This window comes from Facklamia sp. P13069 (assembly GCF_050409405.1).
In the GTDB taxonomy this organism is placed as follows: Bacteria; Bacillota; Bacilli; order Lactobacillales; family Aerococcaceae; genus Facklamia.
Genome location: NZ_JBNUPN010000003.1, coordinates 1 through 57,671, shown reverse-complemented (window position 1 = coordinate 57,671; position 57,671 = coordinate 1). Strand labels below are relative to the sequence as shown.

The 57,671-nt window shown below is 36.7% G+C and carries 46 protein-coding genes and 2 pseudogenes (1 of these 48 running past the window's edge); 9 read left to right on the top strand and 39 right to left on the bottom strand.

The genetic code is table 11. From position 1 onward, the window contains the following. Both ACQV2T_RS01540 and ACQV2T_RS01535 read right to left on the bottom strand, forming a co-directional pair. Window positions 1-50: the beginning of a lipid II:glycine glycyltransferase FemX gene (locus ACQV2T_RS01540; protein WP_428873515.1), read on the bottom strand. The gene continues 1,186 nt to the left of window position 1, outside the view; the window shows 50 of its 1,236 coding nt (coding positions 1-50); it begins with the start codon at window positions 48-50; the stop codon falls past the left edge of the window. 301 nt (window positions 51-351) lie between these two features. Next, window positions 352-1,587, bottom strand: a complete 1,236-nt coding sequence (locus ACQV2T_RS01535) for a lipid II:glycine glycyltransferase FemX (protein ID WP_428873514.1) — start codon at window positions 1,585-1,587, stop codon at window positions 352-354. Between the two features lie 189 nt (window positions 1,588-1,776). On the opposite strand from ACQV2T_RS01535, the gene ACQV2T_RS01530 reads away from it, so the two are divergent. Next, window positions 1,777-3,114: an MATE family efflux transporter gene (locus ACQV2T_RS01530; RefSeq protein ID WP_428876111.1), complete on the top strand. Its 1,338-nt coding sequence runs from the start codon at window positions 1,777-1,779 to the stop codon at window positions 3,112-3,114. 211 nt (window positions 3,115-3,325) lie between these two features. On the opposite strand, the gene mgtE is transcribed toward ACQV2T_RS01530, so the two are convergent. The 5 genes and pseudogenes from mgtE to ACQV2T_RS01505 all read right to left on the bottom strand — a co-directional run bounded on the left by mgtE (window position 3,326) and on the right by ACQV2T_RS01505 (window position 8,087). Continuing rightward, window positions 3,326-4,648 carry a magnesium transporter gene (gene mgtE / locus ACQV2T_RS01525; RefSeq protein ID WP_428873512.1) on the bottom strand — a complete coding sequence of 441 codons (1,323 nt, stop codon included), beginning with the start codon at window positions 4,646-4,648 and terminating at the stop codon, window positions 3,326-3,328. 263 nt (window positions 4,649-4,911) lie between these two features. Beyond that, complete coding sequence (arsB, locus tag ACQV2T_RS01520; RefSeq protein ID WP_428875023.1) at window positions 4,912-5,964, bottom strand: ACR3 family arsenite efflux transporter; 1,053 nt, start codon at window positions 5,962-5,964, stop codon at window positions 4,912-4,914. A 10-nt stretch (window positions 5,965-5,974) separates the two neighbouring features. Continuing rightward, window positions 5,975-6,373, bottom strand: a complete 399-nt coding sequence (locus ACQV2T_RS01515) for an arsenate reductase ArsC (RefSeq protein WP_428873510.1) — start codon at window positions 6,371-6,373, stop codon at window positions 5,975-5,977. Between the two features lie 28 nt (window positions 6,374-6,401). Then, a pseudogene (locus ACQV2T_RS01510) lies at window positions 6,402-6,656 on the bottom strand (ArsR/SmtB family transcription factor); the annotation flags it as partial. A gap of 132 nt (window positions 6,657-6,788) precedes the next feature. Beyond that, window positions 6,789-8,087: an alpha-amylase family glycosyl hydrolase gene (locus tag ACQV2T_RS01505; RefSeq protein WP_428873509.1), complete on the bottom strand. Its 1,299-nt coding sequence runs from the start codon at window positions 8,085-8,087 to the stop codon at window positions 6,789-6,791. 110 nt (window positions 8,088-8,197) lie between these two features. On the opposite strand from ACQV2T_RS01505, the gene ACQV2T_RS01500 reads away from it, so the two are divergent. The 4 genes from ACQV2T_RS01500 to ACQV2T_RS01485 all read left to right on the top strand — a co-directional run bounded on the left by ACQV2T_RS01500 (window position 8,198) and on the right by ACQV2T_RS01485 (window position 12,438). After that, window positions 8,198-9,469: an ABC transporter substrate-binding protein gene (locus ACQV2T_RS01500; protein ID WP_428873507.1), complete on the top strand. Its 1,272-nt coding sequence runs from the start codon at window positions 8,198-8,200 to the stop codon at window positions 9,467-9,469. 74 nt (window positions 9,470-9,543) lie between these two features. Next, window positions 9,544-10,470 carry a carbohydrate ABC transporter permease gene (locus ACQV2T_RS01495; RefSeq protein WP_428873506.1) on the top strand — a complete coding sequence of 309 codons (927 nt, stop codon included), beginning with the start codon at window positions 9,544-9,546 and terminating at the stop codon, window positions 10,468-10,470. Beyond that, on the top strand, window positions 10,470-11,342 hold the full coding sequence (locus tag ACQV2T_RS01490; RefSeq protein WP_428873504.1) for a carbohydrate ABC transporter permease: 873 nt from the start codon (window positions 10,470-10,472) through the stop codon (window positions 11,340-11,342). Before ACQV2T_RS01495 ends, ACQV2T_RS01490 begins: the two co-directional genes overlap by 1 nt. A gap of 211 nt (window positions 11,343-11,553) precedes the next feature. After that, window positions 11,554-12,438 (top strand): LysR family transcriptional regulator, encoded by an 885-nt coding sequence (locus ACQV2T_RS01485; protein ID WP_428873502.1) that lies wholly within the window; start codon window positions 11,554-11,556, stop codon window positions 12,436-12,438. Here the strand turns inward: ACQV2T_RS01485 and buk are convergent. From buk to ACQV2T_RS01395, 18 genes are all read right to left on the bottom strand, one after another. Then, the gene (gene buk, locus ACQV2T_RS01480) at window positions 12,435-13,505 is read right to left on the bottom strand and encodes a butyrate kinase (RefSeq protein ID WP_428873500.1); all 1,071 of its coding nucleotides are present in this window, start codon (window positions 13,503-13,505) and stop codon (window positions 12,435-12,437) included. The two genes, ACQV2T_RS01485 and buk, sit on opposite strands and share 4 nt — an antisense overlap. A 1-nt stretch (window position 13,506) precedes the next feature. Further along, the gene (locus ACQV2T_RS01475) at window positions 13,507-14,415 is read right to left on the bottom strand and encodes a phosphate acyltransferase (protein WP_428873499.1); all 909 of its coding nucleotides are present in this window, start codon (window positions 14,413-14,415) and stop codon (window positions 13,507-13,509) included. 26 nt (window positions 14,416-14,441) lie between these two features. Then, window positions 14,442-15,479, bottom strand: a complete 1,038-nt coding sequence (locus ACQV2T_RS01470) for a PTS transporter subunit IIC (protein ID WP_428873552.1) — start codon at window positions 15,477-15,479, stop codon at window positions 14,442-14,444. A 23-nt stretch (window positions 15,480-15,502) separates the two neighbouring features. Then, complete coding sequence (gene lpdA / locus ACQV2T_RS01465) at window positions 15,503-16,915, bottom strand: dihydrolipoyl dehydrogenase (RefSeq protein ID WP_428873498.1); 1,413 nt, start codon at window positions 16,913-16,915, stop codon at window positions 15,503-15,505. A 7-nt stretch (window positions 16,916-16,922) separates the two neighbouring features. Beyond that, entirely contained in the window at window positions 16,923-18,254 is a 1,332-nt protein-coding gene (locus ACQV2T_RS01460; protein WP_428876112.1) for a dihydrolipoamide acetyltransferase family protein, read from the bottom strand. Window positions 18,255-18,268: 14 nt separating this feature from the next. Next, window positions 18,269-19,246, bottom strand: a complete 978-nt coding sequence (locus ACQV2T_RS01455; protein WP_428873495.1) for an alpha-ketoacid dehydrogenase subunit beta — start codon at window positions 19,244-19,246, stop codon at window positions 18,269-18,271. 1 nt (window position 19,247) lies between these two features. Further along, complete coding sequence (pdhA, locus tag ACQV2T_RS01450) at window positions 19,248-20,354, bottom strand: pyruvate dehydrogenase (acetyl-transferring) E1 component subunit alpha (RefSeq protein ID WP_428873493.1); 1,107 nt, start codon at window positions 20,352-20,354, stop codon at window positions 19,248-19,250. 163 nt (window positions 20,355-20,517) lie between these two features. Then, window positions 20,518-20,979: a YopX family protein gene (locus ACQV2T_RS01445; protein WP_428873491.1), complete on the bottom strand. Its 462-nt coding sequence runs from the start codon at window positions 20,977-20,979 to the stop codon at window positions 20,518-20,520. 61 nt (window positions 20,980-21,040) lie between these two features. Next, window positions 21,041-22,036: a D-2-hydroxyacid dehydrogenase gene (locus ACQV2T_RS01440; RefSeq protein WP_428873490.1), complete on the bottom strand. Its 996-nt coding sequence runs from the start codon at window positions 22,034-22,036 to the stop codon at window positions 21,041-21,043. Window positions 22,037-23,065: 1,029 nt separating this feature from the next. Beyond that, window positions 23,066-24,547 carry a 4-alpha-glucanotransferase gene (gene malQ, locus ACQV2T_RS01435; protein WP_428893144.1) on the bottom strand — a complete coding sequence of 494 codons (1,482 nt, stop codon included), beginning with the start codon at window positions 24,545-24,547 and terminating at the stop codon, window positions 23,066-23,068. Window positions 24,548-24,739: 192 nt separating this feature from the next. Then, complete coding sequence (locus ACQV2T_RS01430) at window positions 24,740-25,258, bottom strand: DNA-deoxyinosine glycosylase (RefSeq protein ID WP_428873487.1); 519 nt, start codon at window positions 25,256-25,258, stop codon at window positions 24,740-24,742. A 398-nt stretch (window positions 25,259-25,656) separates the two neighbouring features. After that, window positions 25,657-27,342: a cache domain-containing sensor histidine kinase gene (locus tag ACQV2T_RS01425; RefSeq protein WP_428893143.1), complete on the bottom strand. Its 1,686-nt coding sequence runs from the start codon at window positions 27,340-27,342 to the stop codon at window positions 25,657-25,659. Then, the gene (locus ACQV2T_RS01420; RefSeq protein ID WP_428873485.1) at window positions 27,339-28,085 is read right to left on the bottom strand and encodes a response regulator transcription factor; all 747 of its coding nucleotides are present in this window, start codon (window positions 28,083-28,085) and stop codon (window positions 27,339-27,341) included. Before ACQV2T_RS01420 ends, ACQV2T_RS01425 begins: the two co-directional genes overlap by 4 nt. A gap of 6 nt (window positions 28,086-28,091) precedes the next feature. Beyond that, window positions 28,092-29,207, bottom strand: a complete 1,116-nt coding sequence (gene msrB, locus ACQV2T_RS01415; RefSeq protein WP_428873483.1) for a peptide-methionine (R)-S-oxide reductase MsrB — start codon at window positions 29,205-29,207, stop codon at window positions 28,092-28,094. A 1-nt stretch (window position 29,208) separates the two neighbouring features. Beyond that, window positions 29,209-29,793, bottom strand: coding sequence for a TlpA family protein disulfide reductase (locus ACQV2T_RS01410; protein ID WP_428873481.1), 585 nt, complete (start codon window positions 29,791-29,793; stop codon window positions 29,209-29,211). A gap of 11 nt (window positions 29,794-29,804) precedes the next feature. Continuing rightward, complete coding sequence (locus ACQV2T_RS01405) at window positions 29,805-30,521, bottom strand: cytochrome c biogenesis CcdA family protein (RefSeq protein WP_428873480.1); 717 nt, start codon at window positions 30,519-30,521, stop codon at window positions 29,805-29,807. 211 nt (window positions 30,522-30,732) lie between these two features. Continuing rightward, a complete protein-coding gene (gene rlmD, locus ACQV2T_RS01400) occupies window positions 30,733-32,103 on the bottom strand; it encodes a 23S rRNA (uracil(1939)-C(5))-methyltransferase RlmD (protein ID WP_428891809.1) in 1,371 nt (456 codons plus the stop codon). 76 nt (window positions 32,104-32,179) lie between these two features. Then, window positions 32,180-32,977: a hypothetical protein gene (locus ACQV2T_RS01395; RefSeq protein ID WP_428873461.1), complete on the bottom strand. Its 798-nt coding sequence runs from the start codon at window positions 32,975-32,977 to the stop codon at window positions 32,180-32,182. Between the two features lie 187 nt (window positions 32,978-33,164). On the opposite strand from ACQV2T_RS01395, the gene ACQV2T_RS01390 reads away from it, so the two are divergent. Further along, on the top strand, window positions 33,165-34,178 hold the full coding sequence (locus ACQV2T_RS01390) for a glycosyltransferase (RefSeq protein ID WP_428875015.1): 1,014 nt from the start codon (window positions 33,165-33,167) through the stop codon (window positions 34,176-34,178). Between the two features lie 19 nt (window positions 34,179-34,197). Here ACQV2T_RS01390 and ACQV2T_RS01385 read toward each other — a convergent pair whose 3' ends face one another. The 4 genes from ACQV2T_RS01385 to ACQV2T_RS01370 all read right to left on the bottom strand — a co-directional run bounded on the left by ACQV2T_RS01385 (window position 34,198) and on the right by ACQV2T_RS01370 (window position 39,945). Further along, window positions 34,198-34,554, bottom strand: coding sequence for a hypothetical protein (locus ACQV2T_RS01385; RefSeq protein WP_428873458.1), 357 nt, complete (start codon window positions 34,552-34,554; stop codon window positions 34,198-34,200). 12 nt (window positions 34,555-34,566) lie between these two features. Next, window positions 34,567-35,415: an HAD-IIB family hydrolase gene (locus ACQV2T_RS01380; protein WP_428875014.1), complete on the bottom strand. Its 849-nt coding sequence runs from the start codon at window positions 35,413-35,415 to the stop codon at window positions 34,567-34,569. Window positions 35,416-35,534: 119 nt separating this feature from the next. After that, window positions 35,535-37,049, bottom strand: coding sequence for a helicase HerA-like domain-containing protein (locus ACQV2T_RS01375; protein WP_428873456.1), 1,515 nt, complete (start codon window positions 37,047-37,049; stop codon window positions 35,535-35,537). Between the two features lie 136 nt (window positions 37,050-37,185). Continuing rightward, window positions 37,186-39,945: a SpaA isopeptide-forming pilin-related protein gene (locus ACQV2T_RS01370; RefSeq protein ID WP_428893142.1), complete on the bottom strand. Its 2,760-nt coding sequence runs from the start codon at window positions 39,943-39,945 to the stop codon at window positions 37,186-37,188. 415 nt (window positions 39,946-40,360) lie between these two features. Here ACQV2T_RS01370 and ACQV2T_RS01365 point away from each other — a divergent pair, with 415 nt between their 5' ends. Beyond that, window positions 40,361-43,066, top strand: coding sequence for a cation-translocating P-type ATPase (locus tag ACQV2T_RS01365; protein WP_428873454.1), 2,706 nt, complete (start codon window positions 40,361-40,363; stop codon window positions 43,064-43,066). Window positions 43,067-43,681: 615 nt separating this feature from the next. Here ACQV2T_RS01365 and ACQV2T_RS01360 read toward each other — a convergent pair. From ACQV2T_RS01360 to ACQV2T_RS01350, 3 genes are all read right to left on the bottom strand, one after another. Next, on the bottom strand, window positions 43,682-44,938 hold the full coding sequence (locus ACQV2T_RS01360) for a glutamate-5-semialdehyde dehydrogenase (protein WP_428893141.1): 1,257 nt from the start codon (window positions 44,936-44,938) through the stop codon (window positions 43,682-43,684). 1 nt (window position 44,939) lies between these two features. Beyond that, window positions 44,940-45,749 carry a glutamate 5-kinase gene (gene proB, locus ACQV2T_RS01355; RefSeq protein ID WP_428874477.1) on the bottom strand — a complete coding sequence of 270 codons (810 nt, stop codon included), beginning with the start codon at window positions 45,747-45,749 and terminating at the stop codon, window positions 44,940-44,942. 105 nt (window positions 45,750-45,854) lie between these two features. Further along, a complete protein-coding gene (locus ACQV2T_RS01350; RefSeq protein ID WP_428882330.1) occupies window positions 45,855-46,850 on the bottom strand; it encodes a DUF308 domain-containing protein in 996 nt (331 codons plus the stop codon). A 501-nt stretch (window positions 46,851-47,351) separates the two neighbouring features. Here ACQV2T_RS01350 and gdhA point away from each other — a divergent pair. Further along, window positions 47,352-48,698 (top strand): NADP-specific glutamate dehydrogenase, encoded by a 1,347-nt coding sequence (gdhA, locus tag ACQV2T_RS01345; RefSeq protein ID WP_428874475.1) that lies wholly within the window; start codon window positions 47,352-47,354, stop codon window positions 48,696-48,698. 64 nt (window positions 48,699-48,762) lie between these two features. Here the strand turns inward: gdhA and ACQV2T_RS01340 are convergent, their stop codons facing one another. The 4 genes from ACQV2T_RS01340 to ACQV2T_RS01325 form a co-directional block, all read right to left on the bottom strand. Further along, window positions 48,763-50,157, bottom strand: a complete 1,395-nt coding sequence (locus ACQV2T_RS01340) for an MATE family efflux transporter (protein WP_428875008.1) — start codon at window positions 50,155-50,157, stop codon at window positions 48,763-48,765. A 75-nt stretch (window positions 50,158-50,232) separates the two neighbouring features. Beyond that, window positions 50,233-51,402 (bottom strand): NAD(P)-dependent malic enzyme, encoded by a 1,170-nt coding sequence (locus ACQV2T_RS01335; RefSeq protein WP_428874473.1) that lies wholly within the window; start codon window positions 51,400-51,402, stop codon window positions 50,233-50,235. Between the two features lie 17 nt (window positions 51,403-51,419). Next, complete coding sequence (gene fumC / locus ACQV2T_RS01330; protein WP_428874472.1) at window positions 51,420-52,784, bottom strand: class II fumarate hydratase; 1,365 nt, start codon at window positions 52,782-52,784, stop codon at window positions 51,420-51,422. Window positions 52,785-52,876: 92 nt separating this feature from the next. Then, window positions 52,877-53,815, bottom strand: a complete 939-nt coding sequence (locus tag ACQV2T_RS01325) for a LysR family transcriptional regulator (protein WP_428874471.1) — start codon at window positions 53,813-53,815, stop codon at window positions 52,877-52,879. Window positions 53,816-53,930: 115 nt separating this feature from the next. Between ACQV2T_RS01325 and ACQV2T_RS01320 the strand changes: the two genes are divergently transcribed. Beyond that, entirely contained in the window at window positions 53,931-55,346 is a 1,416-nt protein-coding gene (locus tag ACQV2T_RS01320; protein ID WP_428874470.1) for an aspartate ammonia-lyase, read from the top strand. Window positions 55,347-55,504: 158 nt separating this feature from the next. On the opposite strand, the gene ACQV2T_RS01315 is transcribed toward ACQV2T_RS01320, so the two are convergent. From ACQV2T_RS01315 to ACQV2T_RS01305, 3 genes and pseudogenes are all read right to left on the bottom strand, one after another. Then, on the bottom strand, window positions 55,505-55,657 hold the full coding sequence (locus ACQV2T_RS01315) for an N-acetylmuramoyl-L-alanine amidase (protein WP_428874479.1): 153 nt from the start codon (window positions 55,655-55,657) through the stop codon (window positions 55,505-55,507). 334 nt (window positions 55,658-55,991) lie between these two features. Continuing rightward, window positions 55,992-56,072 (bottom strand): annotated as a pseudogene (locus tag ACQV2T_RS01310) (LysM peptidoglycan-binding domain-containing protein); the annotation flags it as partial. 301 nt (window positions 56,073-56,373) lie between these two features. Then, a partial coding sequence (locus tag ACQV2T_RS01305; protein ID WP_428893140.1) for a LysM peptidoglycan-binding domain-containing protein occupies window positions 56,374-57,671 on the bottom strand: 1,298 nt, incomplete at its 5' end.

Below are 57,671 nucleotides of genomic sequence, written 5' to 3'. Positions count from 1 at the left end.
TTTACAAATTGATCATGTTCAGTATCACTAATTATAATATTTCGAATCATTGTGGAACTCCTTCTCCATCTTTCTTTGATATTATAGCATAGGTGAAAAATCTTCCAATTGATCCGCTCTCACATTCTAATTAAATGAAATTAAGTGAATCTTAGAAATAAAAATATAAGTTGGGCTATTATATATTACTAGCCATAAAATAATAAGGAAGAATTTAATTCAATATTTCTACTTCAAGTGTTCGAATAGTATTTTAAATATAATCTTAATTTCATATGTAACTCACTTAAAATTTGAACCCCTAGAAGTAGCTTGCTAATATCCATTTTAACTTTCGTTAAAATAAAGCCGTTACCGATTTCTAAGCTGAATCAATCGCGCTCTTAAAGAAAAGGCAAAGCGATATAATTTAGTAAGTATTGGCGAAAGTACGTAATCAAACTCACCGATTCGAGCTCTTTTATTAGCTCCCCATCGCTTTTTAAATTCAAACAAACCAGGTGCGTCATCCTCTGGATGCCCCTCCATACCCGACACCCCTCCAAAATCATACGATAAACACCCCTGTTCTTGAGCATAACGCATCATTTCCCATTGCATGAAGTAATTAGGTAATAAATCACGGAATTGGTTAGAAGATGCACCATATAAATAATAGGCCTTGCGTCCACATTGAACGTAGATTGCTCCTGATAAATAGATGGTTTCTTCACTTTCGTTTTCTGCCTGCTTTAAGGATTCTATTAAATCGTAAGTATTTGCAATCGACTGTTCGATTTGCTCTAACTGTTGCAGAATTCCTTCACTGATTTCTTTCTTCGACAAATTCTTCTGTTCTTTTTGGCGGTTTTTAACATCTTGTTCGAGCCCTTTGATTGCTTGGTCTGGATTCAATTTTACTAAAAAGAGCTTGGCTTCATGAGGAGGATTCATTTCTTGATAAATGCGTTTAAAATATGAAAGATCACGAATTAAAAAGCCATCTCGATCACCAGTAACTTTCATGATGTCATAGAAAATAGACATCTTACTCTCAGGAGCATCTTCTAAATCAAAGCCATACTTATTGGCTTTTCTGACATTAGTTCGCGTTCGACCTTGAAAAGATTTTAAGAGTTCTTTTTCATTCTTATTAATATCAGTTACCATATGAAAGCGCGGTTGAGCCGCCTCTTTAAAGCCAAAAGTGAACCCTTGATGCTTAAAGCCAAAGGATTCAATTTGTTCTAATAGACCAGCTGTTGATTCTTCTATATCAGGATCTATTTTTATTAGAAAAGCGCGGTGTTTTTTAGCATCTTCTTTTACCGCTTCTAACAATGCTTTGACCGATTCATCATCGAACCAATCGACCACGAATCCCCTTGAAACATAACAGATAGACCGTTTGATCAATGGGATTTCTTTATATAATAAGGAAGCGGCGCCTGTCACTTGGGCATCAGTTCCCACACTAACTCTTGACCACTTCCAACCAAAAGCTTGTTTTACTTTTCCCCAAGAGGATAGTTGGCACATATCGCCATTAGAATGTTCTTTTACAAATTGATCATGTTCTTTGTCACTAATTTTAATATTTTGAATCATTGTGGCACTCCTTCTCCGTCCATTCTCAAACATTATAGCATAAGTAGCTATTCTACTGATATTAATTCAAACCTATTCAAACTCCGTTGGTAGAAACAAAGGGGGCAATTTTCTGGTAATATAGACAGCAAAGTTATAGGATTGTAGTTGAATACTTTTTTTACAAAGTTAAATAAAGGATGATTTAAAATGAACAAAAAATATTATTTAACAGCCTTAAAAATGGCTTGGCCTTCGGTCTTGGAGTCTTTTTTTATTGCCTTAGCGGGGATGATAGATACCATGATGGTAGGAAGTTTAGGAAGCTATGCCATTGCAGCCGTTGGTTTAACCACTCAACCAAAATTTATTGCCTTAGCAATTTTTATTTCGATTAATATAGCCGTTTCGTCTTTAGTTGCTAGACGTCGAGGTCAAAAAGATAAAATGGGTGCTAATAGCGTTTTTCTTACCGCCATGATTCTAACTCTTATATTATGTTTACTTTTTAGTTTGATCACTGTTTTCTTTGCCAGTGATATTATCCACTTAGCAGGTAGTCAACCAGATACTCACCCTTCTGCAGTTCTTTATTATCAAATTATTATGGGTGGCATGGTCTTTAACTTAATTGCTATGACGATCAATGCCGCTCAAAGAGGAAGTGGTAATACCAAAATAGCTTTTGTCACTAACCTGACTTCTTCTGTCTTGAACGTCTTTTTTAACTACCTATTAATTGGTGGTAAGTTTGGCTTCCCGGCTTTAGGTATTAAAGGAGCGGCTATTGCGACTGTACTCGGTTCAGTCGTAGCAATGTTTATGAGTGTACGCTCATTATTTAAACCTCATAGTTTGATTCAAGTTAGGTATCTCTTGAAAAACAAAGTTCATTTTGATTTCAATGTTGCTAAAACGATTGGGAAGCTCTCATCATCTATGTATATCGAAAACTTAGCGATGCGGATTGGTTTCTTAGCCACTGCATTAACTGCTGCTAGCTTAGGAACAAACACTTTCGCAATCCATAATGCTGGTATGAATATTTTGGGTTTAGGATTTTCTTTTGCGGATGGAATGCAGGTAGCGGCTGTTGCTCTTGCAGGTAAGGCCTTAGGTGAAGAAAAACCTAAAGTAGCGATTGAATTTGGTCAAATTTGCCAACGAATAGGACTTGTTATTTCTATAATACTCTCAGCCTTTTTATTCTTCTTCGGACGCGATTTAATGGGTATTTACTTCAGGGACCCTCAGTTGATTGACCAATCTATTATTGTTATTCAATTCACTATGGTCATTGTTCTATTACAGATCTCACAAATCATTTATGCAGGTTGTCTTAGATCAGGTGGTGATGTTAAATATACCTTATTCGTAGGAATTATTTCAGCATCCATTATTCGTACCGCAGTTACTCTTATTTTGGTCAATATTTTTAAGCTCGGACTCGCTGGCATTTGGATCGGTGTACTATCTGATCAATTTTCACGCTTTCTTCTTATGCGCCACCGATTTAAGGCAGGAAAATGGACTCAAATTCGTATTTAATATAAAAACCATCTTGTTGTTTTTAGAACTGACCCCAAATAGTGAGACCAACATAAAAACACCTACGGATAAAATCCATAGGTGCATAAAATTTACTTTTTTTACCTATCTACTTAACAGGGAGCCGTTCAGAATTCGTGTGAAAGGTGTTTTTATTCTGTCCCATTTATGGGGTGCAGTGTCTTTTAGCAACAAGATGGTTTTCACTGGATTAAATATTCAATAAACGACTAGCTACTTCAAAATATACTAGTAAGGATGCAGTATCAACAATCGTCGTAATTAAAGGACCTGCCATAACAGTAGGGTCGATCTTTAATTTGTCTGCCAAAATTGGTAATAAACCACCGATTACTTTGGATAACATGACGGTCATTAATAAAGTGATCGATACGACCAGATTCACTTGGAATGAAACAGAATCTAAAATTAAAATTCTTAACATATTGACCACAACCAAGGCAAGTCCAACAATAAAACCTATCCTAAGTTCTTTTAGTAAAATTTTCACAAAAGAAACACCTTGTAATTCTCCTAAATATAGGGCTCTTATAATAGTAGTCGAGGACTGACTTCCTGCATTCCCCCCACTATCCATTAACATCGGTATATACATGGCTAAAGCTACGTTGGTAGCTAAAGTCACTTCATAGCGTTGAATTATAAAACCCGTGACAGATGCAGTAATTAAACAAATGATTAACCAGGTAATTCGACTGCGGGCTATCGACAAATCAGATTGTTTTAAATAATGCGTTTCTTCCACGTCATTGATCCCGTGAATGTTTCCGAAGTCTTCATGGTACTCTTCTGCTAAGATATCAATGGCCCATTCAACAGGAACAGTACCTACTAAACGATTTTCTGAATCGACAACCGGTATTTCTGACAAGTCATATTTTTGAGCCAATTTAGCTACCACTTCTTGATCATCTTTAGCTGATACTGTGCGTGTTAAGCCCTTTAATAAGTCAGATACTTCAGCTTGAGGATAACGAATTAAATCACCCAAATGAATAAATCCTAACAAGCGTAGCGATCCATCTGTAATCCAGATTTGTTCTAATTTATTGGCATCTAGGTCTGATTGGAGTACCAGATTATATATTTCTTTAAGGGTCAAGCGTTCTTTTGCAGCTAAAAAGTTAACGGTCATCACTGATCCGACGCTTTCTTCTGGATAACCCAACAATTGATTAATAATTGGTCGCCGATCTTCGGTGACAAAGTATTGCATGATTTTTTTTACCATATTGGCTGGTAATTCTTGCAAAGTGTCAACTAGTTCATTTTCATCAAGTTCTTTGATCAATTCACCAGTATCTTCATCAGATAGAATCTCAATGATTTCCATTTTCTTTTCTTTACTCAGCTCGGCAAAAGTATCCGCTAATAGATCTTTACTCAACAATTTAATCCTTAAAGCAATTTCATAGGCCGTTAAGTTATCAAATTGTTCAGCAATATCAATTGGGTCCATGCGATTGATTTTTTCTTGTAAATGATTAATTTGATCGATTTGGTATTTCTTCATTTGTTTCCCTCCTAAATGAAAATTCTTTCATTTATATGTGATTTTACAAATCACTGTCATTTTTATAGTTAAACAATTAAAGAACACCCACTAAAAGCAAGGCGAGTAAGCGATGCTGATAGTGAATGTCTTTTTTTATAATTCTTGTTACTCCAGACTCGAACATCTTCTCCAGCATCCATCTTACTCACCCCTTGAAATTATTTATATTCATTATATCATAGCAATTTATTTAATCGAATGCTAGCTGAAAAAGCAATCTATTAAATGGATTGCTCTTCTTTTCTAAAACAATGTTGCTTACTATTAGCAAAGCGAACTAACATTAACATAACAGGCACCTCTACTAAGACACCGACAACAGTCGTTAAAGTAGCTCCAGAAGAAAGTCCAAAAAGTGAAATAGCTACCGCTACCGCTAATTCAAAAAAGTTAGAAGCACCAATCATGCCGCAAGGTGCTGCTATTGAGTATGGCAGGTTGACTTTATATGCTATAGCAAAAGTAATTCCAAAGATTAGTAAAGTTTGAATAATCAAAGGAATAGAAATCAATAGAATATTAAGCGGCTGATTCATAATATGGTTACCTTGGAAAGAGAAAATAATAATCAAAGTCAATAATAGGCCTAAAGAAGTGTAACGATCAAAAGATGGAATAAAGGTATTCTCTAAGTAATCATTGCCTTTATTTGAGATAATAATGCGACGTGTAACCATACTCATTAAAAGCGGAATAACAATAAAAAGTACAATAGATAATAATAGCGTCTCCCAAGGAATAGCAATATTCCCCATCTTTAATAAGAAACTAACAATTGGCACATAAGCTACTAAAAGGATCAAATCATTGGTTGCCACTTGAACCAAAGTATAAGCACTGTTTCCTCGAGTCAATTTCGACCAAACAAAGACCATAGCAGTACATGGAGCTGCTCCTAAGAGAACGGCACCCGCTACATATTCAGAAGCTAATTCAGCTGATAAGAAACGACCATAGATAATATTAAAGAATAAATAAGCGATTAAATACATGGTAAGTGGTTTGATCACCCAGTTGACCATCCAAGTAATATATAAGCCCTTAGGATTTTTTCCAATATTCTTAACACTATTAAAATCTATTTTCAACATCATAGGGTAAATCATAATCCATAGGAGAATAGTTGTAGGAATGGAAACATTATAGAATTCAAATTGCCCGAGAAAGACTGGTATTTGCGGAATGAATTTTCCAATTAACACACCCATCATCATACAAACCAACACCCATAATGTTAAGTTTTTTTCAAACGATTTCATTTCAACTTGATTCATAAAAAACCTCCTATAATTGACTAATTTCGGCAACTAATTCTTTGACTTTTTGATCAATCGAAGCAATCACTTCTTTAAATGCTTCATCTGATTTACCACTGGGATCTTCTAAGCCCCAATCCTCTTTGCGATCATTAAAAGGAAGAAACGGACAATTCACATTACAGCCCATAGTGATCAAATAGTCGATTTCAGCTAGTTCAGTGATTAATTTAGGCTGCTGGTTAGCTTCCATATCTATCTGGTAGATATCTTTCATTAAACGCACAGCCTCTTGATTAATTTGATCTTTTTCTTCCGTTCCAGCTGAATATGCCTCAATTACACCTTGACCATAACGTTTGGCAAGCGCTTCTGCTATTTGGCTTCGACATGAGTTATGAACACAGACAAATGCTACTTTTTTCATTTTACAACTCCTTTAAATAGCTAACTGCTTAAAACTTGTTGATTTCTTTATCAGTAGGCTTAGTTAAAACATTGAGATTTGATATAAAGCGATTTCGCCCTTGATTAGAAATACGACCGTAAACCCATTTCTCTTCCTGACGCTCTTTAACAATGCCTGATCCAACTATTTTTTTCATGTGGTAAGACAATCCCGATGGAGAATGGTCAAGTTGCTCAAGTAATACACAAGCACACTGTTCCCCCTTCTTCAAAAGCTGCAAAATAACTAAACGATTCTCATCACTTAACGCTTTGTCTTAATCAACCATCACCTTTAAATCTTCCATTTTATCACCTCACATCAAATCTTATTGATGTTTCAGCATATAACAAATGTACCCTTATACCAATTTGTTTTGATATGAGGCTTGGCTTTAATCTTCTTTATAAGTGAGGTATTGAGGTCTATCGGATAAGGCTATTTCTCCATCATTAACTTTTATCCATCTATCCTCTAATAGATGACGATATGCTCCATCAGCAAGTGGTATTTTAATCGAACCATGTTTTTCTTTATTCAAAGCAAAGATCCCCATCAAACATTCTTCATGGTTTTGATACTTAACCCAAACAGCTTCTAAGTCATCATCGCCACCCACTTCAAAACTTCCTTCACAAGGAATATACTCCTTTTTAATTTGGATTAAGTCCGCTAAATACTCTGAAAAAGTCGACTCATTAGACCAGTCGATTGGATCTTTTTCAAAAAGATTAGGTAGATGATTAGCTTGAATCTCTTGTCCATTATAGATTAAATGCGCACCACGTAAAAAGAGGTTAAAGGCTGTTATTTGTTCTAACGAGTGCTTATCCTTAATTCTTGCTGCAATACGTTTTTGATCATGATTTTCTAAAAAACGTAATTTAGTGAAGTTGGCAGGATAAATCCAATTTTGTCGATTTAAACTAGTAAGGTAAGCAGATAAAGGTTGATTTTCTTCTAAATAAGCAACCCAATCATTAAAAATATCATAATCATAGGTCAAATCAAAAGCTTGATAGACTTCGGAGTCTGACAGTCCGGTCATAGCTTGTTTTCTTGTTTCGAGAATAAATGAAGGCTCAACGCTCTCTGCTAACCACACTAAGTCAGGATTAACTTCTTTAACTGCTTCACGAGCAGCCAACCAAAAATCTAAAGGAATTAAAGAAGCTACATCACAGCGAAAACCATCAACGATTTTGGCATAGTCCATTAAAGTCTCAATTTGATAATCCCATAAGTCAAAATTGTCATTATAATCCAAATCGATAATATCTGTCCAATCACCAATCTGATTACTAAAACTGCCGTCTGGTTTTTGATAAAACCATTGAGATTTTTGATTGCTTAAAAGACTGTCTGGAGAGGTATGATTATAAACGATATCAATCATCACTTTCATACCCGCTTGATGAATTTGATCCACTAAATGAATAAAATCCTCGCGACTACCTAACTCTGAGTGAATGCCGCGATAGTCTTTTATGGCATAGGGTGATCCTTTTGTGCCCTTTCGTTTAATCTTTCCGATCGGATAATGAGGCAAAAACCAAACCATATCAACCCCTAACTTTTTTAAACGTGGAATTTCAGCTTCCACCTCTTTAAAACTACCTTCTTTTGAAAAGTTACGGGTAAATATACTGTAAATTACCAGCTTCCTTAACTCTAATGCACTTTCTTTAGCCATCCTAGTCCTCCTGTTTGTAACTTTTTTTATTAATTTTGCAAACGATTGCAAACCTTTATTCTTAAAGCTATAATTATTATAACAAAAGTTAAAATTATAGGAGGAATACCATGACAATTCTATCAAAAATTTCTAAGGCTAGCTTGATTTTAGCGGCTAGTTCTCTCATATCTCTGCCGAGCGCTTCAGCTGCGTCTGACAGTCCTGATGCTTTTACGCTCTATTCTAACAAAAGTGAAACTCAAGAGGCTTTAACTAACTATGCTAAAACATGGGGTGAGGCTAATGGAGTGGATGTTACAGTTAAAGTCTGTTCTGGTTCTTGTACTCTAGGTGACCAATTGAAATCAGATTTCACAGCGGGTGACGGTCCTGATGTCTTTGTTATTGAAGGGCAAGGAGGCTACGATATCTGGGCTGATTTCCTCACTCCTCTTGAAGGTGATTGGATTGATCAAACTGAATTTGAATTTAAACAAGGTGATGAAGTCTATGGTTTCCCTGTTTCAGTTGAAGGCTATGGTTTAGCTTATAATGCAGACCTTTTAGAAAAAGCAGGCATTGATCCAGCTAGTTTAGATTCTTTTGAAGCAGTCAAAGCTGCTTTTGAAGATTTAGAAAATCGTAAAGAAGAATTAGGACTGACTTCAGTTGTAGCAAATGCTACTAAAGAAGGCGAAACATGGATTATGGGTAATCATGACTTCAACGCTTATCTTGGATCCGGTTTAGAAAATGGTGACCGTACTGTTACAGAAATGACCCTTAAAGGTGAAGTCGATGAAGACCGTATGGCAAACTATGCGGATTGGGTAGAGCTTCTCTTCCAACATACTGACAAGCAAATGTTAACAGTAGGTACACAAGAAGACATGGATATTGCTTTTGCTACAGGGCAAGCAGCTTTCCTTCATCAAGGAAACTGGAAAGATCCCAACTTAGCAGAATTAGAGGCTGATTTCAAAATGGGCTTCATTCCTTATCAAACACTAGGAACTGATGCAAATGCTGATGGTCTCTTTATTGGTGCTCCATCATATTATGTTGTGAATAAAGAATCTGGCGCAATGGAATCTATCAATAAATTCTTCCAAGACATGGTGGATACTCCTGAAGGTCAAGACTATATTGTAAACCAAGCCAATATGATCTCACCTTTCTCAACCACTGAAGAAACACCACAAGCGCCAATGTCTGCATTCTTAGCACAATGGATTGTTGATGAAAAGCCAGTTTACTCCTTTGATTCGACTTATTTTATGCCTGATGGTTTCGGTATGAATAACCTAGGCCCTATCTATGGTCAATTTGCTCAAGGTAACATTGACAAAGATGAATTCATTCAACTAATGTCTGAAGAAATTTCACAACTTTCAGAATAAAAGGTTAATTTAGCAGTGTTCTTAAAGGGACTAGAGGGTTTCTTCTAGTTCCTTCATTTATAAGGAGGGTTCTTATGGCATCTGCCTCTCATAAAAAATCTCGTAGTAAACGGCAGCGTCGCAATTTTATTTTTTTAGTGGCCCCTGCTTTTATTGCACTTACTTTAGTGATTTTCATTCCCTTCGTGATGGGCATTTATTATTCATTTACGAATTGGGGCGGGATTATTAAGCCTGTTGCAGATTTTATTGGTTTAGGTAATTATAAAGAAAGTTTTGCCGATTCTCGTTTTCGTTATTCTCTGATGGTTACCTTTATTTTTGCTTTTTTTAATATAATTATTATTAATTTAGTCGCTTTTACTTTAGCTATGATTGTTTCTAGTCAAGTTAAAGGTAGAGATATTTATCGTGCGGGCTTCTTTGTTCCTAATCTAATTGGTGGAATTGTCTTGGGTTATATTTGGCAATTTATCTATAATAATGTTTTTCCTCAAGTTGGAGAATTGTTGGCTTTCGATTGGCTGGTTGAAAATCTCTTCTTAGGTTCTCCGCGTCTAGCTGTTTCTGCCTTGGTTTTAACTTCAACTTGGCAATATGCCGGTTATATTATGATGATTTATTACGCGGGCTTGCAAAACGTTCCTCGTTCATTGTATGAATCTGCTTCCTTAGATGGAGCCAATTGGTGGGGAAAGCTACGCCACATTACTTTACCAATGATTATGCCATCATTTACTGTTTCTTTATTTTTAACCATTAATAATTCCTTTAAAATATTCGATGTCAATTACTCCTTGACGGGTGGTGGCCCTTCTATGATGTGGAATAGTGAAGCCATCAAGTCTACTGAGTTTATCACTATGAATATTTATAATACTGCTTCTGTTGAAAATAATTTAGCTTATGGTCAAGCTCGAGCAGTAATTCTTTTTGTTATTCTAGTCATTATTAGTCTTAGTCAGACTTATATTACAAAACGTCAGGAGGTCGAAATGTAATGTCAATTATCAAATGGAAAAAGTTTTTCTTGGAGTTGTTCGCCCTCTTAGTTTTTGTCTTATTTATCAGCCCCTTACTGTTAATATTTATTAACTCAGCCAAATCCTCTCGCGAAATATTAGTCAATCCACTCTCACTGCCTGAAAATTGGGGACAAATATGGGAAAACTTCCTTACTATTTGGAACAACCCCTCTATTGATTATCCTAGTTCTTTTTTATCATCAGTAATTATTACTGTCACTTCCTTGGCTCTAATTAGTCTGGTCAGTTCATTAGCTGCTTGGGGATTAGTGAGATACAAATCAAAAACTTCTTCACTCATTTTTTATATGTTTGTGGCTTCAATGGTTATCCCTTTCCAAGTCGTCATGTATCCACTGATTACTTGGTTTAGAATCCTATCCATGAATGTAACTGAACCCCTAATGAATTTCTCACTCTTGAGATCTTATCCTGGGATAATCTTGGCCTACATTGGCTTTGGAATGGGCATGTCTGTCTTTATGTTTCATGGTTTTTTAAAGGGTGTCCCACTTGAGATTGAAGAAGCTGCCGAAATAGATGGTGCTAACAAACTACAAACTTTCTTTTATGTAGTCATGCCCATTATGAAACCAATCTATGTTACGATTATTATTTTAAATGGCATTTGGATCTGGAATGATTTCTTACTGCCGATGCAATTGTTAGGTGTCGGTAATGACATTCAAACATTACCGATTGCTATTTCAAACTTTGCCGGTTCCTACACTAAACAGTGGGATATGATTTTATCTTCATCCTTAATGATTATGATTCCAATCATTATTGTTTTCCTCTTTGCTCAAAAACAAATCCTTAAAGGCATGGTTGATGGAGCAATTAAATAAAACAAACTAAATAGAGATCCTGCCAGACAAATCAAAGAAGGATCTCTATTTTTATTAGCTTTTGAGGAAACTATAACAATATTCAAGCTCTCATAAAATCAATCATAATGCAAAAAACAAAACAATCTATTAAACAAAAATTAGCTTTATTAGTAGAAATAGCCGTCATTTGATATAATGAATTTAAAAAATCTAAAAGGAGGTGTCTATCTTGGATATACGTCAGATTAAATATTTTATTGCTGTAGCAGAAACAAAAAACATTTCTCACGCTGCTAAAAGTCTTTTTATTACTCAACCTACACTTTCCCAAGCAATTAAAAAAATTGAACTGGAACTAGATACACAACTTTTTACTTATTCAGAAAAAGAAATGACGCTTACTCATACCGGTAAAATTCTTTATGACAGGGGGAAAAACTTGACCGAAGCTTTCGATGAACTAGTTCTTGAAATTCAAGGCTATAATCATAATCCAGCTGAAATAATGAAAGTCGGATTAACTTCTCTCTTTGCCATTCAATTCATGCCTCAAATATCAAAATTTATTGCTACCCATTCCAACTTGGAATTGGTCCTAGTTCAAGATGGGTCTCGTCATCTTCAACAATTGCTTGCTGAGGGTACAATTGACATTGGCCTCGTTTCTTTTCCTAAGATTGAAGAAGGCATTCATATTGAACCTTTAAACACGACCACTCAAGGATATAAGGTCAGTGTTGTTCTACCTAAAAGCAACCCACTCTCTAGTCGTGCTTCGCTTGAATTTAAAGATTTAAGAGACGAAAATTTCTGTAATCTAACTGATAATTTTATGCTAGGTGAAATGTTACCTAAACGCTGTCGCAAGGTTGGGTTCGATCCAAATATTGTTCTAGTCAACAATGATTGGGAAGTGCTTACTCATAGCTTAAAAAGCTTAAACTCAATCTGCATTTTACCGAGTGAGTTTAAGCCTTTAAGCAAATTAGAAGAACTCGCTTGGGTTCCCTTGGAAGATCGCAATAACTATTATCCGATTGGTATTGCTTTGCGAAATAATTATACATTGACACCAGCGATGAATGAATTTATATCCATCATAAAATCAAATTAACCCATTTCTGCTAAACGATGTGCGGTCTCTTCCTGATTTAAGACGCGGTTACCACCTTTTGCTAAGGCAATCATTTCAAATTCTCCTGGGAATGGAATAAACGGACCAATAAATGCTGTTCTTTTCTTGACTTCATTTCTTAAAAATTCCGAATGAGCCATTCCACCTGTCATTGAAACGGCATCAACTGGACCGCCTATCGTAGCTGCCAAACAAGCGATTGTTTTCGCAATCCCTAAAGCCATAGCTTCAAGTACTAACTTAGCTTCTTCATCTCCATCAACAGCTCGTTGCTCGATCAATCTTAAATCCTTTGTTTGAAAATAAGAGTATAAGCCTGCTTCGTTTCTAGCAAATTTATAAAACGCATCGACTCCCCTTTCTTTGATTAGAGGGATTAAATTTTTAATAGCAATTCCACCAGAGCGTTCTGCTGAGAACATTACCTCATCGTCTGAAATAAAATCAACAATTTCACCACCTTGATGAGCACTAGCTGAACAGCCTCCTCCCATATGAACCACTATAATTTTAGCCTCTTGATAACTTTTCCCCATATCACTCGCTACTCGTCTAGCAACCGCCCGCATATTCAAATGATGTCCAATACTTTTACGACTCACTCCTTTTATGCCAGTCAGTCTAGCTACGTCTGACATTGAGTCGACTGTAATTGGATCATATATATATGCGTTGGTACCCGGTTTCCCAAAGTGATTGATTACGGCTTGTGCTAATTTGGCACCTAGGTTTGAAGCATGTTCAATAACTGGATGGAATTCTAGACGATCTAATAGCTCGTTATCAACTAGAATAGCCCCTGACTTCACTGGACCAATGCCCCCTCCACGGCCTACGGCAGTGTCAAGGTCTTTGGTTAAATGATGCTCTTCTAATAATGATAAAACATCTTGGGAACGCATTTCAAACTGATCAAAAACATGTGGAAAATGACTGATTTCCTCATTAGTATAGAGAATTTCATCTTTCCAGATTTCTTGATCGTTTTCAAAATAAGCTATCTTAGTTGATGTAGCTCCCGGATTAATGACAATAATTTTGTTCATTTTATTCCCCCTTATCCATCATTAACTGAGCTAATAGAATAGAGGCATATTTTTCACTAGCCGAAGCACTTCTCGAAGTTAAGATAATCGGTACGCGCGCTCCCATTATAATACCAGCCATCTCGCCGTCACCAAATAGCAAGAGTGACTTGGATAGACTATTACCAGCGACAATATCTGAAGCAATGATTAAATCAGCATCTCCTCTAATTGCTCCAGACCAATTTTTTTCTGCTGCACTTGTCGGTGATAAACTAATATCTAAAGATAAGGGGCCTTCTATAATTGCCTGCGAATTATCTGACTCCTCAGCGATTTCAGCAAAGTTAACAGAAGATGGCAATTTAGGAATTAAGGTTTCAGCTGCAGATAACAGAGCTACTTTAGGCTTTTCTACACCTAATTTGTGAAATACTTCCACTCCATGTTGGATAATTGTTTTATACTCTTCTTTATTCGGTTGCAAAACCATGCCACCATCACTTATGCCTAACAAACGATCAAGTTTGGGAATGGATAAAACGGCCATGTGGGTTAATAAGCCACTTTTGACAATTCCTGTCTCTTTAGCAACGACTTGTTTCAATAACTTTCCGGTGGAAAGCTTCCCTTTCATAATCGCACCAGCTTTACCTTCACGGACTAAACGAACTGCTTCAAAAGCTGCCTGTGAGTCGTTGGATTCGTCAATGATTTCGTAATCTTCTGCTGATAGTTGATAATTTGCAATGATTTTTTCTAATTGCTCCTTATCATCAATAAAGATCATCTTCAAGCCTTCTTCTTGAATGGCTTTTTTTGCACTTTTCATTACCTCATCGTCTGCAGCTTTTACTACAGCTAGGACGAATTTGTTTTTGCTAGATCTTTCTTTTTGTTTGAAGGACTTAATTTGTGAAATGAACGACATAACTTTCCTTCTTTCTTACTTTGTTTTTATAATTCTAAACGATAATCTTCCTCGGTTACTAATGGCACCGCTTGGGTAAAAACGTATTTAAAGACGAAGCCTAAACTAACAGGAACTACCACAAAAGCAACAAAAGTAATTAGGAGGTTTATCAATGAGAAACCACCACTTACTAAGTTCAGATGATTTATCGGACCAACCAGTCCACTAAAACCAAATCCTGCACTCATCGGTGTTCCTTGAATATTGAACAAAGCAGCCATCATCCCACAGACTGCAGCATTACATATAATCGGAATCATTGTCTTAGGATTTTTAACCACAATGGGCATTGACATCTTAGGTGAACCAATAAAGTGGGCCAAGGCTGTTCCTGAACCATTTACATTCCATCCCATAATAGCTAATCCAAAACCACAAGCACAAATACCAAGGTTTCCAGCTCCCGAGCCTATACCTGAAAGTCCTACAGCTAAAGCAATTCCTACCGTTGTAATTGGAGAGACTATCAAGATCGAAAAAACAATAGCAATTAAAATACACATTATAATCGGTTGAAGTGTTAATAAGCTAGCCACGCCTTGTCCAATTAGCACAGTAATACCTTTGACATAAGGCAAAATCCAATGGCCTATACTCCCTACTAAAGCTAACATTAAAGTGGGAATTACAATAATTGTGTATGATTTTAGCTTGTTTCCAATTAATAATATCACAAAAGCAGCTAATGCAGATGTTAAGCCGACATTAATGACGTCCCCTGTTCCATTCAGGGTAAGGGCGCCACCAACGAATTGAACCGCACCCCCTCCATACATTGCAGCTAGACCAATTGAGGCAGCTTGGATTGGATTAAATTTAAAATTCAATCCAATCATGACACCACTGACTAATCCTAGCATAGAGTTTGACATGGCTAGAACACCTAATAAAGGTGATCCCGGCGCGATAGCTCTAACCAGTTCTGTTAAGAGGGCGCCAGGAATTAATACGATTACCGTACCTAGAGCTAAACCATTAAGAATATTCATTGCAAATTGTTTACCGGTCATTTTATTTTCCATCATATAAATCTCCTTTTAATTTGCTATTGGTGAATTCCTTGATCTAAAAGTATTTCAGCAGCATCCATTATGGTTTCTGTTAGGCTTGGGTGGTTATGAATTGTTAATACCAAATCTTCAGCTGTCATTAAATTTTCAATTGCCAAGGTGATTTCTCCAATTAATTCACTTACTTCTGGACCAACCATTTGAGCCCCTATCAAACGATTTGTTTCTTTATCGGAGATTAAACGAACAAATCCTTCTTTTTCATTCATTGATAGAGCACGACCATTGCTTTGGAACATGAATTTTGCTTTTTTGACATTGATTCCTTGATCCTTAGCTTGTTTTTCAGTTAATCCGACTGTCGCAATTTCTGGATAAGTATAGCAGACTGTTGGAATAACTGAATAATCAACTGCTACTCCTGCATGACCAGCAATTGCTTCAGCTGCAACTTTTGCTTCATAACTCGCTTTATGAGCTAAAGCCGGTCCTGCGACAATATCGCCAATCGCGTATATGTTATTTTTATTGGTTTGTCCTTTCTCATTAACTGGAATTAAACCTTTATCATCAACCTTAACTCCGGCCAACTCTAAACTTAAGAGATCCGTATTAGGAACTCTTCCTACTAAAACCGCTACTTTATCAGCTGAAAGGTCTTCTTTTTTCTCTTTAACAGAATATGAAACGGTCACTTTTCCTTCTTTGTCTACTGCTGATTCAACGGTTGCTTTAGTAATTATGTCAATACCCTTGTTTTTCATCTGTTTAATAACTGGCTTGGTCAAATCACTTTCAAAACCATTAAGAATTCGATCACTTGCTTCAATGACTGTTACCTTAGTACCTAAATTAGCATAGGCTCCGGCCAATTCCATTCCGATATAGCCGCCACCAATTATAATTAAGGATGCTGGAAGTTCTGTTAAATTAAGTAGTCCTGTCGAATCAATAATGTTTTCACTAAATGGTAGACCTGAAAGTTCAATTGGACGACTACCAGTAGCTATAATCACATTCTTAAACTGATAGGTCTCGCCCATTTCTCCTTCTTTTACAACATGAACAGTCTGGTCAGAAGTAAACATTGCTTCGCCATGGATTATTTCCACTTTATTCTTTTTCAATAAGGCTTGAACGCCAGCTGTTAGTTTTTTGACTACTTCATTATTCTTCCAATCTTGTAGAGCCGTAAAATCCAGACTTGCGTCTCCATATTCTAATCCATAAGGCGTTTTGTTTTTAGTCTTAACGTATTCATTTCCGACCGTAATCATTGCTTTTGAAGGAATACAACCAACATTTAAGCATACTCCCCCTATTTGATCTTTCTCAATGATGAGTACTTTCTGACCTGTTTGTGCCGCTCGAATGGCGGCAACATATCCCCCCGGTCCAGATCCAATTACAATCGTATCAGCTTCTTTTGCAAAATCTCCTACTACCATTTGTCAATCACCCTTCCGATAATAATAAATCTGGATTATTTAGGTATTCTTTCATTAAATTAATTGCTTTTTGAGCGGTTACACCATCCACTACTCGATGGTCAAAAGCAAAAGATAATTTTAACACAGGTTTTAATACTGGATTCTTCTCTTCATCTGGTAAGAATTGTTCTTCAATTCGACCTACACCCAAAATAGCTACTTCAGGTTGGTTAATAATAGGTGTAGACCAAACTCCACCTGTTGCTAAGCCACCCACATTGGTTAAAGTCATAGAGCCATTATCCATATCTGTTGTTTCTAACTCTCCATTTTGAGCTTTATCCGCTAGAGTTTGGATTTCTTGAGCTATTTCAAATAGACTCTTTCTTTCTGCGTTACGAATCATAGGAACATATAAGCCTTTAGGAGTGTCGGTAGCTACGCCAATATGATAGTAATTATGGTAATATATTTCTCCCTTTTCAAGATTCATAGAAGCGTTTAGTTCTGGGAAACGTTTCAACATAGCCACTAGAACTTTCACAAAATATGCAGAATAGGTTAACTTAATATCTTTATTCTTAGCAATTTGTTTCATTCGATTACGATGTTCCACTAAAGCTGAAACTTCTACTTGATCAAATACCGTTACGTGAGGTGAAACTCGCTTACTTTCAACCATGGCTTTAGCAATTACTCTACGCATCATGCTCAGTTTTTCCACTCGATCTTCAGCCATTGCTTCAGTAGCTACTGGAGTCGCGCTAGAAGTAGACACTTGATTTTCAACGACTGCTTGACTTACTTGTTTATTTGAAGTTTCTTCGCTAGGGGCTACAGTTTGACCTGTTTCTAAGAAATGATCGATATCTTCTATCGTAATCTTACCGTGATTTCCTGTGCCGATTACTTTCGAAAGGTCAACCCCCTTGCTACGAGCATATTTACGTACTCTAGGAATAGCCATCTTACGAATATCATCCGATACAGCTTCCGTTCTATTAGTATCTTTTTCTTCCACTAGATCCACTGTATCTGATGTATTGGAGCTGTTTTCTTCAACCAGATTATCTTGAGAATCTGGTTGAGCAACATTTTCTACTTGGCTCCCCACTTCCTCTCCTTCAAGAGCTATATCGGCAATAGGCTTGCCTACTAAAGCAATTTCACCTTCTTCAGCATATAGCTTAGAAATTGTTCCGGATACAGGTGAAGGCAATTCAACAGCAGCTTTATCACTTTGTATTTCCAAAATGATTTGGTCTTCTTCAACCTTATCTCCAACTTTAACATGCCAGGTGAGCACTTCTGCTTCATGAGTACCTTCACCAGCATCAGGTAATATAAATTGATACATCAAAATGCCTCCTTTTAGAATTTAAATGTTTCTAGAGCCTGTTCATAGATATCATTCTCATCTGGTATCCAAACTGACTCCGCTGCCCCAAAGGTATAAACAGTATCAGGTGAGGTTACACGCGCAACAGGTGCATCTAAATCCATAAAGCAACGTTCACTAATATCTGAAGCTATCTGACCAGCAATTCCTGCAAGTCGTTGCGATTCTTGTAAAACAACTGCACGATGAGTTTTTGCAATCGAAGACTGAATTGTTTCAAAGTCATAAGGAGCTACGGTACGTAAATCGATTACTTCTGCTTCAATTCCTTCTTGTGCTAATTTGTCAGCAGCCTTAACTGCCAACCCTACCATTAGTCCATAGCCAATTAAAGTAATATCTTTTCCTTTACGGACTACATTCGCCTTATCTAACGGTACAGTATAATATTCTTCAGGTACTTCGCCTTTAACTGAGCGATATAATTTTAAATGTTCTAAGAAAACAACTGGATCGTTCGATTCAACAGATGAAATGAGTAAACCTTTTGCGTCATAAGCAGAAGAAGGAATAACTACACGTAAGCCAGGAACTTGAGCCATCATTCCTTCCAATGAATCAGAGTGTAATTCAGGTGTGTGAACTCCCCCACCATATGGAGCACGAATGGTTACAGGCATTTGACGAGTTCCACCATAACGAAAGCGAAAACGAGAAATTTGAGCCACTAGAGGATCCATTGCTTCTAAGATAAAACCAGAAAATTGTATTTCTGGAATAGGACGAAAACCTTCTGTAGCCAAACCTGTTGCCATGCCTAAGATAGCTGATTCTGCTAACGGTGTGTCAAACACACGATTTTTCCCAAATTCTTCTTGTAATCCATCGGTAATTCTGAAAACACCTCCGTTTAAACCGACATCTTCACCAAATATTAAGGTTTTGTTGTCACGGCTTAAAACTTCTTTAAGTCCTGCTGTAATTGCTTGTGCTAGTGTTAATACTGCCATCTTATCTCATCTCCTTTGCTTCATACTTCTTAATTTGTTCTAAAATACTTGGCGGAGTCACTTCAAACATGTTCTTCAAGAAATCAGAAACTTTTTGAGCAGGCTCTTGTGCCATACGTGCCATCGCTTCTTTTACTTCACTCTTCAAATCTTCAATGACTTGATTTTCTTTTTCTTCTGACCATAAGCCTTTTTCTGTTAAATAATTGCGAAGACGAATAAGTGGATCTTTTGCCATCCATTCTGCTAGTTCATCGTCTCCACGATAACGTTTTGGATCATCCGACATCGTATGCGGTCCAAAACGATAAGTCAAGGCTTCAATTAATACAGGACCGTTACCCGCTATCGCATATTCACGTGCTTTCTTGACTGTTGCATACATTGCGACTGGATCCATGCCGTCTACTTGTACAGCAGTAATACCTGCTGCAACCGCTTTTTGAGCCAAGGTTTGAGCAGCTGTTTGTTGTGCCACTGGAACAGATATACCATATCTATTGTTTTGAACAACTGTAATTAATGGTGCTTGATAAGCTCCTGCGAAGTTGATTCCTTCATAGAAGTCACCTTGTGACGTTGCTCCATCTCCACAAAGAGCCAGTACAACTGATTTTGAATCGTTGAATTTTTTACCAATGGCTACACCCGCTGCTGGAGGTAAAGTTCCTCCTACCATTACTTGGGGAGCATATGCATTAAAATCCTGCTCAAATTGGTTACCTGCAACATGGCCCTTATACCATAGGAACCCTTGATACATAGGCAATCCGTGACGAATCAATACTCCTAAATCTCTATAAGTCGGAACTAAGAAATCATCACGAGTTAAGGCAGCCAATGAGCCGAATTGACTCGCTTCTTGCCCTCCTGCCGTTGCATAATTTCCCAAGGCTCCTTGGCGATTTAAAATAATTGTTCTCTCATCAAGAGCACGACCCCAAACAATATCTTCCATCAAAGATACTAACTCTTCATCTGTTATTGATTTCAATGTTTCTGGATCAACAACTTTTCCATTTTCGTCTAAAACTTGAACCATTTCAAAAGGTTTGGCATACTGATCAACAACTTGGTTAAAGTCAACACTACTTAGCTTCTTCACCATGTTTTCACTACCTTCCATTATATTTTTTATTAAGCGCTTACAATTTTATTATAAGTTTTGTTTCAATAAAGGTAAAATACATAAAATCTATGATGCTATTGATTTTATCCTCAAGCTAAACAAAACCCTTAAAATAATTGACAAAGAGCTGTCTTCTCTTGGTTTACATTTTGGTGGTGTGTTTCTCGACTAATTGATCGAGATCATTTTCTAATTCATTTCCAATGACTTGACGATAGCTATAAGGATCATCCAAAGAAAAATAAAAATAGTTATCCCTTAAATAAGCTAATTTTTTCTCTACTTTAACTTTCAATTGCCATTCATTTTGTCTGAAAACAACCACTCCGATATTTTCTGGTGTATTAAGTCCTCCACAATTTAATCGTTCATGAATATATCGGCTCTTAACAATGTCTCCTTCATAGATCAGTTTACCACTCTTTTTAGCTGTCTTTTCAAACAAAGCCGTCGAATACATCAAGCAGTCACCTTCTGATAATTTCCATAGATTTGCTTCACTTTGACCGGCTAATACCCCCTCAAATTGATTTGTCCCCTTCTCAATAACTTGATCAAAATAACTCATTTGACGTTTTTCATCAAACCAAACTCTTGCTTTCATTTTTCCTTCCTACCCCCTATATAAAAATTAGATATACAAAATTGTATATCTAATTTTTATCTTAATTTACTCGATTTTTGGTTGTTCCAGTTTTAATGACATCTAATGTAGCGTTTAGGCCGCCTTCTACTAAGTTTTTTACTGATTCATCCGTATAAAATGCAATATGAGGAGAATAAATCACCTTAGGATGGTCTAATACTTTTACAAAGACTTCATCTTCAATTTCCTTGTCTGAAAAATCTTTGGGAATATAAGGCGCTTCATGTTCATAGGTATCCAGTCCAGCTCCTAATAGGATGCCCTCATCTAAAGCATTTAGTAGTGCCGTCGTATCAATTACTGATCCTCTTGCCATATTTAATAAGACTGCTCCTTGCTTAAACTTCTTAAACATCTTCTCATCAAATAAGTGGTGATTTTCCTCAATAGCAGGTATGTGTAAAGAAACAATATCTGCTTGTTCTACTGCCTGTTCTATCGAAGATTGATACTCTAATAAATCCTTCAGTTCATCATTTGGGTATAAATCATATCCAACTATTTTAGCGCCCATCCCTTTAAAAATTTGTGCGACACATTGGCCAATATGACCGGTACCGATAATTGCAACGGTCATATTTCCGATTACTCGACCTCTAATATTTGGTGTCCAAGAAAAATTATGCTTCTTCACTTGTTCTTGAATAGCATCATAATGCCGAATAAGATTCATCGCCGTCAAAGCTGACCATTCTGCAATTGATTCTGGTGAGTAAGTAGGGACATTGGAAACGATCAAATGATGACGTTTAGCCATTTCCAAATCATACATATCCACTCCAGCACTTCTTTGAGCGATCTGTTTAATGCCAAATGCCTCTAACTTAGCATAAATCGATTGCTCTAAAGGAGCCACTTGGGATAAGGTGACCCCATCATACCCTTCTACTTGGTAAATTGTCTTTTCAGTTAAAATATCTTGCAACATCTTAACTTCTACATTGGCTTTATTGGCCCAAGCCTCAACTATCGGTCTTTCTTCATCCCGGATACCAAATGCGATTATTTTTGTCATAATGACTCTCCTTTCTTTTTCACACTTATTCTATAAATAAACGTTTTTAAATACAAACAATTACTCTTTTTTTACAAAGTATCTCCACAGCCTAAAATTTTTGGTCTAAGCTCGAAGTCTCAATAGAAAAAACCTCCTTTTATAAGATTGTGATGGCCACAAAACAATCACAAACAGGAGGTCCCTTATAGAAAAATTTAACACAAAACGAATGACTGCACTCGCACAAGGTGAGTCTGTTCAGTAATTTTGCGCCTAGCCTTAGAAGATGCCATTAACTTTTTGCTGAAGAAAGAGCGGTCGATCCTTCTTAATTTTAAAAATAGGAAGCCGAAGGCTAACAAAAACACCCCATAAAAAGATTATGTTTGTCTTCATTGTGGCCCTGCTTTTGCTCCTATTAGACGTGGAAATGATTCAAAAGAAGCAATTAATCAACAAATCCAGCGAATCAGCAAAGTGAAAGAACAACTTCCTCATACAGCAGCTCTGGAGAAAACGATTTTTTGTTATATCACAGAGTATGATGCAAAGTTCAGACATCGGATACATGAAGCTTTGATAAAGTCCGCTTCAAACTTCAACACCTTGTGGATCAAAAAGGAGCTGTTCACAAAAAAATTAAGAAGAGAGCTAACAATGCGCTAAGTAGCTTGAATGGATGAGTCAGCGCCCTTTGCTTCCCTCGCCTTTTAGCTGAGCATACTTGCAAGGCGAATATTCAATCATATCAATGCAATCGACAGCTCATCAAAATGCGAGCTGACTATTAGAAAAGAGTAAAAATGCTGGTCTATTTATTATAATTTTGCGATCTAGCTTACACTATTAATTTGACACTAAGAAAATCATAATAAAATTGACTCCCTTCTAAAATCTTTGAAAGGCAAAGTAATTAAATTCTTTGATCCATGAAATGCATTATTGCCAGAAACTATTAGCAAGAATCTTTCTGAAAGAAATCAATGATAACCATCCGCAAGAAACAGGATAGCCATTTCTTTTACTGTTGAAATATTAATACTGTCCTTAGCGATAATAAGTTTGGGTGAGTTTCAACAATTTAGTCTTGACAGTTTCTGTTAATTGTTCTTTCGTCATACGCCATTTCCAGTTTCCTCCTAATGTTGCAGGAGTGTTCATTCGTGATTGGTTATCTAGGTCCAAAAGATCTTGCATACGAAAAATTGCTAAGTAAGATCGTGACATAGCAATTCCACGATTTAGACAATCAGCTATACTTTCGTCTTTTAATTCTCCTAGATAATTTTTTATTTTATCTATAGACGCCGGACTCGCTGTATCTTGTGCCCATCCCCTAGCTGTTTCATTGTCATGAGTGCCAACATAAGCTATTGAATTGTGTGGATAGTGGTGGGGGAGATCTGGTGAGTCACCCACTTCCTCAAAACCAAACTGTAAGATTTTCATCCCAGGAAAACCGGTCGCTTCTCGCATAGCAATCACGTCAGCTGTCATAAAACCTAAATCTTCAGCGATAATATTTAAGTCTCCTAACGCTTCATTGACAGCAGCAAACAAATCACAACCTGGTCCTTTAGACCATGCTCCTTCAGCGGATGTTTTAGCCGAAAGCGGAACTTGCCAAAAAGACTCAAACCCTCTAAAATGGTCGATTCGCACCCAGTCGTAAAGTTTAAAACTCTCTTTAAAACGTTGGACCCACCATTTATAATTTTGTTGACGATGATATTCCCAGTCATAAATTGGATTGCCCCAAAGTTGTCCATCGGTGGAAAAGTTGTCAGGTGGCGTTCCTGCTACTAGAGTCGGATTGCCCTCTCTATCGACTTTGAATAATTCTGGATGGGTCCACATTTCTACGCTATCTCTCGAGACATAGATCGGCATATCTCCAATAATCTCAATCCCTTTTTGATTGGCATAGGCTTTTAAGGATTGCCATTGTTGGTAAAAAAAGAATTGGGTTATTCGATAATAATCAAGTCGTTCAGCTAAATCTAAACGATAGCTAGCTATAGCATCAGCCTCCCGTTTTCTTGCTGGTTCATCCCACTCATACCAAGCTTTAAGATCAAACGTTTCTTTAATCGCCATATATTCAGCAAAAGGATTTAACCAATCCTGATTTTCTTGTATAAATTGTTGGTAGCTATCACTTAGATTCTTGTTTTTAAAACGTTGAACGGCACTTTCCAAGATAGTTTGGCGACTTTTAAAGATTAAAGCATAGTCCACTGACTTTCTATCTTGGCCGAAGTCGATTCCTTCTATATCTTCTAATGTTAATAAATCTTCTTTTTGCAGTATGTCTAAATCAATAAAATAAGGATTTCCGGCATAAGCTGAAAAAGATTGATAAGGTGAATCTCCATAAGAAGTCGTTGTTAGAGGTAATATTTGCCAGTATTTTTGTTTAGTATCCGATAGAAAATCAACAAAATCATAAGCTGCTTGCCCAAAGGACCCAATTCCATAATCGTTGGGTAGCGAAGATATATGCATTAAAACCCCACTTGAACGTTCCATCTTTTCCTCCTTTGATTTAATCATTTGTTTATATTGCTTGTTCTTTTACATTCAGTCCTTCCCCACTCATCTATTAGTAATAGTCAACCATGACATATACCATTATCTTGAGTCTGCTCTACTTTATATTTTCTCCCATCCTTAATAGAGTATGTTCATTATACCCATTCTGGCCCATTTTTCACTAATCCTTTATTCATCTAGATAGGTGATTATTTTTTTCCATTCTAAAAACAAATCATCTAAACGAAATCGCGCATTGGCTGGACTGGTAGAAGATAATTTAATTCCCCTAATACCCATATCTTTTGCATGATATTTTTGATAATACTTATAAGAAGTAGTTCCATTACAGAAAACTTGCTGAATAGATGCTTTGTCAAAAATCATTTTTAAATTAGAAGGAATTACATTTTTAATGCTAGCGTCACTCGAACCGACAATATCGCATTGATATATCGAATCATAAACGGCAATTTTATGATTCATTAAAAATTTTCTTCTTTCTTCTATATTGGAACTTAATGCTTCATTAAATAGTTTTTCCATCAAAGGCCAAAAACGGTTTTGTGGATGTCCATAGAAAAAACCATACTCTCTCGTTTTCACTGAAGGGAATGAGCCTAAGATTAAGATTTTAGAGTCCTTTTTATAGAATGGCTTCAAGGGATGAATAATTGTTTGATAATCCTTTTTGCTGTCTTTAGTCATTGAATAATTCCTCCTCTCGATGACTTTATGATCCATCTAACTTGCTGTCTATCATTTCTAGCTCACATTTTTCACTTAATCAAAAAGGCTTTCCTTTAGCAAAAAGGCACAAGACTTATTGTTGAATTACTTTCAGATCTTCTCCCTTCTACTTACTTGAGTAAGCTCAGGGTTTGTTTTTTTGATGAAATACATAATAGCTTCTAACTAATCCTATTTTTGACTTTTAATGCGTCAATAAATTGCTATCTTTTCTTATTTACATTTTAAATGATTGATTGTTTGATAACAAATTTTACGGTTAGGACTGTCAAGTCAAAAAGAACCAGGAACGTTTTACAGTGTCGCTGGTTCAATTCTTTTAACGGTCTTGTAGAAATTTAGGATAGAAATACTTTTTAGATTTTTATCTTTAATGTTACCCTAGTTAATTGATCATCACTGGTATAGCTTAGGCCATAAGCTTCTCCGTAGAGGATTTTCAGTCTTTGATCCACATTAGCCATACCTATACCGCCTAGTTTAGGCTTTGGTTTGTTTGAATGCTCTTTACCTTTAAATCCTATCCCATCATCTTCCACTTGAATCATTAAAGCGTTCGCTCCAATCCTGGAAGTAATTTGGATATGCGACTGGCCTTTTTTAGTTTTAATACCATGATAAATAGCATTTTCAACAATCGGTTGAATAATTAACTTAGGTACTAAAATTTCGCCTGTATTTGCTCCAAGCGAAATATCGTAATCAAATTTATCATCATACCTAATCTTTTGGATGTTCATATAATTTTTAACCTGCTCTACTTCTCTCTTCAATTCAATAACGTCCTCGTCCACACTCAAGGTGGTCCGTAATAAACTACCTAAAGATTGAATAACTTCGACAGCTTGATCTTTTTCTCCTAGTTCAACCAGCCATAAAATAGTATCCAAAGTGTTATAGATAAAATGTGGGTTAATTTGACTTTGAAGGGCTTTTAATTCATAAGTACGCTTAGCTTTTTCCTTTTCTTCAATTGCCTCTGTCAATTTTTTTACCCGATTTAATAACAAATTATACTCCAAGGTCAGTTCTCTGATTTCTAGAGAAGCTTGTTGGTTTACCGGGATATTCGAAAATTCTTGATTCACTTTTTTCATCTCATCAATTAAGTCCACAATAGGATTGGTGACTTTTTTTGATACGAAAATCGAAAGAAAAATACTTGAAAGTAGAATTAAAAAAGCCCAGATAAGCATTTCGGTAATCAGCTTTCTATTTAGAATGTAAATTTCTTCAGGACTTCTAACTTGCGTCAATTGCCAATTTGTATTCGGAACATAGATTGATGAAATAATGTAATCTTCTTTGTTAAAAGCACTCGAATCTTCAATAATAGCAAGGTAATTGGCCTTTTCTTTTAGCGAATCACCATTCATCTGTTCAGAATCAAAAATCAGCTGCTTATTTTCATCTACAATAAAGGCAAAACCATTTTCCCCTAAATTTACCGTAGAAATATAATCTTCAATAAACTTATAGGAGACATCTATGATAGAAAGTCCTTGAAATTGTCTATTAGCATCTTCGATTTTATGACTCAAGGAAATGACTCGTTCACTTTTATTCATGGTAAAGCCCGAATGATTTTCACGAGTAATTTGAGCCATGTTATTCGACTTTAAAGCTGTTTGGTACCAGTCTTCATTCAACACCGACGCTTTACTTTCCATTACACTTCCGGTTTGAGTAATTAACTGACCGGATTGAGTAATTATCATAATATTTTTTATAATGTTATCGCTCGATTTTATTAAATCAAGCGTGCTTTTTAAAGCACGCTCATCAATTGCTTGCTCCTGATTGCTATTTAATTCGGGGGTCATGGCTAATAAACTATTTAAACTTTTCATCTTCTCAAGATAAGAAGCAATATATAAACTAGCCGTCTTCAACTGCTGACTGTTTTCCATTTCGATATTTTGCTTAATAATTTTAACTGAAGACCTATAATTAGCATAAGATAATATTAAAACGATCATCATTGAAATACTGAAAAAGTATACACTGATTTTTCGGTCAAATCGGTTGCGCATTGTTTTCATTTTTTTGCCTGCCTAAACTGTTTGGGGGTGATTTGATAATATTTTTTGAATTTAGTGATAAAATAATTGACATCTTCGATTCCGATCTCATGCGCAATCTCATAGTTCTTTTTATCGCTTGATAGTAAAAGTAGCTTTGCTTTCTCCATACGTCGTTTATTGATATAGTCCTGAAAGCTCATTCCATAGTAATCTTTGATCAAAACAGACAAATAATTACTATTATAGCCGATTGCTTCCGCCATCTGACTAAGCGACAAATCAGCTTGAAATATATGTTTATCCAAATAGTCTTCAATCAAATCTGAGCGTTTAACCCTATCGACTTCTTCAGGAACTAATGCCTGAATTTCATCTTTTTGACGTTTTTCTTTTATCTTAGTAATCGCTGTTTGTAAGATGAACTCAATGTCTTTTTTGGATACTGGTTTCAAAATATAATCATCCACTTTAGCTCGAATAGCCTTTTGCATGTATTCAAAATAATCGTAACCTGTTAAGATAATAATATATATTTTGGGATAATTAGCCTTGACAGATTCAGCCACACTCAAGCCATCCAGCTTAGGCATATTAATATCTAGAAGCAAAATATCAGGTTGAAAGTCTTCTACCACATTTAAAGTTTCTTCACCATCTTCTGCTTCATAAACGTCTGAAATGCCTAAATCTTCTAATGGAATTAATTGTTTAATACCCCTGCGAATGATTGATTCATCATCAGCTATCAATAATTTCAACATAATAACCTACTTCACAAAATTTATTAAGGATTCATAGCCTGCAGCTTTCATTTCTTCTAATGGGATAAAATCAATTGAAGCACTATTAATACAGTACCTCAAACCGCCTAATTCTTCAGGCCCATCTTCAAACACATGACCTAAATGTGAATCGCCTGCACGGCTTCTAACCTCGATTCTACTCATATTATAACTTAAATCTTCATTATATGTTACGACTTCCTTAGCGATGGGGCGAGAAAAAGATGGCCAGCCACAGCCAGAATCAAACTTATCTTTTGAACTAAAGAGAGGTTCACCCGTAGCTACATCGACATAAATTCCCGCTGCTTCATTATCCCAATATTCGTTAGAAAAAGAAGACTCTGTATCATTTTTTTGCGTTACTTTATATTGTATGGCTGTTAATTTATCTTTGAGCTCTTGATCACTTGGCTTTGGATATAGAGCCGGATCAATTAAAGGTTCATTAGCCTTATTCAAATCAATATGACAATAGCCATTGGGGTTTTTCTCTAAATAATCTTGATGATATTCTTCAGCTGGATAGAAATCTTTCAATTCTTCTACTTCTACTTGAATGGTTTTACGATATTTGGCCTGTTCTTTATCTAAGCGAGCTTGAATGATCGCTTGATCAGTAGTTTCAGTAAAATAAATACCTGTGCGGTATTGAACACCGCGGTCATTTCCTTGACGGTTCTTACTCGTTGGATCAACTACTTTTAGATAATAATCTAACAGTCCATCTAAAGAAATGCGCTCCGGATCATAGGTCACCTCAACCGTTTCGGCATGGCCCGATCCTTTAATCACTTCTTCATAACTTACTTCCCTCTTGTTTCCATTCGCATAGCCACTGATTACATCTGCAACACCGTAGACTCTTTCCATATAGGCTTCAACACCCCAGAAACAGCCACCGGCTAAATAAATTTTTTTCAAATCAGCAGAAGAATAATCGATGTCTTTGTTAGGGTTCACTTTGCTTTTAGCTTTCTCTTGATCCAATATGGCGTCAATTTCAGCTAATTTACTGTCATTCACTTTATTGTTAGAACTCACTTGTGAACAAGCGACTAAAAATAGGGCAAACGCCAATAAAACGAATATCTTTTTCATCTTAATTCTCCTTTGCTAAGGCTTCAAACAATTGAGTTAATGTTTCTTTGCGAATTTCACCTGGAATAATCTTTACTGGCACCCCTTGACTATCAATCAAGGCATTAGTTGGCATTGAACGTACTCCATAATTAGCAAAGGTCTGACCCTCTTCATCTAAAAGTACTTTCATATTATTGTATTCTAGCGAATTAAACCACTCCATAAAATCTTCTTTGTTTTTCTCCCCGTTATAACCAGGAGAAACAATCGTTACAACTTCAAAGTCATTTTCTTGACCAGCTAAAGTATTTAAATCTTCTAAGCCAGCTAAACAAACCGGACACCAGGATGCCCAAAACTTGACATAAACTGGCTTGCCTTTTTGTTCTGCTAAAGAATAATCTTTTCCCTTTAAATCTTTTAAGGTGAAATCATAAGCACTTTCTCTTTTTGAAGATATGCTTGAATCCTCTGAAACTTTATTTGTCTTTTTAAGCTCTTGGGCTGAATTGTTCGATTCGCCATCTGTAGTCTCTTGGTTGGAAGCTAAGGCACAACCACTTGCGATTGAAGCGACAGCTAGTAATAATATAAATCTTTTCATTTCATTTCCTCCTAATTGAATAAGTTATTAAAATAAGCGACTAAGTTGGGAAGTTGATTGGTCATTAGGACGATTCCCATTATCATTACCAAGAAGCCACCTGTTCGTTTGATGGTTACCAGATGTTTTTTGAAAAAGCTAACACGGTCTAACATATAAGTGGATAGAATCGCCATAATCAAAAAGGGAATCATTAGCCCTAATGAGTAAATTAACATCAAGAAGGCTCCGTAAAATTGAGTGTCTCCGCTGGCGGAAGTGACTAAAACAGCTCCTAATATTGGTCCTACACAAGGTGTCCAGCCAAGACTAAAGGAAACACCCATCAGATAGGTTCCTAAGGCTTTTTTCTGTTTTACATTCACTTGTATTCCACGCATACGATCCAGTTTTTTAAAGTGGATGATATCCATTTGGTGGACACCCAGTAAAAAAACTAAAAAGCCTGCAAAGATTAAAATGGAAGAATTATTTAGGGCTTGGCCTAACCATCCTGCGCCAAAACCTAAAATAATAAAACTGGTTGAAAGTCCTAATACGAAGGACATGGTTTTAATAATGCCTCCCTTATTGATTTCGAACTTGCCAATTTTTAATTTTTGATATTCTCCTGCTTCATCCGTCATAAAACCAATATAGACTGGAATTAAGGGGAAGGTACAGGGTGCAAAAAATGACAATAATCCGGCAACAAACACGGAACTGAGTAAAATGTTTTCTCCTATCATAATGTTTTCCTTTCAAAAATGTATTTTTTCTTTATAGCTTAATTATAGAAGTAAGACGAAAGGATTATAATCGAAGATCGTTTTAAAAAACTTTAATTTGATTGTATTATTTATTATTTAATACAATTTATACTTTTCATATAAAAAAGAGCTGTTCCAATTCCTTATTGAAGAAAATTGGACCAGCTCTTAATTTCATTGGTTTAAAATCTTATTTATTGAGTTTTGTTAATAAAGCTACCGTCTCCACATGATTAGTGAATGGGAAAAGATCAACCGGTTGAATACTTTTGACTTGATAGCCCGCTTGAGCAAGTAGTTGACAATCACGCGCTTGGGTAGCTGGATTACAAGAAACATAGACAATCTTAGCTGGATCTTGTTCCACTAAGCTTTCAATAAACTGAGGATCCAATCCCTTGCGCGGTGGATCCACTGTCACCACATCAAAACGAATGGCTTCTTGATTCCATCTTGCTAGCCAATCTTCTGCTAAACCCGCTTCAAAATGCACATTATCTATCTGATTGATTTCGGCATTTTTCTCAGCCATTTCGACGGCTTCAACCACTACTTCCATGGCATAGACCGCTTGAGCATGTTTGGCAAGCGCTAAGGATAAGGTGCCTATGCCACAATAAGCGTCCAATACAGTCTCACTGCCATCTAGTTCTGCTGCTGCAATAGCCAGCTGATATAAACGCTCAGCTTGAGGAGTATTAATTTGATAGAAAGATTGTGGTGATATTCGGAAAGTCATCTCTAACATCTGATCTTCAAAATACTCTTTTCCCCATAAACAATAAGTCTCTTTTCCCATAATAACATTTGTTTTGGCGGGATTAATATTTTGAATAATTGATACCAGCTGAGGAATTTTTTTAATCATCTCTTGCATTAATTCTTCAAGTTGAGGAATTTTTTTAGCTTTAGAAACTAAAATGACCATTAATTGACCACTATAATGGCCTTTTCTTACAATTAAATGACGCATGCAGCCTTTGTGAGCTTGCTCATCATAAGCCGGAATGTGGTACTTTCTTAAAAGGTCCCGAACCATTAGAATCGCTTGATCAATAGCGGGATCTTGAATATGGTAGTCTTCAACTGGAATGAGGTCGTGACTATTTTTTCGAAAGAATCCCGTTTCTAACTTACTTTTAACCATCCGAACTGGAATTTGAGCCTTATTACGGTATCCCCATGGATCATCCATACCCATAGTCGGTTGAATGGTCAATTCTTTAAAATGCCCAATACGTTCAAAAGCATCTCTCACAACCTTTTCTTTAAATGCTAACTGTGCCTCGTAAGACAAGTGTTGTAAGGTCATCGTTCCCGTTTGACGCCCGATATCATCGGTTATGGCTACTCGGTCAGGACTTTTATTTACGACTTTTTCTAACTTTCCAAAGCCATATTTTTTTCCGATTTTTATGACTTTAAATTCAATGTCTTCTTGCGGTAAGGCTCCTTCAATAAAGAATGGAAAGCCCTCAATTTTAGCGACACCCAACCCTTCATGAGTTAAATCTTCTACTCTTGCTTGTAAGAGTTGGTTTTTTTCAAAATTATTTGCCATGTATTGCTCCTCTGTTATTTACCTTAGGTTTTGGTTAAAAAGTTTGGGTCTTGAAGTGAAAGGACTAAATAGAGGATTAACTCTCTTTTAACTTAGCAATTTCTAACTCCAATTGTTTTATTTTTTGCTTAAATTGACTTCGTCTCTGCATCAGACTTTGTCGCATTTTCTCGCCTAATTCATCATTTAGAACGTAATCGCGAATGAGATAGGGAAAATCAGATCGTCTTAAGGCCAATTGATTCCTCTTTTCATATAAAGAGACTAACAAGGCATTCCTCACATCGACTAGTTGGCTTAATTTTAATGGAGACGCTTGAGCATAATCTTCATTTAAATGATCTAAAATCAATTGAAGAATCTCTTTATTATCTCTTTTATAGGCAGTCAAGGCTTTTTGATAAAGTACCTCTTGGTGTTTTGTTTGTAAAGGATATAGAAGAGGGTGGACATTAGAAACTATTTGACGGTACATTCCCCGCATCAAGCGCGCCTCTTCTTCTGTTAAAGTATCTTCGTAGATAGAGTGTTCTGCTGATTGTATCTTTTCTTCCGTTTCAATAATTAACTGCTGATAAACAGATAAATCTTTTTCTAACTGTTGCAGTTTTAGCTTTTGATTCTTTTCCTTATAAAGACGTATTATTCTATACTTTCTTTCTAAGAAGACAGCTTGAAAATGAGCTTTTAATAAATTGAGCCATTCTTTACCAAAATTTAAATAAAAGTGCTTTTCTAAATAAAAACAATCCTTATAAATTAATTCATCATACTCAAATACAGCTTGCGATAAATCCACTTGCAACCTCTCAATTTCTTTTTCAAGTAACGAGCGTCCAGGCAGTAAGAAAATTTGACCAAAATGTCCTGTCATTAAAAAGCCCCCTCTCAAAGTCGCTTTGCCCATCTATTGGATTATACATCAAATCATTGGTAAAGACTAAATTGCTTTAACAAGACTTAGTAAAACTTGTTAAAATAGGGCCTGTTCGATAAAATAAGTATTACATTCATTAAAAATAAGTTTTTTAAGATTTTTAAAAGAGAAAGTAGGTAAGTAGATGCGCGTTTTACTTTATTCAGGCAATCTCGAGCAAATCAAACGCTCAGGCTTAGGCAAAGCCATTCATCATCAGCAAAAAGCATTGGAATATATGGGAATCGATTATACCATGAATCCCAAGGACTCTTTTGACCTATTACATATTAATACCTACTTCCCTAAATCCTATCTTTTAGCAGCCAAATGTCGCCGCAAGAATATTCCAGTCATTTATCATGCCCACTCGACTAAAGAGGACTTTGAGAACTCCTTCCGTTTCTCAAATTTTCTAGCACCTAGTTTTAAACAATGGCTGCTAACTTGTTACCGTTTGGGTGATATTCTCATCACCCCTACTCCATATTCTAAGAGCCTGCTTGAAAATTACGGTCTCGATCAACCGATTTATTCTGTTTCTAACGGGATAGACCTATCTAGATTTCAACCTCTAGACACTGAGAAACTTAAGAAAGTTTTCCGTCAAAAGTACGACTATCAGCCTGATGATTTTGTTGTAATGGGGATTGGACTATACTTAAAACGCAAAGGGATTCTTGACTTTGTTGAATTAGCCAAACGGATGCCTCACATTCAATTTATTTGGTTTGGCTATCTTGACTTGCGCTATGTACCGGATGAAATAAAAAAGGCTGTCTCTACGAAATTACCTAACTTAAAATTTGCTGGTTATGTACCTAATGAAGATATACGGGCCGGTTTGTTAGCGAGCAATCTTTATATTTTCCCGACTTTTGAAGAAACTGAAGGTATTCCTGCAATTGAAGCTTGCGCCATGAAAACAGATTTTATTGTGCGTGATATCCCTGTATTTGATGGTTGGCTGGAAGACGGTGTGAATGTTCATAAAGCTATAGACCTTAAAGCCTTTCAAGAAAAAATTCAACTAGCCTATGAAGGCAAACTCCCTTCATTAGTAGAAAAAGCCTATGAAATTGCCATCGAACGCGACCTTCCTCAAATTGGTCGACAGCTATTTTCAATTTATCAAGAAGCTCTGAAAATGAAGGTATAATAATAAACCCCACCGTTGATTAAACCATTGGTGGGGAATTTTTGTCTATATTTTCAAATTTGATTAAAAACTTATCCAGTTGATCTTTATCTCTTGCCTTTTGCGCTTGAGAAATATTAGAAGGATTAAGATAGAAACGAAAAACTTCTTGATCCTCAGCATTTTTAATTTGAATAGCCTCGCCTTCATCAGGATTATCCTTTATACGAGAAACCTGAGGATATTTTGCTCGCCAATATTCAATGGCTTCTTCGGCTACTGCTTGTCTTAAAACTTTATACATTTCTGCTTGATGAGCCGGAATTAAGAAAGCGTCAATTTGAGCCATCTCGTCCATTCTGTTCTTGATGTTTTTCTTTTGCGTTCTCTTTACCATTTAATCAACCTACTATTCTTTAATTGTACGGTATTTTTCTAAAAAGTCTAATTCAAATGATTGTATATAATCTTCTAGCACACAAATAACTGATTGGTCATTATTATTTCCGATTTTATAGCGACATTGCATAGCCAAGTCTTTATCGGCATTATCCATTGCTATACTGTAGTGGACTTGAGCCATCATGCTTTCATCATTCAAAGAATCACCAAAGGCCATCGATTCCTCAGCTTTAATATTGTATTTGTTTTGTAAATAAAGCAAGGCGCTGCCTTTACCACCCTCTTTATTATATACATCTACCCATCCATCTCCTGAAGTAACTGCAGTAACTTCTTGATAACGCTCGTTGATTATACGAGCTAAGACTTTATTGCGGTCAAGTGTATCTTGTGTCGCAATCGCAATTTTTGTTACAACAGAATCTTCAGGCAGTTCAGAAAATTGAGGAATGTAGTTTACATCTTTAGCGTAGCGTGAAATGAAATCAAATAATGGACCCTTAGTGTCTCTAAAATAAGCCGCATCGCCTAATCCTAAAACGGGAGAATAGGCTTGAAATTCATCTAAAAAGTCGATAATTTGGGTAAAACCTTCATATGGAATGCCAATCTTCTTTAAGGTCTGATCATTCTTGACAATGTAATTACCATTATCACAAGCAAAATATAAGTCCGGCCAGACAGACTCTTCAAAGTAATCTGCAATTTTCTGATAAGAATTACCAGTAGCAATTGCCACGATCACTCCTGCTTCTCTTAACCGTTTCAGAACGCGGTTAAAGCGATCCCGATCATAAGTCTTGTCAGTCCTGAGGAGTGTTTCATCAAGGTCAATAGTGATGAGTTTTAATGTCATAGAAATTAATGCTCCTTTTTAATTATTGCTAGAATAAAGTGTTAAACATTTATCATATTGCATCCCTACTGATTATAACATTTTTTTAAGAATCATCATCCTTTATTAATCGCTAAAGTCTACTTTTTGAACATACCAGATATCGAACGTGTGATAACTCGGCCTATCTCGCGACCAACCTGACTCATCATATTTTTAGTAAAGCGGTCAAAATTTGAATCCGTCCGTCTTGAAGCTGTTTTGCCTGACTTCTTAAGCTGTTTAGCTAATTCTGCTTCCAGCTCTTTAATGCGTTGGTTGGTTGAGAGGTCCTCTGCTTTGCCATCAATCGATTCAATCATTTCTTCTTGTGTTTCTTGCATAGCTTGATTTAATTGTTCGTGAGCAGACTCACGATTAATTGTTTCACTATATTTATCTAAGAGTTGTGAGTGGTTAATCGTCTTCAAAATAGTTTGAGGGTCAACAAGGCCCAACTTACTCATCGGAGGATAAATCATAACTCGTTCAGCAACATTTGGTGTGCCTTTTGAATCTAGAGTAGAAACAACAGCCTCTCCGGTGGCTAACGCTTGGAGCACTTTTTCCAAATCAACAGCTGAAGATTCTGCTTGTCGGAAAGTTTGACTCACTGCTTTGACCACTTTAAGTTCCTTTGGTGTAAATGCTCTTAAGCCATGTTGAATTCGATTGCCTAATTGTGAAGACACACTGTCTGGAAGGTCCATAGGGTTTTGAGTGACAAAAAAGATGCCTACCCCCTTGGAGCGAATTAAGCGAACCATCAATTCTATCTTTTCAACCAGCACCTTCGGAGTTCCATCAAACAAAACATGGGCTTCATCAAAAAAGAAAACCATTTTAGGTTTAGCTAAATCGCCCACTTCCGGAAGACTGTCAAAGAGCTCTCCTAGGAGTGCTAACAAGACCATGGCATAAAGTGTGGGAGTTTGATAGAGCTTGCTGGCATTCAAAATGTTTATAATGCCTTTTCCTGATTCATCTACCCTTAATAAATCTTCAATCTCTAGACTAGGCTCAGCAAAAAAAGCATCAGCTCCTTGCTGTTCTAAAACTACAATACTGCGCAAAATAACACCAATGGATGCTTTGGAAATATTCCCATAACTACCGCTTAATTCTTTGGCATGTTCGCCTACGAAATTTAGCATTGCTCTTAAATCTGTTAAGTCAATCAATAAAAGCCCTTTTTCGTCTGCTACCGAAAAAACCACATTCAAAATACTAGTTTGTGTCTCATTTAAACCTAATAGGTTGGCTAATAAAATGGGTCCCATTTCGGAAACAGTAACTCTCAGTGGCAGCCCTGATTGCCCATGGGCATCCCACAGTTCGATAGGAAAAGCTTGATTATCATAATTTTCATAGTGAGTGGCTTGTAATCTTTCAATAAATGCTTGAGAACTACCCATCTCAGCCAAAGATATCAAATCGCCTTTAATATCTGATAAAAATACAGGTATGCCAGCTAAACTTAGCTGTTCAGCTATAACTTTTAAGGTAACCGTTTTACCCGTTCCGGTCGCTCCCGCTATAAGACCATGTCGATTTAACTTGTCTAAGCTTAATCCAACCGCTTGTGAGCCGTATCCAAACATAAGTTGTGTATCCATGTTAAGCCTCCTCTACTATTCACACTCTCAATTTTAGCATACTCTTATTTACTCATCATCCAATTATCTAACATTTATTAGATTTGTTAGACACAAAAAACAACCCCTAAAAATATTAGGGATTGTTTTCAAAAATCTATTTGTCTTTAAATTGATTTCTTTTTCTTAGAGCAATCAGTAGTGCTCCCCCAACTACTAAAATGCCTGCGACTAAGTAAATCACTTTTGAAGTTGTTTCACCAGCTGTTGGTAAATTGCCTTTTTCAGCTTCTTTACGATCGGTTGACTTTTTAACAACAACTGCTTTCCTATCCTCTTGAGTTTGAGTGGTTGTTGATTGATCAGTTTTGGCGTCTTTGTATACTAAGGCTACAATACCAAGGCCTTTGCTTTCAACAGTGGCTGTTTCTCGGTTAAGGCGTACTTTTAATCCTTCAACTTGTTGGCCCATAACTTTCATGGCTAAAAGTTGACTATTAATTGGACGGGTAGGAAGTTTGATTATTGTTGGATTTTCCAATTTTATTTCACTACCGTTTTGATTAAAAGCTTTGATTTCATAAGCTACAAAATCTTTACCTTTCAATTCAGAAGGGAGATTAGCGGCATTTAAATCAACTTTTTGAATAAGAACCTTCTCCACATTTTTAGCGTCTGCCTTGGTTAAGAGGACTTGTCCTCCATTTTCTAAGTCCTTAAAGACCATTTCAGGAACGGTCGCTTCTTCGGTAACAGTCGTTTCCTCAACAGTTGTGGTAGTTGACTCTTGTGTAGTTGATGCTAGTGTCGTAGTTGTTGGCTCTATTGATGTAATCACTTCTTCAGTTGTGGTTGTCGGCTCTGGCGTAGTTGAAGGCTCATCAGTCGTAACATTTTCTTCCAGCTGATAAGCTAGTTCAACTTTTTGGTTTGCATCCACTTCAATCGTTTCTGGAGAGAATTGATCTGCACGGTAAACTTCAGGAATAGAAACAAACTGGACTTCATAACTGCCTACAGGCACTTCTTCAATTAAAGCTATTCCATTCTTGTTAGTTTCAACAGTCAACTCGCCAATTTGCATTTGCACATTTGCAACAGCTTGACCTTGACTATTGCTGACAGCTATTGAAACTTGACCCACCTCAGCTTCTTTTTGAATAGTCACAGCTTGTAACTCTGGCGCTTCATTTTCTACAGCTACATCTATTAGATTGCCTTGGGCTACATATCCTTCAGGGGTTTGACTGACTTGGTATTGGTAGTTACCTAGAGCAAGATCACTAGCTGAGGCTAGACCTTGACTATCAGTCGTTATTTCCTGTTCTTGGCCATCTTCAGTATTGATTAGGCGTATGCTCACACCTTCTACCGCTTCAGCCTTTTGATCTTGAACTTTAATCGTCAAAACCGCTTTGGGATCCTGTGTCGTCGTAGTTGGCTCTTCTGTAGTAGGTTCAGCAGTTGTAGTCGGTTCCATTGTTGTAGTCGGCTCTTCTATTTCAAATGTTAAATCAGTAGGCTGATTAACTGAAACTTCAACCCTTTGAACATTGGACTCTAAATCAGCATTTCCTGAAGTCGTCACCAAGGTAACATCGTAATCACCCACTGGCAATGAATCAATAAAGATAGAGCCATTGTCATCAGTCGTATAAACTTGGTCTAACACTTGAACTTCAGCTTGGGAAATTGCTTGACCTTGAGTATCGGTAACTAAGATATTCAGTTGACCAACTTGGTCTAACTTGGTAATACCAATTACTTGACGATTTTCTTCATTAGCAGAAACTTGTGTTTCTAATAATGTTCCTTGAGCTGAATGTGTTTCCGGTGTTTCGATTACTTGATATTGGTAATTGCCAGTGGGAATATCAGAAGCTTGAGCGACACCTAATTGGTCGGATACTAATTCTTGTTTAAATTGAGGATCATCCAGTTTGGTCAATTCAATCTTAACTCCTTCAACCGGTGCTTCCTCTTGATCATATACTTCGATTTGTAAATCAGCTTTAGCTTCTACAGTTGTTTGAGAACTTGTTGAATCTTCGATAACACCTGACAATATCAAAGGAAAGTCGTAAGTTTGACCTGAGTAAATCTCAACATTTTCTTCAATTTCATATCCTGACATTGCTTCTGGTAATCGACCAAAATTCATTACATAGTTACCAGTAGGAACTTCTTGAAATTGAGCGATCCCTTGTTCATCGGTTAAAACTTCCTGCCCATTGATCACTATTCCTACATTCGGAACGCCATTACCCACACTGTCCTTAAGAATTACATTAACGTTTCCTAATTCGTCAGCAACTTCTGTTTGACTGTTTTCTTCACTATTATCAGCTTCTTGACTACTGTCTGCAGTTGGTGATTCAATCTTTGGTACTTGAGGGTTTTGAACTTGATCACCGACTAAATAAATGTTAAAAATCGGAGGTGTTTCTAAATAATTGCCGTCAATTGTAAAGGCATAATCATATACTATCGTTTGATCGGCCAACTCAACAATTTCTCCTGAATCCTCAGCAATTTCATCAGCCTTCTCTTGTTTTTCTTGAACGATTTGAACTTGATAAGGTCGAACTGATTGTCCTCCCCTTTGAAACTTCCCGTCATCATATAAACGGAAGATATATTCACCAGCAGTCAATTCAATTGGTTGCTGTTCAGTATTGTCACTACGATAAGAATAAACAACCTCTTGACTTGCTATATCAATAATATCATAGGAAATCTCTTTTTGAGCTTGGGGGACATTCTCATCTACTTGTAAAAAAATATTAAAAGTAGGCTCTACAAAATTTTCTTGTGCTTGCGTTTCAACTTGAGCTAAAACTTCTTGGGTTTGAAATATTGGTACTGCCAATAGGTTGCTCACTAGAACAAATGATAAAATATTTTTTCTCTTAAACATCTTGATAACCTCCTTAAATACTATGTTTCGTCTACAATTATACTTTACCATAAATCAAGAGCCAACGACCTTAGAATGCTTAATTATCAAAATTTATAAAGGTTTTTACTAAATTTCATCAATCTTTCTTCAAATTTGACAACTACTCCTGATTTAAAACTTTGACTATCTTTACAAAAAAATTTGCATAAAAATGTGCTATTGATTATAATTTAGCTAGATGTTCATAAGGGAGTAACTTAAGATAGATGATATCTTGGCTGTATCAACAACGTTAAGTAGTTTTACTACTGGTACAGTCTGAAATAGTGAGACTTATGCCATTGAGCGCAGCTTTGTGTTGCCCAAGTGGCATGAGTCTTTTTTCTATTCGAAGTCAATCTTATAAACACGTTAAATTAAAGGGGGAAAGTGGATGTCTAGCAAAGATTTTGTTGCTTATACTAAATCAAATCAAGAGATTATAAGCGAATTAGATACCGATATTAAGAGCGGATTAAGTCAAACAGAAGTAAAAAAGCGTTTGGAGCAATACGGTGAAAACACCTTGAAAGAAGAAGAAACAAGGTCTCTTCTACAAAAATTTGTGGACCAATTTAAAGATTTTATGATCATTGTTCTGTTAGTTGCTTCTGTCATATCTGCATTTGTTGGATATATGGAAGGAGAAGGACCAACTGATTCAATTATTATTCTGATTGTTGTCCTATTAAATGCAGTGCTTGGAGTTTTCCAAGAGGCTAAGGCCGAAGATGCCATTAACGCCTTGCGTGATATGTCTTCACCTGAAGCCAACGTATTACGCGATGGAGAATATATGAAAATCAAATCAACTGAACTTGTTCCTGGCGATGTAGTTAGTTTAGAAGCTGGTGACATCGTTCCTGCGGACATACGCTTAGTTGAAACCAATTCCTTAAAAGTCGAAGAAGCGGCACTAACTGGCGAATCTGTTCCAGTTGAAAAACATGCCGAAGCGGTTATTGAAAAAGAAGCTGGGATTGGTGATCGATCCAATATGGCTTTCTCTTCAACCAATATTACCTATGGGCGCGCTTTAGGAATCGTCACTCACACAGGGATGGATACAGAAGTTGGACATATTGCAGCCATGTTGTCTTCGACGGAAAAGCAGCTCACTCCACTTCAAAAAGACCAAGAAAAATTGGGTAAAACACTTACCTATTTAATTATCGCAATCGCTATCATAACTTTTATTGTTGGTGTCTTTCTTAAAGGATTCTCGCCAATTCAAATGTTATTAGTTTCTATTTCATTGGCAGTTGCCGCTATTCCAGAAGGCTTACCTGCTATTTCAACCATTATTCTATCTTTAGGCACGCGAACCATGGCTGCCAGAAATGCCTTGGTAAGAACTCTTCCTGCTGTTGAAACTTTAGGATCAACTATGGTTATTTGTTCAGACAAAACCGGTACTTTAACACTGAATCAAATGACTGTTGAAAAGGTTTATTATGATGGTCAATTGCATTATGCTCAAGATCCACTTGATAATAATGGTAAATTTATTTGCTCTTTCGCTTTCCCTAATGACTCTAAAGTCGATGCTCAAGGAAATGTCAACGGTGACCCTACTGAAACAGCCCTCATTCAATACGCCTTAGACCATGGGATGGATCTCAAAGGACAATTAAGACAATTCCCTCGAGTAGAGGAAATTCCTTTTGATTCAGGCCGTAAATTAATGTCAACCATTCATGAGACCGATGATGGCCGTTATCTAGTCTTTGTTAAAGGAGCTCCTGATCAATTAATTAAGCGCTCAAGCTCTATTCAAAAAGCCCAAGAAGTTACTGCAATGACTGAGGCTGATCGAGAAGAAATTATAGAAGTCAATGCTAAATTAGGTCGGCAAGCATTAAGAGTTTTAGCAGGTGCCTATAAAATAATTGATGAGATTCCCGCTGAAGTTACAACGGAAACCTTAGAAAAGGACCTAGTTTTCACTGGTTTAGTCGGTATGATTGACCCAGAAAGAACAGAAGCCAAAGCTTCTATTGAAAAAGCGCGTATGGCTGGTATTCGTACTGTCATGATCACAGGAGACCACGCAATGACTGCTCAGGCCATTGCTGAACGTTTAACTATCTTAGACCCAAATGACAGCGAAAATGAACGTCACGTAATGACCGGAGCCCAATTAGATGAAATTACAGACGATCAGTTAGCTAAAGAAGTTGGAAATTACTCAGTTTATGCTAGGGTTTCACCAGAGCATAAAGTGCGTATTATCCGTGCTTGGCAAGCCAATGATGCCGTTGTCTCAATGACCGGTGATGGAGTTAATGATGCGCCATCTCTTAAACAAGCCGATATTGGTGTCGGTATGGGTATCACTGGTACAGAAGTCTCTAAGGGTGCTTCAGACATGGTCTTAGCTGATGATAATTTCCAAACCATAGTTGTAGCAGTCGAAGAAGGACGAAAAGTATTTGCTAATATCCAAAAAGCTGTTCAGTTCTTACTTTCTGCTAACCTTGGAGAGGTGATCACTTTATTTACAGCCACTTTATTCGGTTGGGTGATTTTAGAACCAATTCATATCCTGTGGATTAACTTAGTAACGGATGTCTTCCCTGCTATCGCATTAGGTATGGAGAAAGCAGAGTCTGATGTAATGTCACACCGTCCACGTACTAAAAAAGATTCTTTCTTATCCTTTGGGGTGGCACCCTCTATCCTTTATCAAGGGATTCTAGAAGCTTTAATTACGCTATTCGTATATTGGTATGCTGCTGAAGGCCCAATGCAAACATCCTTAATAGGAGAGGAACGACACGTTCTTGCTGAGACTATGGCCTTCATTACACTTGGTTTAATCCAACTATTCCATTCATATAACGTCAAATCCGTTTTCGCTTCCCTATTCAGCCGTAATCCTTTTGACAACAAGTGGCTAAACTTAGCCTTCTTAGTATCCGGAGCAATGCTTTTAGGTGTTGTATTAATTCCTGGTATCAGTCAATTCTTTGATGTTCATGCTTTAACAGCTGGACAATGGGGAATTGTTGTCGCAGCCGCCCTCTCAATTGTGGTGGTGGTAGAAATTGTTAAATTTATTATGCGTTTAAGTGGGTTCGCTGACAAATATAATCAATAAGCCTATCAAAAAAGCTGGGACAAAAGGACCTCTCAGCCACCTCAATATTTACAGCGAGCCTAGATTGGAAAGTAACTTTCCAATCTAGGCTCGCTGCTTTGGGTATTTACGTAGATTATTGGCCATAAATATCCGCTCGACATCGGTCTTAGAAAAGCTATTACGACCGTTAAATATCGCTTGATGAGTGGTGTGTTTTTCTTCACGAGGAATAAAATCCTGGCAATTTTTCGGTGATACTTTTGAGACGACGGCGTTCTTTTTGCGTTCATCCGCTCCGGCAACAGTTTGCGATTCAATCGCTCAGTTAAGCGTTTCAATTTCTTCACTTAAGAGCTGCTGAATCTCAGATTGAATCTGTTTGACTACCTCATGAATCCGCCTAAACACTATGATTTTCAGGGAATAAACAATCCATTTCCAGTAGCAAGCAAGTTTGATTCATAGTATACTGTTGCTAGATAGAAAGCCCCTCCTAAATGGCTTTGTGATTACTACGATTACAGCAGGAAACGCTTTCTTTGTTTATATTGTTAAAGAAAAAGTCCGATTAACGATTATATCGTTGACCGGACTTTCTTTAATTATTCAAGGCTTTTGTCCCAGCCCCTTGTTTTATTCTCTAATTTGACCAGAACCTTCAATGAGGTATTTGTAAGTAGTCAGAGCCTCTAATCCCATAGGCCCTCTGGCATGAAGTTTTTGAGTTGAGATACCAATTTCTCCTCCGAATCCGAAGACTTCACCATCCGTAAAACGCGTCGAAGCATTTACATAAACAGCTGCCGAATCGACATCATTCATAAAATCTTGCGCCACTGAATAGTCTTGCGTAATAATAGCTTCGGAGTGTCCAGTTGAAAAACGGCTGATATGGTCAATCGCTTGGTCATAATTTTTTACAATTTTTATTGCCACTACTAAATCTAAGAACTCTGTCTCATAATCTTCCTCACTAACCTGTACGGAATATGGCAATAAGTCACGTGTTTGCTCATCTCCTAAGATTTGAACATTGGCATCAAACAAGGCATTTCCTATTTGTGGTAAGTAAGCCTTAGCGAAAGCCTCATCAACAACGATTGTCTCAACAGCATTACATACAGAAGGACGTTGTGTTTTAGCATTGACAACAATCGTCTGAGCCATTTTAAAGTCTGCTTTTTCATGTATATAAATATGGACATTGCCTACTCCCGTTTCTATAACAGGAACAGTGGCATTTTTCACCACATTTTGAATTAAACCTGCTCCTCCTCTTGGTATTAAGCAGTCAACATAATGATTCATTTGCATGAGTTGAGTAACTAACTGTCGATCAGGGTCTGTCATTAACTGAACACAGTACCTAGATAAGCCAGCCATTTCAAGGCCTGCTTGAATGGCTTCAACGATTGCTCGGTTGGTGGCGATGGCTTCTTTACCTCCTCGTAAAATAACAGCATTTCCTGCTTTTAGACATAAACCAGAAGCATTCGCTGTCACATCGGGACGTGATTCATAAATAATGCCAATTACACCTAGTGGGACAGGTCTTTGACTAATGCGCAAGCCCAATTCATTCACCCATTGCTTGCGTGTGTTAGCTAATGGATCTGCTAACTGAGCTATTTTTCGAATACCTGCTACCATTGATGCAAAACGCTTTTCATCTAGGGTTAATCGCTCGATCATGGCAGCTACCATGCCATCCGCACGCGCGTTCTCCACATCTTGAATATTTTGCTCTAAAATACTTTCTTGCTTTTCCTCTAAAGATTGAGCCATAGCTAATAAAGCTTGGTTTCTCGCTTGACTGCTTAACTTACGTAATTTTTCAAAGCTTTCTTTTGCTCTTTTTCCAATGGTTAATAATTCGATCGATGTTGCCATTTTATTTATCCCCTTTCCGATGGAAAAAAGTTCCAATACTTTTACCTTTTAGAATATCAAAAATTATCGAAGGATCGGCTCCTGAGGTAATGACTAAGGATGAATCGGTAGTAAAGATGACCTCGGCTGCATTCAATTTAGTAGCCATACCTCCAGTTGAAAATTCTGAGCCTTTTCCCATTGCCATTTGCTGAATTTCTTGTGTGATTTCAGTCACTTGATCAATTAACTGAGCATGAGGGTTTTGTTGTGGGTTTGAGTCATATAAACCATCAACATCTGAAAGAATAATTAAAAGATCAGCATCTGTAATTTTAGCTACAATAGCAGATAAGGTGTCATTATCACCAAACTTGGTTTGATGATTTAACTCCTCAACTGCTACCGCATCGTTTTCATTAATAACGGGGACAATTTTTCGTCTTAATAAGGTATCCATGGCTACTTGAACATTTTGTAGCGATTGAGGATAATCAACTACATCTCGTGTTAAAAGAATTTGGCCGACATTCACGCCATAATATTTAAAGAAGCGAGAATAGTGTCCCATTAATAACGTCTGACCGACAGCTGAAGCTGCTTGTTGGTCTGCAATGGTAGTTGGATAATTGGCTTCATTTAAGTCCATACTCCCTACACCAATAGCTCCCGAGGAAACAATGACAACTTCTTTACCTTCTTGGATCAAACTAGCACAGACATAAGCTAAGCGATCTAATTTAGTGAAATTAATCCCTTCATCGGACAATATTGTGTTTGTTCCTAACTTAATAATAATTCGTTTTGCATTTTTTAAATCACTACGTTTCATTCTCTACCCTCTTTTACAATTCAATAGCCTTATTATAGGAAAGTTTCATGTCTGGGTAAAGTATCCATACTATTCTCTTTGAAAAGTGAAAATCCCTTTACAATTTTAATTTCCCTTTTTAGCCGCTGATAATTCTAGCTTTGATAAATAATTTCCTAAAGCTCGATTGTAAACTCTTCGCTCTAAAATAATTGATTTTTCTTTCTGGTATTCTCTTTCCAAGAAATCATAATAAGTCCCTGGCGTTTGGATTCCAACCAAAGGGGAAAGAGCCAACCCTATTTCCTTAATAATATCATCAGAAAATAAAACACAATTTGTCCAAAAAACAAAATATGTTTGAAATTGCCCTTCTTTGAATTTATAAAATTTTGTATATTTAGTTTGACGCATCAATTTTCCTACAAAAGAATTTAGGACTGTCTTGGATTGAGGATGCCAATTAATTGTTTTTTCTTTAATGCCATTCAACTTTTCCTCTAACTGCTGGGCTTGTTGTTTAGAAAGCGCGATATCATATTCTACAATCGTCAGACGATTTTTTAATGAAAAGGATAGATATTCTGAACGATCAATTAAGGCCAAGACACCTTCTCCACTTGTATCCAACAAATTTCTAGTGTCATCATCTTGATTGCCATAAAAATAAACAGTATCTTTATATGCAATGTTCATATGACCCACCCTATCAAATGTTGATTTTCCAACAGGTATTTGGATAGTAATTAAATTGTCTTCTTGCTTTGGCAAGTCATTTTCATTAGCCAAAAGTGACGCTCTATAATCGGATTCAATATCTTGGGTCGTGTCTATCAGTATTTCATCTACTTTTCTAATTAACTTCTGAGGAAACAAAGCTGAAAAGAGCACTGGCAAGGGTAGGCGTAGACTTCTTCGCCAAATATGCTGCTTTTCAAGATCAAGTAGGTTAAAGCCCCCATCATATAGATAGCTGATTCCAAGAAAAATAAGGTAGATACCCAAACGAAGCAAAGCAGGATAACCCTGATTCATTATTAAAATACTATCAATAGCAAATATAAAATTCGCAATTGCAAAAGCTAAACGTTGATAACGCTCAAAGGCCTTATCTTTAAACATTAGGTAATAAGAAAAGAAATTTAAGAGAGCCAATAATAACTGATAAATTCCTATGCAACGCACCATCCATAAATAAAAATTGGGCGAATTAGTCAAGAGTCCGCATGCAAAAATAATCTGCCCTAGACTTATTCTTGGTGGTGAAAACCTCTCGTTTGATGAGTTATTAAATATACGACCCAATAGATACGCCAGAAAATCTACCCCTCCAATTATTAAGATGATTATAGCTAGACCATTTAAAAGTATATTTGCAATTTTTAGCTTAAACAGCAAGAGAGCTATGCCCAGCGCTGATAAAATTAGACCCTCTAAAATATATGAATAATTTTTCTTATTTATTATTCTCATCCCTTTTTTCTCTTTTCAATTACTTTTATATTTTAGCATAAACGCTAAATAAATTTACTTACCTTATATTGATCTCAAACATGATGGTTGCTCTTAAACTTTTGTTCTATATGTTATACTTATTTCAAAATATAAGTTAGGAGCTCAATTATGTTTAAAAACCCCTATGTGAAATATGTTTATGATGATCTTCAAGCAAAATTCAGTGAACAAGTCGAGTATCTGCAGGCAGTTAAAGCGTTTTTATCCGCCATCGAGCCCCTAGTTGAACAAGATGAAAGTCTAGAAAAAGAAGCGATACTTGAGCGTATGGTTACACCGGAAAGAATCATTAAATTCCGAGTCCCTTGGCAAGATGACCAAGGTCAAGTCCATGTAAACTGGGGGTATCGTATCCAGCATTCTTCTTTACTTGGCCCCTACAAAGGAGGCTTACGTTTTGATACACAAGTTAATGAGAGTGTAATGAAATTTTTGGCTTTCGAACAGACTTTGAAAAATGCCCTGACTGGTCTACCTATGGGAGGTGGTAAAGGAGGAAGTGATTTTTCAACACGTGGTAAATCTGATCAAGAGATTATGCGCTTTTGTCAATCCTATATGACTGAACTAGCTAAACATATTAATGAAAAAATAGATGTTCCTGCCGGTGATATCGGCGTTGGAAAGCGTGAAATTGGTTATATGTATGGCCAATATAAACGCCTTAAGGGGGTTGAGCTAGGAAGCTTGACTGGAAAACCTATCTTGGCTAATGGATCACTTGGTCGAGAAGAAGCCACTGGGTACGGTCTCATCTATTTCCTTCAAGCCATGTTAAATGAAGAGAAGGAACAAATATCACAAAAACGCTTTATGATCTCAGGGCTTGGAAATGTTGGTTTAAATGCTATCAAAAAGGTTATGCAATTAGGTGGAATGGTATTAGCTGTATCCAACAGTCAAGGATCACTTTATGATCCAAGAGGCATCAATATTAATCACTTAGAAGATATTCTTGCGCACCATAAGAAAGACCTATCTATTTACACTCAAGAGTTCCCTCATGCTTCTTATTCACAAGACTCAATCTGGTCGCGTCAAATTGCAGCAGATATTGCCCTACCTTGTGCCACACAAAATGAAATAAATGCTCATCAAGCCAGAAACTTAATCGCTAATGGTGTGCGTTTTTTAGCTGAAGGTGCCAATATGCCATGCATGTCGGAAGCTATTGAGGTGTTCAACCAGAGTAAAGATTTTATTTGGGCTCCAGCTAAAGCAGCTAATGCGGGAGGAGTGGTTGTTTCTGGTTTAGAAATGTCACAAAACGCAATGCGTCTCCAGTGGTCTTTTGAAGATGTCGATCACAAACTACAAGCAATTATGTCTGATATCTTTGCTAACTGTAAAGAAACTTGTTTAAAGTTTGATTTGGGTAAGAATTATGCAACTGCAGCAGATATAGCCTCTTATCAAAAAATTGTTCAACTCATTCAGATGCATGGCCTGATATAATTAAAAATTAAAAGTGTAGGTGAAAATTTCACCTACACTTTTAATTTTTGCTTAAGTTTTTAGACTAACCTATCTGCCTTTGTACCAAGGTCTTCCAATCTTTTTTACGATAGATATAGAAGCCCCATACTACAATCAACATATTAGAAACCAGCATAGAAATCCAAATACCTGTCGATCCTAAGTCTGTAAAGTAACGCAGGTACATGACAATTGGTACACGGATAAACCATAAACGTCCCAAGGTCATTAACATAGAATATTTGGTTTGACCACAGCCTTGGAAAAAACCATTGAGGGCAGCAAATAAACCCATAAAGAAAATAATGAAAGCTGTATAAGCTAGGTACTCTTTGGCTTGCATCCAGAGGTCGCTATCTGCTGATTCTTTAATGAAGATACTTAAAATCGGTTGTTGGAAAAGAATCATCAAAGCAGAAGAGATTACCGACATAAACAAAATGAAAATAATAGCTCGTTTAAAAATTTGATTGGCGCGAGTATAGAGTTTGGCTCCCATATTTTGACCAACGATTGAAGTAAGTGCCATCCCTACTCCCATTTGCGGTTGCATCACAATATCTGAAATACGATTAACCATAGAAAAAGCTGCCAGTGTATTTGTTCCGTATGAGGTAATCAAAGCGTTCATAACCGTAAATCCTAATGAAGACCCCCCATAACCTAAGAAAGATGGTAAAGCCAATTTCATAATATGTTGACTGGTTGGCCAATCAAAGCGAATCCCCTTCAATTGAGGTTGAATTCTAGATTGTTGGCTAACCACATAAATAGCTAGCACAATTAATACAATCTTAGATACAACAGTAGCCCAAGCAGCACCTGCTATTCCCCAACCTAAACCAGGAATATTAAGTATTGGGACTTTGTCATAAATAAATATAGGATCTAATATAATATTGATTGTCATCGAAATAGCAGAAATAGCCGTCATAATTTTGGTGTTCCCTTGAGCATTTAAGATGGCCTGGTAGGTGAAGTAAGCAAAATCAAAGGCAAGACCAATAAAACTTATTTTAAAATAAATAATTGATTTGTCTAAAAAACTTCCGCTTCCGCCCATAACTGACAGCATCCAAGGAGTTGCTAGATAACCTAAGAAAGCAAGAACAATACCCAGACTTAATGTCAACAGCAAGGTATTATCTACATATACTTGAACTCGTTCATACTGTTTAGACCCTAAAAAGTTTGATAAAAGAGCTGTGGCTGCTACTCCTATTCCCATGCCTAGTGAAATAAAAAAAAAGTTTAAAGGCCACGAAAAAGCAGAGGCTGCAAAATCCTCAGCGGAAAGTTGAGCCAAAAATAAACCGTCTGCCACAGTATAAAAGGTACGTACCAAATTATTAATCATTAAGGGGGCCGAAATTGTTAAGATAACTTTCCACATAGGGCCATGCGTTAGAAAATCCCTGTTATTAATCTTTTGCTTCAATCTTAAACACTCCTATAAGTAAAAGAGTCAATCAGCAGGGTGCTAACCGACTCCTTTGATTTATTAAACGAACCCCTAAATTCTAGCGACACCTTCTTCAACTGCACAATCTGCTACAGCTTTAGCTACAGCATCTGCCACTCCATCCGCTAGGGGTGAGACAATGATATTGTCCGGGCGTAAGTCTTCTTCAGCTACCATTTCTGCAATTGCGATAGCTGCTCTTTCCTTCATTTTATCAGTAATTTCTTTTGCACGCACTGATAAAGCTCCTTTAAATATTCCTGGAAAAGCTAAAACATTATTAATTTGATTTGGGTAATCTGATCTGCCCGTTCCAACTACTTTAGCACCTGCTGCGATTGCATCTTCAGGCATAATTTCAGGAACCGGATTTGCCATAGCAAAAATTAATGGTTCATTCATAGATTTTACCATTTCTTTACTCACAACATCTGGGGCAGAAACGCCAATTAAGACATCTGCTCCTTTCAATGCATCCGCTAGTTCACCTTGCATTTTACTAGAATTTGTCAATTTTGCAATAGCTGCTTTTGCTGGATCTAAATCTGGATTCCCATCACAAATAATCCCTTTACGATCTACCATAATGATTTCGCCAAAATTCATTTGAATTAATAATTTGGCAATGGCAATTCCTGCCGCTCCTGCACCGTTAATAACCATTTTCAATTTACCCATAGGTTTTTTGGTTAGTTTAATAGCATTAATCAAAGCTGCTGCTGTTACAATAGCTGTACCGTGTTGATCGTCGTGGAAAACAGGAATGTCAGTGCGTTCTTTTAGCTTAGCTTCAATCTCAAAACAAGTGGGTGCTGAGATATCTTCAAGATTAATCCCGCCAAAACTTTTAGAAATCATAGCGATTGTATCAACGATTTCATCAACGTTTTTGCTATCCACACATATTGGGAAAGCGTCCACATCGGCAAAGCGTTTGAATAGGGCACATTTGCCTTCCATGACTGGCATGCCAGCTGCTGGACCAATATCTCCCAAACCTAAAACCGCTGTCCCATTTGTTACAACTGCTACTAGATTGTTACGACGCGTTAATTTAAAAGATTCTTCATAATCTTTAGCTATCACACGACAAGGTTCAGCTACTCCTGGAGAGTAAGCTAAAGATAAATCTTCAGCTGTGTCGATATTCACACGACTATTTACTTCAATTTTACCAGCTACATCATAATGTAATTTTAAAGATTTTTCAAAAATATCCATTTTAACTTCCTTTCTAATTAGACCATTGTAGACGGATCAACTAAACGATCAAACTCTTCTGCTTCTAGATAGCCTAGAGCTAAGCAGGCTTCTTTAAGTGTAGTGTCTTCTTTGAAAGCTTTTTTAGCAATCTCAGCCGCTTTCTCATAACCGATATGTGTATTTAACTTAGTCACAAGCATAAGCGATTGATCAACTAGTTCTTTCATACGACCTTCATTCACTTCAATTCCTACTAAACACTTATGATCAAATGAAGCAATCGCATCAGATAACAATTGAACGGATTGAATAAAGTTATAAATCATCACTGGCATATAGACATTCAATTCAAAGTTCCCTTGTGAATTAGCCAAGCTCATTAAACTATCATTAGCCATCACTTGAGCTGCCACCATTGTTAATGCTTCACATTGAGTGGGATTCACTTTTCCAGGCATGATAGAAGAGCCCGGTTCATTGGTTGGTAAAGTAATCTCCCCAATACCACTGCGTGGTCCGGAAGCTAGCCAACGGACGTCATTAGCGATTTTCATCATATCGCTTGCCAAGGCTGCTAGTGCCCCATGTGTAAAGACTAATTCGTCTTTGCTCGCTAGAGAATGAAATTTATTTGATGAAGTAACTATTGGTAAATCCGTTATTTCAGCTAAGACTTGTGCTACTTTTTCAGCATAACCTTCTGGTGTGTTGAGGCCTGTTCCGACTGCTGTTCCCCCTAATGCCACTTCATAAAGAGGTTGTAAACTTAAGTCAATCATCCTTTTGGATTGTTTAATCGATGACAACCACCCGCTGACTTCTTGTCCAAAGGTAACGGGTGTAGCATCCTGTAAGTGGGTTCTTCCATTTTTAACAACATGGCGGTACTTTTCTTCCATCATGCTTAAAGTATCCATGATATGATCTAGTACTGGAAACAATTGCGAATGGATTTTTACTAATGCGGCCAAATGCATGGCTGTTGGAAAAACATCATTCGAAGACTGAGACTTATTGACATGATCATTTGGATGAAGTAATTGTTTACCTACAAGCTCGTTTCCACGATTGGCAACTACTTCATTGACATTCATATTAGATTGAGTGCCTGAGCCTGTTTGCCAAACAATTAATGGGAAATGTTCATCTAAATCGCCTGCTAAAATTTCGTTACAAACCTGCTGAATCAGTTCTGAGCGTTCTTGATCGAGTACGCCTAAAGCCTGGTTGGCAGTTGCGGCCGCTTTTTTAACTAAAGCAATGGCGCAAATAACATCCCGAGGCATTTTTTCACTACCAATCTCAAAATTTTGATAAGATCGCTGCGTCACTGCCCCCCAATACCTATCTGCTGGAACCTGAATTTCTCCAAGCGAATCATGCTCAATTCTAACTTTCACAAGCCTTCCTCCTTTTAAAATATATAACATTTAGCTTATATCACCAATTATACACTCTAAGTTCTAAAATGAAACCCTTTACAAAAAATATTTTACTTTTCCCTCAAAATATCTAAAAAAGCAGTGACGGCTTTTGATTGATAGCGGTCTCTCTTCCAATAGAAATTAACCGGTCGTTTAGCATTTTCACTCTCTAAACGATAGTATTTAACTTGGTCAGTATGACTAATATGTTGGATCAAGGCTTCTCCAATGAAGGAAACGGCGATACCTGATGAAGAAATATTATACGCCGTTAATTGCTGCTCTACTTCAAAAGCGATATTAGGAATAAAGTGAGCTTCTTGACAAATTGTTCTTGCTCTAGCTCCAGTATCATTGGTTACTTTCAAAAAAGCAAAGGGTGCATCCTTAAATTCCTTCAAATATTTTAGCGGGAGACTGAGAGAATCTGAAGCATGCGCTTTAATTACTTCTAGACTTAGCTGATAATCCTGTAATAAGTCATTCACTTCAAACTTTTCGGGAACCGCTAAGAGTAAAGATTCCGTTACAAACTGATAATGATCATAGTAACGACTATCTAAAAAAGTGTTATCAAGTAGTAAATCAATTTCTCCTTCGTGCAATAAAGCGATTAGTTTACTTGATGTTTCTTCAAATAAATCAATTTGAATTTCAGGATAAATCTCATTAAACTTAGCCATTAACTTGGGTAAAATCATTGAAGCAAAGAGGCTTGTTCCCCCAATAGCAATGCGTCCATACTGTAAATTATCGACCTTCGAAATATATTGCTGAAAATCTTCTTCTATTCGTTGGATTTCCTTGGCATTACGAATATACTCCACCCCAAATTCGGTTAATTTGATCGGTATAGTGGATCGATCAAAGATATCATGACCCAAACGTTTCTCAATCCGCTTAACATTTGCACTTAGTGAGGGTTGAGAGACAAATAGACGTTCTGATGCTTTTGAAAAGGATTGCTCTTCAAAAACGGTCATAACATATTCTTTTCCATGAAACATTACCGCACCCCTTTATAAAATTTATGTTATATCCAGTATAACTCAATCCATGTTGAAGTTAAAGCCCTTTCATTATATAATGAACAAGAAATACTAATACTTTAGGAGGCATTCCATGAAAAACTCTGAAAACAAGGAATTTAGAGAAGAATATGATTCGATTGGTTCTCATCAAGTGCCGGAAACTGCCTATTATGGTGTTCAGTCTATCCGAGCAAAAGAAAATTTCCCTATTACTGGACAATTACTAGATCCTATTTTTATCCAAAGCCTGGCTTATATTAAGAAAGCTTCCGCCATGACAAATGGTAAGCTGGGACTTATCAGTGAAGAAATTATGCAAGCAATCATTAAAGCTTGTGAGGAAGTTCTTACAGGCGAATTAGACCAAGAATTTATTGTAGACCCTATCCAAGGTGGCGCAGGGACTTCTATGAATATGAATATTAACGAAGTTGTTGCGAATCGCGCCAATGAAATCCTAGGCAAAGAAAAAGGTAAATATAATCCTGTTCACCCTAATGACCATGTGAATTATGGCCAATCTACCAATGATGTCATCCCAACTGCAGGTAAATTGACGATTTATCAACTATCTCAAGGCCTTCTTAAAGAAATAGAGCGTTTAGAAAAAACACTTACTAAAAAGTCCTCAGAATTTAACGATGTCATCAAAATGGGCCGTACTCAAATGCAAGATGCCATCCCAATTCGTTTAGGACAAGAATTTAAAGCCTATGCCAGCGCAGTGCGTCGCTCTCATCAAAGACTTACTCAAGTAATTGAAGAGATGTTAGTAGTAAACATGGGAGCAACTGCTATTGGGACTGGTTTGAATGCGGATGTGGAATATGTCGAACAAATTGTTCCTACTCTAGCTGAAATTACCGACCTTTCATTACAACAAAGCGAAGACTTAGTAGATGGCACACAGCACATTGATTCGTTTTCAGCTGTTTCAGGTGTTCTAAGAACATTCGCTCTTAGTCTTTCAAAAATTGCTAACGACTTACGTTTGATGTCTTCAGGACCAAAAACAGGTTTTAACGAAATTAACCTACCTAAAAAGCAAAACGGCTCTTCTATTATGCCAGGTAAGGTAAACCCTGTTATTCCTGAAGTAGTGAGTCAAATTGCTTATCGAGTTGTTGGTAATGACACTACAATCGCCATGTCAGTCGAGGCTGGACAATTGGAATTGAATGCCTTTGAACCTGTCATTTTCTATTCACTCTTTGAGTCAATTAAAATTCTTCAAAATGGCATTGCGACCTTTATTGATAATTGTATTGCCGACATCACTGCTAATCCTGAACGTTGTCAAGAACTTGTTGATCAAAGTGTCGGAACGATTACTGCCCTAGTACCTCATATTGGCTATCAGAAGGCTGCCGAAATTGCCAAACGGGCACTCAATAACAATGAACGTGTTAGAGATATCATCTTATCTGAAGAGATACTAGATGAAGAAGAATTAGAAAGTATTTTAGCTCCAGAAAAAATGACAAGTCCTGGAATTAGTCATAAATAATTTAAAAAGAGAACCACCTGAAAATTCAGGTGGTTTTTAAAATAAAAAGACTTCGCAAAATCAAATATGATTTGCAAAGTCTTATTTTTATTTAGTCATTAAAGTAAGTATTAATACCATTAATCAATCCCTCAACTAATTTAGCTTGATAAACGGAATCAGTCAGTTTTTTTCAATTCGGTAGGATTATCCATAAAGCCAAGATCCACTAAAGCTGCAGGCATGTCTGTAGTAGGTGTCACGTGAAGGTTTTGAGGGTGTATTCCTTGACTAGCTAGCCCCCCAATTGTAGCTACTAATGAGTTCTGAATACTATCAGCTAAGCGCTTGCCTTCAACGATCTTTTCATTGGTATGATATGGTAGAGTTGAATATCTTGGGACATCTACAGAGCGATCATGATAAAGCGTGCATATTAGCTATTTTGCCTAACCGATCACCTCGACGAACAATATAGGTTTTCGCCTTAGATACACAGATTATTGATTGACCGATTGTTGCAATTTCATCAGCTAAAGGTCTCGAATTATCCTCTAGGTTTTTAGTCTCTGCTTCTTCTACTGGATTATTTTCAAGTTCTTTCTTGTCTTTAATGCGTACCTTTAAGACATCACCTGGATGGATTAAATTACTTATTAAGCCATTTTACTCTTCCAATTCATCCATCGTCATGCCATGGTTAATTGCAATGCGATATTTGGCATCACCCGCTTTTACTGTGTAGCTCCGTATAAAACATTGCTTTCTTGAGCATAGATGGAATTGTTGGGCGCAAGACTTGAGACTGAAACGGCAGCAAGTGCTGACATAGAAATAGTTATTATACTTGATTTCAACAAATTACCTTTCATTAGGAGTTCTTCATTTATAATTTAATTGAATGTTTTGCAATTCAATTATAAATGAAGAAACATATATCTAAAATTGAAATATAATCTTAATAGCTTCTCAAAGATTGTAATAATAGTCATTCAAAGTAAAAAAGGTTGGACGTCTATCAACGTTCAACCTTTTTAATAGTTTATGTTTAATAACGTGGACGTCCATAACCTTGAATGTAGATACTATCCCATGCAAACTCTTTGCGAGCGACCATTAGTTTGGAATCATTCACTCTGGTATTTCCTTCGAAAGTTGTAATTAATCCATTATTATAAGACTCTACGATTCCAATATGATGCCCCCAACCGTTACGATAACCATCCCAGTTGAAGAAGACAATATCTCCAGCCTTGGGCTTGGTAAGCCCCATCCAAATTCCTTTATTCTTCACAATGTTTTTATGACGTTCAACACCTACTTCTCGCCCAGTTAAGTGAGAAAGGCCGGCCTCATCTGCGATGTGAGTTACAAAAGCATCACACCAATCATCATCATACGTCAAGCTGTAACCAACCGGTTTTGGATAAATCCGATTATAAGCATCGACTAACGCACGATGTTCGGGTGAGTATTTAGGAACTCCCAGATAACTTCTTGCAATATCTAATAAACGCTCAACATTGGCATTACTTACCTCATTCGGTTCAACATTAACTTTTTCTTGAGTTGGGACTTTAGAAATAAGAATTTTTTGACCGACACTTAAGCGATTAGAAGTTAAATTATTAATTTTTTTCAATTCGCTAACTTTCATTTCATGCTGCCAAGAAATTGTTTCTATACTATCTCCCTCTTGAACAATGTGGTAACTGTACTCATAAGGTGTATGCTTTACTGATTGATTTTCCCTATATTGTTTACCTTGATCTTCAATTTGTACAATCGGAGAGGCAGGTTGGGCATTATTCACTATTAAAGTATATCCAGCATAAAGAGTATTGGAAGTCATTTCATTCCATTTCTTTAAATTGGAAACAGAGACTCCAAATTTTTTAGCGACTGAATATAAAGAATCGCCATTTTGAACGACATAAGTTTTTACTGCAACTTGAGTATTACTATCTGGCTTGGAGGGATTCAGATTCGATGTTAAATTTGGTTGAGAAACATATAAAATATCCCCTGTGTAAATATAATTTGATTTTAAATTATTCCAAGACTTCAATTGTGCAACCGTAATCCCATGCATATTAGCTATTTTGCTTAGCCAATCGCCTCGTTTTACCGTATAAGTTTTGCTTACTGTCGGTGTGCTTGGTTTTTCTGGTGTTGGTTCAGCCGGCTTTTCTGGTGTTGGTGCTGGACTTGATGCTTCACCTTTTGCCACAATCAAAACATTGCCTGGATGAATTAAGTCACTTCTTAGATTATTCCAAGACTTCAATTGCGCAACCGTAATCCCATGCATATTAGCTATTTTGCTTAGCCAATCGCCTCGTTTTA

Coding starts and splice junctions, on each gene's coding strand:
- ACQV2T_RS01320 (WP_428874470.1), top strand. CDS start 53,931: ATGAAAAACTCTGAAAACAAGGAATTTAGAGAAGAATATGATTCGATT.
- ACQV2T_RS01365 (WP_428873454.1), top strand. CDS start 40,361: ATGTCTAGCAAAGATTTTGTTGCTTATACTAAATCAAATCAAGAGATT.
- ACQV2T_RS01495 (WP_428873506.1), top strand. CDS start 9,544: ATGGCATCTGCCTCTCATAAAAAATCTCGTAGTAAACGGCAGCGTCGC.
- ACQV2T_RS01505 (WP_428873509.1), bottom strand. CDS start 8,087: ATGGCTAAAGAAAGTGCATTAGAGTTAAGGAAGCTGGTAATTTACAGT.
- ACQV2T_RS01515 (WP_428873510.1), bottom strand. CDS start 6,373: ATGAAAAAAGTAGCATTTGTCTGTGTTCATAACTCATGTCGAAGCCAA.
- ACQV2T_RS01350 (WP_428882330.1), bottom strand. CDS start 46,850: ATGTTTAAAGATAAGGCCTTTGAGCGTTATCAACGTTTAGCTTTTGCA.
- ACQV2T_RS01470 (WP_428873552.1), bottom strand. CDS start 15,479: ATGGAAAATAAAATGACCGGTAAACAATTTGCAATGAATATTCTTAAT.
- ACQV2T_RS01490 (WP_428873504.1), top strand. CDS start 10,470: ATGTCAATTATCAAATGGAAAAAGTTTTTCTTGGAGTTGTTCGCCCTC.
- msrB (WP_428873483.1), bottom strand. CDS start 29,207: ATGAAAAAGATATTCGTTTTATTGGCGTTTGCCCTATTTTTAGTCGCT.
- ACQV2T_RS01500 (WP_428873507.1), top strand. CDS start 8,198: ATGACAATTCTATCAAAAATTTCTAAGGCTAGCTTGATTTTAGCGGCT.
- ACQV2T_RS01325 (WP_428874471.1), bottom strand. CDS start 53,815: ATGTTTCATGGAAAAGAATATGTTATGACCGTTTTTGAAGAGCAATCC.
- ACQV2T_RS01370 (WP_428893142.1), bottom strand. CDS start 39,945: ATGTTTAAGAGAAAAAATATTTTATCATTTGTTCTAGTGAGCAACCTA.
- ACQV2T_RS01475 (WP_428873499.1), bottom strand. CDS start 14,415: ATGTCGTTCATTTCACAAATTAAGTCCTTCAAACAAAAAGAAAGATCT.
- pdhA (WP_428873493.1), bottom strand. CDS start 20,354: ATGGTGAAGAAGCTAAGTAGTGTTGACTTTAACCAAGTTGTTGATCAG.
- ACQV2T_RS01430 (WP_428873487.1), bottom strand. CDS start 25,258: ATGACTAAAGACAGCAAAAAGGATTATCAAACAATTATTCATCCCTTG.
- lpdA (WP_428873498.1), bottom strand. CDS start 16,915: ATGGTAGTAGGAGATTTTGCAAAAGAAGCTGATACGATTGTAATTGGA.
- mgtE (WP_428873512.1), bottom strand. CDS start 4,648: ATGAAGAAATACCAAATCGATCAAATTAATCATTTACAAGAAAAAATC.
- ACQV2T_RS01380 (WP_428875014.1), bottom strand. CDS start 35,415: ATGACATTAAAACTCATCACTATTGACCTTGATGAAACACTCCTCAGG.
- ACQV2T_RS01410 (WP_428873481.1), bottom strand. CDS start 29,793: ATGAAAAGATTTATATTATTACTAGCTGTCGCTTCAATCGCAAGTGGT.
- ACQV2T_RS01455 (WP_428873495.1), bottom strand. CDS start 19,246: ATGGCAGTATTAACACTAGCACAAGCAATTACAGCAGGACTTAAAGAA.
- ACQV2T_RS01425 (WP_428893143.1), bottom strand. CDS start 27,342: ATGAAAACAATGCGCAACCGATTTGACCGAAAAATCAGTGTATACTTT.
- arsB (WP_428875023.1), bottom strand. CDS start 5,964: ATGAATCAAGTTGAAATGAAATCGTTTGAAAAAAACTTAACATTATGG.
- ACQV2T_RS01420 (WP_428873485.1), bottom strand. CDS start 28,085: ATGTTGAAATTATTGATAGCTGATGATGAATCAATCATTCGCAGGGGT.
- ACQV2T_RS01360 (WP_428893141.1), bottom strand. CDS start 44,938: ATGGCAACATCGATCGAATTATTAACCATTGGAAAAAGAGCAAAAGAA.
- buk (WP_428873500.1), bottom strand. CDS start 13,505: ATGAACAAAATTATTGTCATTAATCCGGGAGCTACATCAACTAAGATA.
- ACQV2T_RS01405 (WP_428873480.1), bottom strand. CDS start 30,521: ATGATAGGAGAAAACATTTTACTCAGTTCCGTGTTTGTTGCCGGATTA.
- ACQV2T_RS01460 (WP_428876112.1), bottom strand. CDS start 18,254: ATGTATCAATTTATATTACCTGATGCTGGTGAAGGTACTCATGAAGCA.
- ACQV2T_RS01375 (WP_428873456.1), bottom strand. CDS start 37,049: ATGGATACACAACTTATGTTTGGATACGGCTCACAAGCGGTTGGATTA.
- ACQV2T_RS01535 (WP_428873514.1), bottom strand. CDS start 1,587: ATGATTCAAAATATTAAAATTAGTGACAAAGAACATGATCAATTTGTA.
- ACQV2T_RS01385 (WP_428873458.1), bottom strand. CDS start 34,554: ATGGTAAAGAGAACGCAAAAGAAAAACATCAAGAACAGAATGGACGAG.
- ACQV2T_RS01445 (WP_428873491.1), bottom strand. CDS start 20,979: ATGAAAGCAAGAGTTTGGTTTGATGAAAAACGTCAAATGAGTTATTTT.
- ACQV2T_RS01395 (WP_428873461.1), bottom strand. CDS start 32,977: ATGACAGGACATTTTGGTCAAATTTTCTTACTGCCTGGACGCTCGTTA.
- proB (WP_428874477.1), bottom strand. CDS start 45,749: ATGAAACGTAGTGATTTAAAAAATGCAAAACGAATTATTATTAAGTTA.
- ACQV2T_RS01530 (WP_428876111.1), top strand. CDS start 1,777: ATGAACAAAAAATATTATTTAACAGCCTTAAAAATGGCTTGGCCTTCG.
- ACQV2T_RS01390 (WP_428875015.1), top strand. CDS start 33,165: ATGCGCGTTTTACTTTATTCAGGCAATCTCGAGCAAATCAAACGCTCA.
- ACQV2T_RS01440 (WP_428873490.1), bottom strand. CDS start 22,036: ATGACAAAAATAATCGCATTTGGTATCCGGGATGAAGAAAGACCGATA.
- ACQV2T_RS01335 (WP_428874473.1), bottom strand. CDS start 51,402: ATGGATATTTTTGAAAAATCTTTAAAATTACATTATGATGTAGCTGGT.
- malQ (WP_428893144.1), bottom strand. CDS start 24,547: ATGGAACGTTCAAGTGGGGTTTTAATGCATATATCTTCGCTACCCAAC.
- gdhA (WP_428874475.1), top strand. CDS start 47,352: ATGTTTAAAAACCCCTATGTGAAATATGTTTATGATGATCTTCAAGCA.
- rlmD (WP_428891809.1), bottom strand. CDS start 32,103: ATGGCAAATAATTTTGAAAAAAACCAACTCTTACAAGCAAGAGTAGAA.